At 37.6% G+C, this 57,293-nt stretch carries 60 protein-coding genes, 1 other RNA gene and 1 pseudogene (1 of these 62 running past the window's edge); 44 read left to right on the top strand and 18 right to left on the bottom strand.

All coding sequences use genetic code 11. From position 1 onward, the window contains the following. The 17 genes from dapB to ABES02_RS19325 form a co-directional block, all read left to right on the top strand. Positions 1–795: the 3' portion of a 4-hydroxy-tetrahydrodipicolinate reductase gene (dapB, locus tag ABES02_RS19405; protein ID WP_430138525.1), read on the top strand. Its footprint begins 9 nt before the window's first position; only the last 795 of its 804 coding nucleotides appear in the window; the start codon falls outside the window, past its left edge; its stop codon occupies positions 793–795. A gap of 11 nt (positions 796–806) precedes the next feature. Next, entirely contained in the window at positions 807–1,226 is a 420-nt protein-coding gene (gene mgsA / locus ABES02_RS19400; protein ID WP_430138523.1) for a methylglyoxal synthase, read from the top strand. Next, on the top strand, positions 1,216–1,926 hold the full coding sequence (gene bshB1, locus ABES02_RS19395; protein WP_430138520.1) for a bacillithiol biosynthesis deacetylase BshB1: 711 nt from the start codon (positions 1,216–1,218) through the stop codon (positions 1,924–1,926). Before mgsA ends, bshB1 begins: the two co-directional genes overlap by 11 nt. 3 nt (positions 1,927–1,929) lie before the next feature. Next, on the top strand, positions 1,930–3,057 hold the full coding sequence (gene bshA / locus ABES02_RS19390) for an N-acetyl-alpha-D-glucosaminyl L-malate synthase BshA (RefSeq protein WP_430138517.1): 1,128 nt from the start codon (positions 1,930–1,932) through the stop codon (positions 3,055–3,057). 10 nt (positions 3,058–3,067) lie between these two features. Further along, positions 3,068–4,252, top strand: coding sequence for a CCA tRNA nucleotidyltransferase (locus ABES02_RS19385; RefSeq protein WP_430138514.1), 1,185 nt, complete (start codon positions 3,068–3,070; stop codon positions 4,250–4,252). Beyond that, a complete protein-coding gene (locus ABES02_RS19380; protein ID WP_430138511.1) occupies positions 4,252–5,229 on the top strand; it encodes a biotin--[acetyl-CoA-carboxylase] ligase in 978 nt (325 codons plus the stop codon). Before ABES02_RS19385 ends, ABES02_RS19380 begins: the two co-directional genes overlap by 1 nt. 422 nt (positions 5,230–5,651) lie before the next feature. Further along, the gene (panB, locus tag ABES02_RS19375) at positions 5,652–6,488 is read left to right on the top strand and encodes a 3-methyl-2-oxobutanoate hydroxymethyltransferase (RefSeq protein WP_430138508.1); all 837 of its coding nucleotides are present in this window, start codon (positions 5,652–5,654) and stop codon (positions 6,486–6,488) included. Next, positions 6,485–7,336: a pantoate--beta-alanine ligase gene (gene panC / locus ABES02_RS19370; RefSeq protein ID WP_430138505.1), complete on the top strand. Its 852-nt coding sequence runs from the start codon at positions 6,485–6,487 to the stop codon at positions 7,334–7,336. The genes panB and panC overlap by 4 nt, the downstream gene beginning before the upstream one ends. A 20-nt stretch (positions 7,337–7,356) precedes the next feature. Beyond that, positions 7,357–7,740: an aspartate 1-decarboxylase gene (gene panD / locus ABES02_RS19365; RefSeq protein ID WP_430138502.1), complete on the top strand. Its 384-nt coding sequence runs from the start codon at positions 7,357–7,359 to the stop codon at positions 7,738–7,740. Positions 7,741–7,830: 90 nt separating this feature from the next. Continuing rightward, positions 7,831–10,635, top strand: coding sequence for an ATP-dependent DNA helicase DinG (gene dinG / locus ABES02_RS19360; RefSeq protein ID WP_430138499.1), 2,805 nt, complete (start codon positions 7,831–7,833; stop codon positions 10,633–10,635). A gap of 51 nt (positions 10,636–10,686) precedes the next feature. Next, positions 10,687–11,538, top strand: coding sequence for an ATP-dependent DNA helicase (locus ABES02_RS19355; protein ID WP_430138496.1), 852 nt, complete (start codon positions 10,687–10,689; stop codon positions 11,536–11,538). A 107-nt stretch (positions 11,539–11,645) separates the two neighbouring features. Next, a complete protein-coding gene (locus ABES02_RS19350) occupies positions 11,646–11,816 on the top strand; it encodes a YpmA family protein (protein ID WP_071353850.1) in 171 nt (56 codons plus the stop codon). A 15-nt stretch (positions 11,817–11,831) separates the two neighbouring features. After that, complete coding sequence (locus tag ABES02_RS19345) at positions 11,832–12,305, top strand: DUF5590 domain-containing protein (protein WP_430138494.1); 474 nt, start codon at positions 11,832–11,834, stop codon at positions 12,303–12,305. 27 nt (positions 12,306–12,332) lie between these two features. Beyond that, a complete protein-coding gene (locus ABES02_RS19340; RefSeq protein ID WP_430138581.1) occupies positions 12,333–13,520 on the top strand; it encodes a pyridoxal phosphate-dependent aminotransferase in 1,188 nt (395 codons plus the stop codon). A 130-nt stretch (positions 13,521–13,650) separates the two neighbouring features. Then, positions 13,651–14,352 (top strand): DnaD domain-containing protein, encoded by a 702-nt coding sequence (locus ABES02_RS19335; protein WP_430138492.1) that lies wholly within the window; start codon positions 13,651–13,653, stop codon positions 14,350–14,352. Between the two features lie 27 nt (positions 14,353–14,379). Then, entirely contained in the window at positions 14,380–15,042 is a 663-nt protein-coding gene (gene nth / locus ABES02_RS19330) for an endonuclease III (protein ID WP_430138489.1), read from the top strand. Beyond that, the gene (locus tag ABES02_RS19325) at positions 15,035–15,385 is read left to right on the top strand and encodes a YpoC family protein (RefSeq protein ID WP_430138487.1); all 351 of its coding nucleotides are present in this window, start codon (positions 15,035–15,037) and stop codon (positions 15,383–15,385) included. The genes nth and ABES02_RS19325 overlap by 8 nt, the downstream gene beginning before the upstream one ends. 21 nt (positions 15,386–15,406) lie before the next feature. Here the strand turns inward: ABES02_RS19325 and ABES02_RS19320 are convergent, their stop codons facing one another. Then, complete coding sequence (locus ABES02_RS19320; protein WP_430138485.1) at positions 15,407–17,953, bottom strand: transglycosylase domain-containing protein; 2,547 nt, start codon at positions 17,951–17,953, stop codon at positions 15,407–15,409. Between the two features lie 38 nt (positions 17,954–17,991). Continuing rightward, complete coding sequence (gene recU / locus ABES02_RS19315; protein ID WP_430138482.1) at positions 17,992–18,594, bottom strand: Holliday junction resolvase RecU; 603 nt, start codon at positions 18,592–18,594, stop codon at positions 17,992–17,994. Between the two features lie 188 nt (positions 18,595–18,782). Here recU and ABES02_RS19310 point away from each other — a divergent pair, with 188 nt between their 5' ends. From ABES02_RS19310 to ABES02_RS19300, 3 genes are all read left to right on the top strand, one after another. Further along, entirely contained in the window at positions 18,783–19,760 is a 978-nt protein-coding gene (locus ABES02_RS19310) for a DUF2515 domain-containing protein (RefSeq protein WP_430138480.1), read from the top strand. 337 nt (positions 19,761–20,097) lie between these two features. Further along, on the top strand, positions 20,098–20,373 hold the full coding sequence (locus ABES02_RS19305) for a hypothetical protein (RefSeq protein WP_430138478.1): 276 nt from the start codon (positions 20,098–20,100) through the stop codon (positions 20,371–20,373). An 88-nt stretch (positions 20,374–20,461) separates the two neighbouring features. Next, positions 20,462–20,815: a YppE family protein gene (locus ABES02_RS19300; protein ID WP_430138476.1), complete on the top strand. Its 354-nt coding sequence runs from the start codon at positions 20,462–20,464 to the stop codon at positions 20,813–20,815. 33 nt (positions 20,816–20,848) lie between these two features. Here ABES02_RS19300 and ABES02_RS19295 read toward each other — a convergent pair whose 3' ends face one another. Next, positions 20,849–21,061 carry a YppF family protein gene (locus ABES02_RS19295; protein ID WP_430138474.1) on the bottom strand — a complete coding sequence of 71 codons (213 nt, stop codon included), beginning with the start codon at positions 21,059–21,061 and terminating at the stop codon, positions 20,849–20,851. Between the two features lie 186 nt (positions 21,062–21,247). On the opposite strand from ABES02_RS19295, the gene ABES02_RS19290 reads away from it, so the two are divergent. Continuing rightward, entirely contained in the window at positions 21,248–21,796 is a 549-nt protein-coding gene (locus tag ABES02_RS19290; RefSeq protein WP_430138472.1) for a YppG family protein, read from the top strand. A 38-nt stretch (positions 21,797–21,834) separates the two neighbouring features. Here ABES02_RS19290 and ABES02_RS19285 read toward each other — a convergent pair whose 3' ends face one another. Next, on the bottom strand, positions 21,835–22,320 hold the full coding sequence (locus ABES02_RS19285) for an Hsp20/alpha crystallin family protein (RefSeq protein ID WP_430138469.1): 486 nt from the start codon (positions 22,318–22,320) through the stop codon (positions 21,835–21,837). A gap of 193 nt (positions 22,321–22,513) precedes the next feature. Between ABES02_RS19285 and hcp the strand changes: the two genes are divergently transcribed. After that, the gene (hcp, locus tag ABES02_RS19280) at positions 22,514–23,809 is read left to right on the top strand and encodes a hydroxylamine reductase (protein WP_430138466.1); all 1,296 of its coding nucleotides are present in this window, start codon (positions 22,514–22,516) and stop codon (positions 23,807–23,809) included. Between the two features lie 156 nt (positions 23,810–23,965). On the opposite strand, the gene ABES02_RS19275 is transcribed toward hcp, so the two are convergent. Next, positions 23,966–24,664: a Crp/Fnr family transcriptional regulator gene (locus tag ABES02_RS19275; RefSeq protein ID WP_430138463.1), complete on the bottom strand. Its 699-nt coding sequence runs from the start codon at positions 24,662–24,664 to the stop codon at positions 23,966–23,968. Positions 24,665–24,791: 127 nt separating this feature from the next. Between ABES02_RS19275 and ABES02_RS19270 the strand changes: the two genes are divergently transcribed. The 8 genes from ABES02_RS19270 (at position 24,792) to ABES02_RS19235 (ending at position 33,930) form a co-directional block, all read left to right on the top strand. Continuing rightward, positions 24,792–27,083, top strand: a complete 2,292-nt coding sequence (locus tag ABES02_RS19270; RefSeq protein WP_430138460.1) for a DEAD/DEAH box helicase — start codon at positions 24,792–24,794, stop codon at positions 27,081–27,083. A gap of 2 nt (positions 27,084–27,085) precedes the next feature. Further along, positions 27,086–28,348 (top strand): ribonuclease H-like domain-containing protein, encoded by a 1,263-nt coding sequence (locus tag ABES02_RS19265; RefSeq protein WP_430138458.1) that lies wholly within the window; start codon positions 27,086–27,088, stop codon positions 28,346–28,348. A 375-nt stretch (positions 28,349–28,723) separates the two neighbouring features. After that, positions 28,724–29,113 (top strand): CotD family spore coat protein, encoded by a 390-nt coding sequence (locus tag ABES02_RS19260; protein WP_430138456.1) that lies wholly within the window; start codon positions 28,724–28,726, stop codon positions 29,111–29,113. A gap of 123 nt (positions 29,114–29,236) precedes the next feature. After that, positions 29,237–29,797 (top strand): DUF1273 domain-containing protein, encoded by a 561-nt coding sequence (locus ABES02_RS19255; protein ID WP_430138454.1) that lies wholly within the window; start codon positions 29,237–29,239, stop codon positions 29,795–29,797. A gap of 71 nt (positions 29,798–29,868) precedes the next feature. Then, complete coding sequence (gene gpsB, locus ABES02_RS19250) at positions 29,869–30,171, top strand: cell division regulator GpsB (RefSeq protein WP_289985368.1); 303 nt, start codon at positions 29,869–29,871, stop codon at positions 30,169–30,171. Positions 30,172–30,252: 81 nt separating this feature from the next. After that, positions 30,253–30,653, top strand: an RNA gene (gene rnpB, locus ABES02_RS19245) — RNase P RNA component class B. Between the two features lie 162 nt (positions 30,654–30,815). Further along, positions 30,816–31,961: a THUMP domain-containing class I SAM-dependent RNA methyltransferase gene (locus tag ABES02_RS19240; RefSeq protein ID WP_430138451.1), complete on the top strand. Its 1,146-nt coding sequence runs from the start codon at positions 30,816–30,818 to the stop codon at positions 31,959–31,961. Positions 31,962–32,004: 43 nt separating this feature from the next. After that, on the top strand, positions 32,005–33,930 hold the full coding sequence (locus ABES02_RS19235) for an ATP-dependent DNA helicase (RefSeq protein ID WP_430138448.1): 1,926 nt from the start codon (positions 32,005–32,007) through the stop codon (positions 33,928–33,930). 43 nt (positions 33,931–33,973) lie between these two features. Here the strand turns inward: ABES02_RS19235 and ABES02_RS19230 are convergent, their stop codons facing one another. From ABES02_RS19230 to ABES02_RS19210, 5 genes and pseudogenes are all read right to left on the bottom strand, one after another. Further along, positions 33,974–34,273, bottom strand: a complete 300-nt coding sequence (locus tag ABES02_RS19230; protein ID WP_430138445.1) for a metal-sulfur cluster assembly factor — start codon at positions 34,271–34,273, stop codon at positions 33,974–33,976. Between the two features lie 11 nt (positions 34,274–34,284). Continuing rightward, positions 34,285–35,529: a hypothetical protein gene (locus ABES02_RS19225; RefSeq protein ID WP_430138442.1), complete on the bottom strand. Its 1,245-nt coding sequence runs from the start codon at positions 35,527–35,529 to the stop codon at positions 34,285–34,287. Positions 35,530–35,542: 13 nt separating this feature from the next. After that, on the bottom strand, positions 35,543–35,749 hold the full coding sequence (locus ABES02_RS19220) for a DUF2249 domain-containing protein (protein ID WP_430138439.1): 207 nt from the start codon (positions 35,747–35,749) through the stop codon (positions 35,543–35,545). Between the two features lie 13 nt (positions 35,750–35,762). Continuing rightward, positions 35,763–35,996, bottom strand: coding sequence for a DUF2249 domain-containing protein (locus ABES02_RS19215; protein ID WP_430138437.1), 234 nt, complete (start codon positions 35,994–35,996; stop codon positions 35,763–35,765). A gap of 27 nt (positions 35,997–36,023) precedes the next feature. Further along, a pseudogene (locus ABES02_RS19210) lies at positions 36,024–36,714 on the bottom strand (Crp/Fnr family transcriptional regulator). A gap of 214 nt (positions 36,715–36,928) precedes the next feature. Here ABES02_RS19210 and ABES02_RS19205 point away from each other — a divergent pair. Continuing rightward, on the top strand, positions 36,929–39,292 hold the full coding sequence (locus tag ABES02_RS19205) for a nitric-oxide reductase large subunit (RefSeq protein ID WP_430138434.1): 2,364 nt from the start codon (positions 36,929–36,931) through the stop codon (positions 39,290–39,292). Positions 39,293–39,315: 23 nt separating this feature from the next. Here ABES02_RS19205 and ABES02_RS19200 read toward each other — a convergent pair whose 3' ends face one another. Continuing rightward, complete coding sequence (locus ABES02_RS19200) at positions 39,316–39,468, bottom strand: hypothetical protein (protein WP_430138431.1); 153 nt, start codon at positions 39,466–39,468, stop codon at positions 39,316–39,318. 129 nt (positions 39,469–39,597) lie between these two features. On the opposite strand from ABES02_RS19200, the gene ABES02_RS19195 reads away from it, so the two are divergent. The 3 genes from ABES02_RS19195 to ABES02_RS19185 all read left to right on the top strand — a co-directional run bounded on the left by ABES02_RS19195 (position 39,598) and on the right by ABES02_RS19185 (position 42,616). Then, the gene (locus ABES02_RS19195) at positions 39,598–39,831 is read left to right on the top strand and encodes a DUF2249 domain-containing protein (protein WP_430138428.1); all 234 of its coding nucleotides are present in this window, start codon (positions 39,598–39,600) and stop codon (positions 39,829–39,831) included. 368 nt (positions 39,832–40,199) lie between these two features. Then, positions 40,200–41,699: a carboxypeptidase M32 gene (locus tag ABES02_RS19190; protein WP_430138425.1), complete on the top strand. Its 1,500-nt coding sequence runs from the start codon at positions 40,200–40,202 to the stop codon at positions 41,697–41,699. Beyond that, positions 41,696–42,616, top strand: coding sequence for a DMT family transporter (locus ABES02_RS19185; protein ID WP_430138421.1), 921 nt, complete (start codon positions 41,696–41,698; stop codon positions 42,614–42,616). Before ABES02_RS19190 ends, ABES02_RS19185 begins: the two co-directional genes overlap by 4 nt. A 15-nt stretch (positions 42,617–42,631) precedes the next feature. Here the strand turns inward: ABES02_RS19185 and ABES02_RS19180 are convergent, their stop codons facing one another. From ABES02_RS19180 to ABES02_RS19170, 3 genes are read right to left on the bottom strand one after another with little or no spacing between them, the layout of a single operon-like run. Then, positions 42,632–44,290 carry a b(o/a)3-type cytochrome-c oxidase subunit 1 gene (locus ABES02_RS19180; RefSeq protein ID WP_430138419.1) on the bottom strand — a complete coding sequence of 553 codons (1,659 nt, stop codon included), beginning with the start codon at positions 44,288–44,290 and terminating at the stop codon, positions 42,632–42,634. Beyond that, positions 44,290–44,766 (bottom strand): cytochrome c oxidase subunit II, encoded by a 477-nt coding sequence (locus tag ABES02_RS19175; protein ID WP_430138416.1) that lies wholly within the window; start codon positions 44,764–44,766, stop codon positions 44,290–44,292. Before ABES02_RS19175 ends, ABES02_RS19180 begins: the two co-directional genes overlap by 1 nt. Before the next feature lie 20 nt (positions 44,767–44,786). Further along, a complete protein-coding gene (locus tag ABES02_RS19170) occupies positions 44,787–44,936 on the bottom strand; it encodes a cytochrome c oxidase subunit 2A (protein WP_430138413.1) in 150 nt (49 codons plus the stop codon). A 662-nt stretch (positions 44,937–45,598) separates the two neighbouring features. Between ABES02_RS19170 and ABES02_RS19165 the strand changes: the two genes are divergently transcribed. From ABES02_RS19165 to ABES02_RS19145, 5 genes are all read left to right on the top strand, one after another. Then, positions 45,599–46,687 carry a type III polyketide synthase gene (locus ABES02_RS19165; protein ID WP_430138410.1) on the top strand — a complete coding sequence of 363 codons (1,089 nt, stop codon included), beginning with the start codon at positions 45,599–45,601 and terminating at the stop codon, positions 46,685–46,687. Further along, complete coding sequence (locus ABES02_RS19160; RefSeq protein WP_430138408.1) at positions 46,688–47,257, top strand: isoprenylcysteine carboxyl methyltransferase family protein; 570 nt, start codon at positions 46,688–46,690, stop codon at positions 47,255–47,257. Positions 47,258–47,573: 316 nt separating this feature from the next. Beyond that, positions 47,574–51,236 carry a dynamin family protein gene (locus ABES02_RS19155; protein WP_430138405.1) on the top strand — a complete coding sequence of 1,221 codons (3,663 nt, stop codon included), beginning with the start codon at positions 47,574–47,576 and terminating at the stop codon, positions 51,234–51,236. Positions 51,237–51,248: 12 nt separating this feature from the next. Beyond that, positions 51,249–52,085 (top strand): sulfurtransferase, encoded by an 837-nt coding sequence (locus ABES02_RS19150; RefSeq protein ID WP_430138403.1) that lies wholly within the window; start codon positions 51,249–51,251, stop codon positions 52,083–52,085. 68 nt (positions 52,086–52,153) lie between these two features. Then, complete coding sequence (locus ABES02_RS19145; protein ID WP_430138400.1) at positions 52,154–53,050, top strand: 5'-3' exonuclease; 897 nt, start codon at positions 52,154–52,156, stop codon at positions 53,048–53,050. A 44-nt stretch (positions 53,051–53,094) separates the two neighbouring features. Here ABES02_RS19145 and sspL read toward each other — a convergent pair whose 3' ends face one another. Then, entirely contained in the window at positions 53,095–53,232 is a 138-nt protein-coding gene (sspL, locus tag ABES02_RS19140; protein ID WP_223593381.1) for a small, acid-soluble spore protein L, read from the bottom strand. An 84-nt stretch (positions 53,233–53,316) separates the two neighbouring features. Between sspL and ABES02_RS19135 the strand changes: the two genes are divergently transcribed. Together ABES02_RS19135 and ABES02_RS19130 are read left to right on the top strand one after the other, a co-directional pair. Next, entirely contained in the window at positions 53,317–53,808 is a 492-nt protein-coding gene (locus ABES02_RS19135) for a divergent PAP2 family protein (RefSeq protein WP_430138396.1), read from the top strand. A gap of 41 nt (positions 53,809–53,849) precedes the next feature. Continuing rightward, on the top strand, positions 53,850–54,119 hold the full coding sequence (locus tag ABES02_RS19130; protein WP_430138394.1) for a DUF6123 family protein: 270 nt from the start codon (positions 53,850–53,852) through the stop codon (positions 54,117–54,119). Between the two features lie 40 nt (positions 54,120–54,159). Here ABES02_RS19130 and ABES02_RS19125 read toward each other — a convergent pair whose 3' ends face one another. Further along, positions 54,160–55,080, bottom strand: a complete 921-nt coding sequence (locus ABES02_RS19125) for a DMT family transporter (protein ID WP_430138392.1) — start codon at positions 55,078–55,080, stop codon at positions 54,160–54,162. Then, the gene (locus tag ABES02_RS19120; protein WP_430138390.1) at positions 55,077–55,493 is read right to left on the bottom strand and encodes an RNase H family protein; all 417 of its coding nucleotides are present in this window, start codon (positions 55,491–55,493) and stop codon (positions 55,077–55,079) included. Before ABES02_RS19120 ends, ABES02_RS19125 begins: the two co-directional genes overlap by 4 nt. A gap of 148 nt (positions 55,494–55,641) precedes the next feature. Here ABES02_RS19120 and ABES02_RS19115 point away from each other — a divergent pair, with 148 nt between their 5' ends. Continuing rightward, a complete protein-coding gene (locus ABES02_RS19115; RefSeq protein ID WP_430138387.1) occupies positions 55,642–56,298 on the top strand; it encodes a reverse transcriptase-like protein in 657 nt (218 codons plus the stop codon). Between the two features lie 49 nt (positions 56,299–56,347). Then, positions 56,348–56,506 carry a zinc-finger domain-containing protein gene (locus tag ABES02_RS19110; protein ID WP_430138579.1) on the top strand — a complete coding sequence of 53 codons (159 nt, stop codon included), beginning with the start codon at positions 56,348–56,350 and terminating at the stop codon, positions 56,504–56,506. A gap of 52 nt (positions 56,507–56,558) precedes the next feature. Here ABES02_RS19110 and cspD read toward each other — a convergent pair whose 3' ends face one another. Continuing rightward, positions 56,559–56,759: a cold-shock protein CspD gene (cspD, locus tag ABES02_RS19105; RefSeq protein ID WP_430138384.1), complete on the bottom strand. Its 201-nt coding sequence runs from the start codon at positions 56,757–56,759 to the stop codon at positions 56,559–56,561. Between the two features lie 209 nt (positions 56,760–56,968). On the opposite strand from cspD, the gene ABES02_RS19100 reads away from it, so the two are divergent. Beyond that, complete coding sequence (locus ABES02_RS19100) at positions 56,969–57,247, top strand: hypothetical protein (protein ID WP_430138382.1); 279 nt, start codon at positions 56,969–56,971, stop codon at positions 57,245–57,247. The last annotated feature ends 46 nt before the right edge of the window (positions 57,248–57,293 follow it).

Below are 57,293 nucleotides of genomic sequence, written 5' to 3'. Positions count from 1 at the left end.
ATTAGAATAATCATTGCCGGTCCACGTGGCCGAATGGGCAGTGAGGCTGTAAAACTAGTAACAGATACACAACATTTTACCTTAGTTAGTGCAGTGGATCATAAGTTTGATGGAATCATGCTTAGTGACTTAGAAGGCTTTCATTCTATACATAATGTACCTGTTTACAATGATATTGAGAAATGCCTGCAAAATGTCGAAGCAGATGTTTTAATAGATTTAACCACACCTGAAGTAGGTATGTACCATACCAAAACAGCACTATCTTATAACGTTCGTCCAGTTGTCGGCACAACTGGCTTCACAAAAACCGATTTAGAAGAGCTTGAAGGTATATGTAATGAAAAGGATTTAGGTTGTATTATAGCCCCGAATTTTGCAATTGGCGCCATCCTGATGATGAAATTTTCACAAATGGCTGCGAAATATTTTAACGACATTGAAATCATTGAATTGCATCATGACAAGAAGCTTGATGCTCCTTCAGGAACGGCCGTAAAGACAGCAGAAATGATATCTGCTGTAAGAGAAAAAAAGCAGCAGGGCCATCCAAATGAAAAGGAGACGATAAACGGGGCAAGAGGGGCTGACTTCGAGGGAATGCATATTCATTCTGTCCGTTTGCCAGGACTTATTGCCCATCAGCAGGTTTTATTCGGAGCTGACGGACAATCCTTAACCATTCGTCATGATTCCTACAATCGTTCCTCGTTTATGTCCGGAGTGAAAGTGGCTGTGGAAACAGTCATGAAACAAAATAAATTTGTTTACGGCCTTGAAAATATTTTAGATTAGGAGTCCAATTTATGAATATTGCTTTAATTGCTCATGATAAAAAGAAAAATGACTTAGTCCAATTCGCCATTGCTTATCAAACTATTTTTGAAAAACACTCATTATTTGCAACCGGGACAACAGGCCTACGGATTAGCGAAGCAACTGGTTTAGCGATTACCCGATTTCAGTCAGGACCGCTTGGCGGTGATCAGGAAATTGGGGCCATGATTGCTAAAAATAAAATGGATGCTGTGTTTTTTTTCAGGGATCCACTCACATCACAGCCGCATGAACCCGATGTAACGGCCCTTGTACGTTTATGCGATGTATATTCGATCCCGCTTGCTACAAATATGGGGACAGCAGAATTACTTATTAGAGGCTTAGAGCAAGGGTTAATCGATTGGAGAAATGTCGTCAAAGAGAATGGTGAAATTAATGAAGGATAACGGGTTGCATATTTTGGCATTCGGTGCCCATGCAGATGACGTTGAAATTGGCATGGGCGGTACGATTGCAAAACTAGCATCTGAGGGAAAACAAATCGGCATTTGTGATTTAACAGATGCTGATCTTTCTTCAAATGGGAACGTAGCCTTAAGAAAAGAGGAGGCAGCTCATGCTGCCGAAATTCTTAAAGTTCCAGTTCGTAAGTCACTGGGTTTTCCTGATCGTGGCTTATTTCAGTCCGAACAATACATACGAACGATTGCAGGCATAATCAGAGAATATAGGCCTAGAATCGTATTTGCACCCTATTTCGAAGATCGGCATCCTGATCACGGAAATTGTGCCCGCCTTGTTGAGGAGGCTGTTTTCTCAGCTGGGATTAAGAAATATGAAACAGATGGCGAAAATCAGCCACATAGGGTAGAGCGAGTTTACTTTTATATGATTAACGGTTTTCATAATCCGGATTTTACAATTGATATCTCAGCTGTAATAGATAAAAAGCTTGCAGCTTTAAGGGCCTATAAAAGTCAATTCGAAAAAACAGAACAAACCATTGAAACACCACTAGTTAACGGATATATAGAAACTGTTGAGGCTCGGGAAAGAATGTTTGGCAAGCTAGTTGGCGTGTCCTATGCAGAAGGCTTTAAAACAAAAGTTCCTATCCTTTTGAATCGAGATTTGATTGGAGAATAGACGATGAGGAAATTAAAAATTGGGATTACTTGCTATCCAACAGTTGGTGGTTCAGGTGTTGTCGCAACTGAACTAGGAAAAATGCTTGCGGAAAAAGGGCATGAAATTCATTTCATCTCATCAAGTATTCCCTTTAGATTAAATAAAATTTACCATAACATTTACTACCACCAAGTAGAAGTGAACCAATATTCCGTTTTTCAATATCCGCCCTATGATATTGCTCTTGCAAGTAAGATGGCAGAAGTAGCAAATCGTGAAAAACTGGATATCCTGCATGTTCATTATGCCATTCCACATGCTGTTTGTGCTATTTTAGCCAAACAAATGGCCGGCAGGGATCTTAAAATTGTTACCACTCTGCACGGTACGGATATAACGGTGTTGGGTTACGACCCATCACTAGCTGATGCGATTAAATTTGGCATAGAAAAATCTGATGCAGTTACGGCTGTGTCAAAAGCTCTTGCAAGTCAGACATATGAACTTATTAATCCAGATAAACAACTTGACACGGTCTATAATTTTATTGATGAACGAATTTACCATAAATCCGACGCAATCGTTTTAAAGTCAGAATTTGAGATTCAACCAGACGAAAAGGTCATTATTCATGTCTCTAATTTTCGAGCTGTAAAAAGGGTGCCAGACATAGTCAAAACCTTTGCGAAAATTTCCGCTGCCATGCCTGCGAAATTATTGTTAGTGGGTGACGGTCCTGAAATGACCATTGTTTGTAAACTGGTCAGGAAACTTGGCTTAGAGAGTCAAGTTATTTTTCTTGGTAAACAAGAAAATCTCGAGGAATTATACTCCATTAGTGATTTAATGCTGCTTTTATCGGAAAAGGAAAGCTTTGGGCTTGTTGCCCTGGAAGCGATGGCCTGCGGTGTGCCCTGTATTGGGACCAACGTTGGCGGAATGCCGGAAGTTATTAATAATGGGGATACTGGGTATATTTGTGAAGTAGGAGATATAGAAGATATTGCCACAAAAGCGATTACGCTATTAAAGGATGAAAAGCTCCACCAACAATTTTCAAATCGGTCTGTTGAAACTGTAAAAACAACATTTAAGGCTGAAACAATAGTGGAACAATATGAACAAATATACTTTAAGTTATTGGATTAAGGTGAAAGATATGATAGAACCATTTTTATCAGCTAGTCCCGTTTTGGAGAGACTGGAAGAGGCTGGATATGAAGGTTATTTTGTGGGTGGGTCGGTAAGAGATTTTCTTTTGAATAAACCAATTCACGATGTCGACATTGCCACCTCGGCAACGCCAGAAGAAGTGAAAAAGGTTTTCCCGAGAACAGTGGATATTGGGATAGAACATGGAACAGTTCTTGTTTTATTTAATAATGAATCATATGAAATTACCACCTTCAGAACCGAAGCAGAATATTTGGATTTTCGAAGACCAAAAGAGGTTTCTTTTATTCGCAATCTTAAAGAAGACCTTCAGCGAAGAGACTTTACGATGAATGCCATTGCGATGGACCGTAATGGGAATCTAATTGACCCTTTTAATGGAAAGCAGGCAATAAACGAAAAGGTCATTCAAACCGTCGGTTCGGCAATGGACCGTTTCCGAGAAGATGCTTTAAGAATGATGAGAGCAGTACGATTTGTCAGCCAGCTCTCCTTTACCATCGAAAGCAAAACGGTTACTGCTTTAACCAGGTTAAATCCATTACTTGAAAAAATTGCCGTTGAACGAAAAAGAGCAGAATTTGAAAAACTTTTACTCGGAGAGAATCGAAAAAACGCAATAAATATCCTAATTAACACTAACCTATATTCTTTTTTACCGGGCCTTACAAATAAAAAAAAGCATTTAGAGGATTTGCTTACTTATGAAAGTGACAATCTGAATGTAAAAGAAATGTGGTCCATTCTACTGTTCTGTTTAGGACTTAAAGATAAAGAACTCGAGACATTCTTACGAGATTGGCGATTACCTGTAAAAGAAGTTAGGGAAATTCAAATGACGTTAACCTACTTAACCAAAAGACTTGAACAGGAATGGTCTGTTTATGATTTGTATATGGCTGGTCATGACACAATTAAATCTGTTGAAAAGCTTTTCCTTGTTATAAAGGGGATAAAAGAAACGGAATCAGTTCGGTTCTGGTTGGAGGTATATGATAAATTGCCAATTAAGCAACGGACCGATATGAATGTGACAGGAAGTGACTTGATGGGTTGGTTCCATAAAAATGGAGGGCCATGGCTTAAAGAAACCCTTTTTGAAATCGAACAGGCTATTTTACTTGGAAATGTAGCGAACGACCATCAACAAATTAAGGAGTGGCTATTGTAGTGCAGTCAGAATTAAGGAAGGAATTGTTAGATGCATTCACAAACGCTGGGGAAGCTTACTTATCAGGGCAGCATCTGGCAGATTTAGTTGGCTGCTCGAGAACCGCAGTCTGGAAGCATATTGAAGAATTAAGGAAAGAAGGCTTTGAATTAGAAGCGGTAAGAAAGAAAGGGTATCGAATCGTAAAGACACCTGAAAAAATTACAGCAGATGAGATAAGACTAGGACTAACAACTGATTTTATTGGCAAGAACATCCATTACGAAGAAAGTGTTGAGTCCACCCAAAAGATTGCCCACCGTTTCGCATCCGAAGAAGTGCCTGAGGGAACGGTGATTATTGCCGAGGAGCAAAGGTCTGGAAAAGGCAGAATGAACCGAAAATGGCATTCCCCGAAATATACCGGTATTTGGATGAGCCTTATCCTTCGTCCAAATATTCCTCTTACAAAAGCACCGCAGCTAACCCTATTAACAGCGGTTGCCATCGTTCAGGCTATAGAAGAGGTGACTGGACTTACACCCGAAATTAAGTGGCCGAATGACATTCTAATTAATGGAAAAAAAATAACGGGTATTTTAACCGAATTACAAGCAGAGGCTGACCGAATCCACTCGATTATCGTTGGTATGGGAATCAACGTAAATCAAAAGAAAGAAGATTTTCCGAATGAAATCCAGGATACAGCTAGCTCACTTTTTATTGAAAAAGGAGAAACTATCTCACGTGCCAGTTTGATTCGGAGTATTTTCAAGCAATTTGAAAAATTATATTTGCTATATTTAGAACAAGGTTTCTTGCCAATCAAACTTCTATGGGAAAGCTATGCCGTCAGCATAGGGAAAATACTTAAAGCAAGGACTTTGACAAGTGTCATTGAAGGGAAAGCATTAGGAATTACAGAGGATGGAGTGTTATTGCTCGAAGATAATTCTGGAACGATTCATCACGTCTATTCAGCTGATATTGAACTATAAAATGTATTAAAGGTAATTGCTAGTTTAGAAACCTTGTTGATTGGAGCGGAAGGCACGAAGACTCCTGCGGGAGTACGGGGCAGGGGAGACCCCACAGGCGCATAGCGCCGAGGAGGCTCCACGTACCGCCCGCGGAAAGCGAAGTGTCTGGAGCGAAAATCAACAAACTGAATAAATATTAAAGTTCCTTGTACACTTTTCAATTAATTTGTTATAATTTCATTGGGCAGTATCCCATGGAACTGCACCTTGTAAGTTAAACAACAATTAAAAAGGTTTCTGCCTAGATCCGTAATACGGACCGGGACAGAGGGATGGAACAGAAATAAGAGTAACAAAGATCCTCTGCCTTCAGAAGGGTCTTTTTATTTGCTCTTCGTCTGCGTTTTATCACCTCTCCCAATTAAAAGGAGGGAATAAGGATGAAGCAAACAACAGATTTTTTGAAAATGAAAGAAAACAAGGAAAAGATTGTCATGTTAACGGCTTATGATTACCCGTCGGCCAAACAAGCAGAACAGGGCGGAGTTGACCTTATTTTAGTCGGTGATTCGCTTGGAATGGTGGTATTAGGGTATGAATCGACGATTCCAGTGACGATGGAAGACATGATTCACCACACAAAAGCTGTTAAGCGGGGAGCAAAAGATACCTTTATCGTCGCCGATATGCCTTTCTTAACCTACCATTTATCGATAAAAGATACATTACAGAATGCAGGCAGACTTATTCAAGAAACGGGAGCACATGCTGTTAAGCTAGAAGGAGCTGACGAGGTGCTTGAAAAAATTTCTGCTCTTACAAAAGCAGGAATACCTGTATGTGCTCACTTAGGATTAACTCCGCAATCTGTCGGCGTTTTAGGCGGCTATAAAGTTCAAGGTAAAGATGCTGAGGCAGCCAAAAAATTATTGGATGATGCCATACAATGCGAACAAGCAGGGGCCTTTGCGGTTGTTCTTGAATGTGTTCCAAAGCAATTGGCAGAAGAAGTAACAAGAGCGGTTTCCATTCCTGTCATTGGCATTGGTGCGGGAATTGAGGTTGATGGTCAGGTTCTCGTTTATCATGATATTTTAGGCTATGGTGTTGAACGTGTACCTAAGTTCGTGAAGCAGTATCATTCCGTCAATCCGTTTATGATTGAATCCATCCAAGCCTATGTCTCGGATGTGAAAAATAAACAATTCCCTGAAGATAAGCATTCTTTTACTATGAAGGAACATGAACTTAAGGTCCTATACGGAGGCATAGAATGAAGGTCGTAACAACAATCAAAGAAATGCAGGCAGAAATGCTTGTGCAAAAAAAGCAAGGTAAATCCATTGGCTTTGTCCCAACGATGGGCTTCCTCCATGAAGGTCATTTAACACTCATAAATCGGGCACGACAAGAAAATGATATCGTTGTATTAAGTATATTTGTCAATCCATTACAATTTGGGCCAAAAGAGGATTTTTCAACCTATCCTCGTGACTTTGAACGGGACCGTGCATTAGCCGAAAGCGAGGATGTCGATTTTCTCTTTTTTCCTTCAGTAGCGGAAATGTACCCCCACCCATCATCTGTCAAAGTGGTGGTCCAAGATCGCACGGATGTATTATGCGGAAAGTCGCGTCCGGGCCATTTTGATGGGGTTGCGACTGTCATAACAAAATTATTTAATATAGTGATGCCTACTCGAGCCTATTTTGGGATAAAGGATGCCCAGCAGGTGGCAGTCATCGAGGGATTAGTAACAGATTTTAATTTTCCAGTACAGTTGATTGCAGTTGATATTGTTCGTGAAAATGATGGACTAGCGAAAAGCTCTCGGAATGTGAACCTTTTTCCAGATGAAAGACAACAGGCAACCATATTATATAAAAGTCTTCTAGCTGCAAAAGATGCTATTACCCAAGGCGAACGAAATTCATTTACTTTAATTCATTTGATTAAAGAAATGATTACTTCTGAATCAGACGGGGAAATCGATTACGTTGAAATTTTTTCCTATCCTGAGTTAATAACAATGGAAGAATTAAACGGTAGGATTATTATTGCTCTTGCAGTAAAATTTACGAAGGTTCGGTTGATAGATAATTTGATTATTGATATAGAGGAATAAAATTGGGGAGGAACTAATTGATGTTTCGCAACATGATGAATGGGAAAATCCATCGCGCAACGGTTACAGAAGCTAATTTAAACTATGTCGGCAGTATTACGATAGATGAAGATATTTTAGATGCCGTTGGGATGATTGCAAATGAAAAGGTGCAAATAGTCAATAACAACAATGGCGCTCGTCTTGAAACATATATTATTCCAGGTGAAAGAGGCAGCGGTGTAGTTTGTTTAAACGGTGCGGCTGCCCGCCTAGTACAGCCTGGAGATATTGTCATTATTATTTCCTATGCTCTTGTGGCTGAGGAGAAAGTGTCGGCGCACACACCTAAAGTAGCGATTATGGATGAGAATAACCACATTAAAGAACTGCTTCATGCAGAACCAGCACTTACAGTAATGTAATGATCCCCGATTTTTCGGGGATTTTTCTTTTTTACTTTTTCTTCTTTTTATGATACCGTGTAATGAACAGAGGTTCGGGGTGTTTATCAAATGTCTAATAAATATGTTGTCGTCGATTTGGAAACTACAGGGAACATTCCTAAAAAAGGCGATAAAATCATACAATTCGCTGCAGTAGTCATCGAAAATGGAAAAATCAATCATACTTTTTCTTCACTTATAAATCCGCAAAAATCAATTCCAGTTTTTATCGAGGAACTAACTGGAATTAATGATGATATGGTTAAGGATGCTCCTTTATTTTCTGAAATTGCCGGTCAAGTATCGGAGTTATTAGAAGGGGCTTATTTTGTTGCACATAATGTACTATTCGATTTGTCCTTTCTTCAAGAGGAATTAATTCAAGCAGGTTTTGAGGGGTTTTATGGTCCTGTTTTAGATACGGTAGAAATGGCTAGGTTTTTATATCCGACGGCGGATGGCTACAAGCTTTCTGATTTAGCCGAGAAAGAAAATCTTAACCATGAGCGTCCGCATCAAGCAGATAGTGATGCCCAGGTGACTGCTGAACTTTTTCTTATTTTGTTAGAAAAGTTATCGAGTTTGCCTTTAGTCACGACCGAACAACTTACGCAACTATCTGGCGGGCTTAAAAGCGATTTACAACAGCTGCTTGAAGAAATGATCGAAGAAAGAAAAAAAGTGTCTGATCTATTGCCCAATAACGTTGAAATCTTTAAGGATCTTGCTTTAAAGAAAGACAATGATTCGAATATAGAAAATAAAGATGACAACTCTGATTTTAAATTTCCTTTAAGTGAAGAGGACAAAATTGGACTTATCCAAAGTGGTTTTAATAGTTTTGAAAAAAGGTCTAGCCAATTTATGATGATGAATAAGGTTTTTGAGTCCTTAAACAATAAGCACCATTCTTTAATAGAAGCTGGAACGGGAGTGGGCAAATCGTTAGGATATTTGCTGCCTAGTGCTTATTTTGCTAAACAAAATAGGCTTCGAGTTGTCATTAGTACTCATACCATTCAGCTGCAAGAACAAATTCTAAAAAAGGAAATACCGATTTTAGCCAAAATTCTTCCCTTTAAGATAAGTACAGTACTCCTTAAAGGCAGAAACCATTATATTAGTTTAGAGAAGTTCCATCAGACGCTTTTAGATGAAAGTGATAATTATGATACCACGTTAACAAAGATGCAAATTCTCATTTGGTTGACGGAAACAGAAACTGGGGATAAAGATGAGCTCAATCTTTCAAGCGGTGGTCTGCTTTACTGGAATAAAATTAAGAATGATCCGTCTGTTTTATCACCAAATCACGATTGGCAAGATAAAGATTTTTATTTAAAGGCAAAGAGAATGGCATGGACTGCGGATATCATTATAACGAATCATTCACTATTATTAAGTGACTTAAAGAGTGAAGGGTCTATTTTACCTGAATATGACTATGCGATTATTGACGAGGGGCATCATTTAGAAAAAACAGCTTCTCAGTTTTTCGGGTCGACCCTGGATTATCTATCCACACGACTGTTATTAGGCCAATTTGGACTTTTCGAGCAGAAACAACTTTTTTATGAAGTGGAGAATCTTCTAACCTCCCTTCAGGTTCAAAATCAACACCAAATTCATATGTTTGAGCTTAATCGAATAATGGCAGACCTTACATATGAAATGGATGAATTTTTTAAATTAATCGGTCTTTATACGAAAAAGAAGCTAGCAAATAAAAAAGGATTTTATCGTGCAAAAGTACGTTTTTCCAAGTCTGACGGTGGGAAGGAAATAAAGGGAATCATTCATAGTGCTGAGAGGTTTTCTTTTTTATTAAAAGATTTGAACAGTAACATTTTAGAGCGCCTCCATTTGTTAGACGCACATAAAGAATCCTTAACAAATTCCCAGAAAAGTAAGATGGAAGAAACCTTTCTCTTTACCAATGATTTAATGGATCTTAGGGATACGGTAATCAATTGTTTTATAAAAGATTCTCATGATGTTAAGTGGATCGAGATGGATTTGCGCTCACCGCAAAATGTCACAACCTTTTTGGCACAGCCTGCTTTCGTCGCATCTTCACTTAAGAATCAATTTTTTGAAAGAAAAAATGCGGTAATCATTACCTCAGCCACTTTAACCGTTAATCATTCTTTTAGCTACATCATGAAGGAGATTGGACTTGATGCGAAATCGACAGTTCAACAGTCCATTCCTTCGCCATTTGATTTTAAACAACAAGTAAATCTATTAATTCCTGAAGATTTGCCTGAGATAAACAATGTTTCATTGGATGAATATGTGGTTGCGATAACGGAGCATATTATCACCCTTGCAGAGGCGACCAATGGAAGAATGATGATTCTTTTTACCGCCTATGATATGTTAAAGAAAACCTATGAATTAATTAAAGAAAGCGGCTTTCTCAACGATTTCGCCATGATCGCCCAAGGAATAACAAGTGGAAGCCGAACGAGGTTGACAAGGAATTTTCAACGATATGATAAAGCCATTTTATTAGGAACAAGTAGTTTTTGGGAAGGGGTTGACATTCCTGGGGAGGATTTAACCTGTCTTGTCATTGTTAGACTTCCTTTTAGTCCGCCTGATGAGCCTCTGACTGAAGCAAAATGCCAAGTAATCAAGGAGCATGGTGGAAATGCTTTTTCTGAATACGCACTTCCTGAAGCCATTTTAAGATTTAAACAAGGATTTGGCCGTTTGATTCGCACAGAAAATGACCGGGGGATTTTAGTGGTTTTTGATAAAAGGATTGTCACTACAAAATACGGGACGGCCTTTTTGAAATCTATTCCCTCCGTTCCAGTTAAAAAAGGGACAATAGATGAACTTGTCGAATTTATTCATGCTTGGTTATGATAAATTTTGGCAAAAATGCACATTCTAATAATATGTATGGGAGGAATGTGCATGAGAATTTTCTTAATATTACTAGTAATTATATTTCAAGCCGCCTCGACAGTTAATGCTTCGCAGCGAATCTTGAGTAAAATTGAAAATATTGATTTAAATCTGAAGGACCATGAAGTTGCTATTACTTTTCTAGGTTTGTCTAGTGGGGAAGCAACGCTAATTCAAGGACCAAATGACGGGAATGTTTTAGTGAATATTGGCAGAAAAGAGAGCGAATCTGAACTAAAAAAATGTCTCTCCCTTTATGATGTCAAGGAAATTTCTACACTCATCCTTACAAATGATGAGCAGGAACTCTCTTATAATCAGATAAATCAGTTAATTTTAAAGTATAAGGTCAGAGAAATTATAACCACACCAAATATAGCATCACTGCTTACAAAAAATTTAGAGCCGGTGCATCAAATTCCAATCGTTGTGTGGGGTGAAGGTTCCAAGAAAGAAATTCTTCCGGAACTCAGGGCTGAAGTTCAATTTTTAGGAAGTAAACAAAACGAAGGTTTGGACTTTACTTTGGAGTTTTTTAAACATCGGATTTTCATGATGAGTTCCTTTAGTGTGCGTGCGGAGCAAATACTTTTAAAAAGAAATCTTGGGGATGTGAATGTTTTTAAACTTCCGGTATTCCCTAAAGAAGTCTCGATATCAGAAAAATTAATTGAATATTTTAATCCGCAAATTTCAATTCTATTTGATGATGAAGAGGATCATCCAGATCCAGAATTACTTCATGATTTACATGATATCTGGTCTGAAGTATATTTTACGAAAAAATTTGGTGCGGTAACGATTAAATTTACAGATTCAAATTATGAGGTTATCACTATTCCTGTTGAGACTGATGAATAGATTTTTTTCATTCATTTATTATAGCAATTTAAAGTACCTTTATCGCTTTAACCTGTTATAATAATATTTATTGATTTGGTTTATTAGAAATAAAATGGAGGAATTGGATGGAAAGTAAAATTGAAGTTTTATCAACGGTTAAAATCCAACATGGTCCGGATCTATATAAAATAGTTGATGCCCTTAATCGTACATTAAAAGAAAAAGACCTGATGTTTGGACTTGCCCTTGATCAAGAAGATAAAAATAAAGCGATTTTTACCATTTATCGTACATAAAGAAGTGAATGCAAAATGAAAAAGTGGTTATTTATTCTAGCTTTATTCGTGCTTGGTATTTTGGGAATCTTGATAAAGGTTTATTTTTCTGCAGTTGAACCAGTAAAAGCGGCAGAAGAAAAAGCGGTTAAGCTTGCTAATAAAAAGGTTCAATTCAGTTATGTGGAGGACTTTCATATCTACAATGGTTTAGAGACTGTAAATGTGATCGAGGGGAAAAATAAAAATGGTGAAAAAATCATTGTATGGATTCCCGAAAAAAGTAAAAATATCATTGTTAAAAAGGTAAAAAATGGTATAACCAAAAATGAAGCTATTCAAAAATTGGTTCAAGAAAAAAATCCTAAGAAAATCATATCTGTCCGTTTAGGAATGGAAAAAAATATCCCTTTATGGGAAATTTATTATCGTTCTGAAAATAATCTAATAAATTATTATTATGTACATTTTGAAACTGGCGAGTGGTTGAAAAAAATTGAAAATCTTTAGAATGGATGGGGAGGAACTGAAATGGTAGTGGAGTTGGCAGAGAGGGTATTGGCACTTACACCTTCTACTACATTAGCGATAACCGCAAAAGCGAAGGAATTAAAGGAGCAAGGGGTAGATGTAATTGGTTTAGGGGCAGGCGAGCCTGACTTTAATACCCCACAACATATTTTAGACGCTGCTGTAAAATCGATGAATGAAGGCTTTACAAAGTACACACCATCAGCAGGATTACCAGCATTAAAAAAGGCCATCATAAAGAAATTTGAACAAGACCAAGGAATTGTCTATAAACCAAATGAAATCATTGTAGCAAATGGAGCAAAACATGCTCTTTATACATTATTTCAGGTTATTCTTAATGAGGGTGATGAGGTTATTATTCCTACACCTTATTGGGTAAGTTATCCAGAACAAGTCAAGTTAGCAGGTGGAGTACCTGTATATATTGAAGGCTCAGAAGAGAATCAATTTAAGATTACCCCAGAACAATTGCTAAAGGCAATCACGAAAAAAACAAAAGCCGTCATTATTAATTCGCCAAGCAATCCAACAGGTGTGTTGTATAGCGCGGAAGAACTGTTAGAATTAGGGAAAATCTGTCTAGAAGAAAATGTCCTTATTGTATCAGATGAGATTTATGAAAAGCTTGTTTACAGTGGGGTTAAGCATGTTTCAATTGCTGAATTATCACCTGAGTTAAAAGAACAAACCATTGTTATTAATGGCGTTTCCAAATCACATTCCATGACTGGATGGAGAATTGGTTATGCTGCTGGAAATAAGCAAATTATTGAGGCGATGACAAATCTTGCCAGCCACAGTACCTCTAATCCTACGACAACAGCACAATATGCTTCAATAGCTGCCTACAATGGACCACAGGAACCAGTGGAAGAAATGAGAAAAGCATTTGAAAAAAGATTAGAAATCATCTATGATAAGTTAGTTGCTATTCCTGGGTTTACTTGTGTAAAACCACAGGGGGCATTTTACTTGTATCCTAATGTGAAGGCTGCTGCCGATATGACCGGTTTTGCTAATGTCGATGATTTTGTGGAAGCATTGCTTGTAGAAGCTAAAGTGGCTGTTATTCCAGGTTCGGGCTTCGGAACACCTGATAATATCCGCCTTTCCTACGCAACATCACTCGAACAATTAGAAAATGCAGTTGCGAGAATGAAGCAATTTGTTATTGAAAAATCTAACAGATAAAACTTCCTATTGTTATCAACAAAAAGTCTGCTTTCTGCAGGCTTTTTGCTTTCCTTTCCATAGCTGGATGCCTAATACACTTACTCGAAGAGAATGTTCATGCTATACTTATCAGGAGGTGTCCAAAAGAATGAAAACAACGTTATTAGCTTGGCTGCAAGAAGGCAATGTAACCATTCCAACTCTATTATTTTCTCAATACCGTAACCTTAATATAAATGAAACTGAACTCGTTCTAATATTAAATATCCTCACGTTCATAGAAACAGGAAATGAATTTCCTACCCCAGAAGAGTTGTCATCACGGATGACTATTTCCATTTCAGATTGTAATGAAATGTTAAGAAAACTGATTCAAAGAGGTTTTATAGAAATCAAGGATGAATACTCAAATGATGGTATTCGCTACGAAAAGTATTCCTTAATGCCTTTGTGGGAGAGACTTATTGATCAATTTATAGTCAAAAATCGAAATATAAATGAGATGAACAAGAAAGCAGAAGAGACAGATTTGTACACATGCTTTGAAAGAGAATTTGGCCGACCTTTATCACCTTTTGAATGTGAGACCCTAGCGATGTGGATGGATGATGATCATCATGATCCAGCTATTATTAAAGCCGCACTAAGGGAAGCCGTAATGTCAGGTAAATTAAATTTCCGCTATATTGATAGAATCCTTTTTGAGTGGAAGAAAAACGGGATTAAAACGATCGAACAAGCAAGAAACCAAGGTCAAAAATTCCGCCAAAAGCAAACACACAAAACTAATAATATTAAGGATGAACCACATCCGCCATCTGTCCCTTTCTATAACTGGTTAGAACAATAATAGTTTAAATACAAGCAGGTGATATTTTTGCTGAATAATACGCAAATACGAAATTGTTTAGACAAAATGGGCGAAATGTTCCCAGATGCCCATTGCGAATTAAACCATTCAAATCCATTTGAATTGATTATTGCTGTTTCCTTATCCGCTCAATGTACGGATGCACTGGTTAATAAAGTTACAAAAGACTTATTTAAAAAGTACAAAACACCGGAAGATTATTTAAAGGTATCACTAGAGGAATTACAAAATGATATCCGTTCAATTGGCCTTTATCGGAATAAAGCGAAAAACATTCAAAGTCTTTGCCGAATGGTATTAAATGAATATGGCGGAGAGATTCCGGAGGATCGAGACGAATTAACTAAGCTTCCAGGTGTGGGAAGAAAAACAGCAAATGTCGTTGTTTCGGTTGCCTTTGATGTACCGGCTATTGCCGTCGATACACATGTTGAAAGAGTTAGTAAGCGTCTCGGGATATGCCGCTGGAAGGATTCAGTGTTGGAAGTGGAAAAGACCTTAATGAAGAGGATTCCAAAAGAGGAATGGTCAGTTACCCATCACCGATTAATATTTTTTGGACGGTATCATTGTAAAGCCCAAAATCCCCAATGTCCAACATGCCCCTTATTAGACTTATGTCGTGAGGGTAAAAAGAGAATGAAGGGCAGTGCTGTTTCTCATGGATAAACAGGTGGCCAATATCGTTGAGGAATGGAGTAAAGTAAGAGAAAAACTAGACGAATTATTTAGATGTCGGGATATGAAAAACACAAAGGAATGGATGGAAAAAGGAATTGATTTGTTCATTCAATTTTTGTTAAAAACAAATGCCAAGTCCTATTTCCAGGGGCCAATCCCATATGACCAATTAGAGGTAAAGCCTGTTAATATTGAAGAAAGACTGGCATTCATCATGAATAGGCCGAATTTATATCATTCTTACCGCCAACTTATAGAGTTGATGATTGAACAGGAAAAGCAATTTGTAAAGTGGAATGTCATAAAAAAATCGTCTAAGCCAAATGGTTAGACGATTTTTTTATGATTAAATTTACGTTCCACTTCGAGGGGCATTGCTATTACCACCTGAAGGATTCCCTGGAAGGGTAATAGGAGGAATCGTTCCCCCTGCATTACCTTGGCCTCCGCTATTACCATTTCCATCTCCATTGCCTTGATCATTTCCTTGCTCCCCGCCATTTCCAGTATCAGAACCCTGACCATTTTCATCAGTCGGCATTGAAACTTCAATGGAGGTTGTGACTGGGTCACTCTTTTTATTTCCACTTATTGCTACTATGGCAAACGTATACTTTGTACCTAGAGTAGCAGGAATGGTCACTGTGTTCACTTGGACTGGTATATGAGTGACACCTGTTCCATTATCGACTGAAACGTCAAAAGTAACACTTTCATTTGCATTTTTATAGTCCCAAGTAAGGATGATACTATTACTCGCTTCATCATATTTAGCAGTAGGATTTGTTGGTGCTTCAAGCTTGTTATACTTCTCTGAGACCTTTTTAGGTGCATGCCCTTTGACAGCATACTCAGTCGAAATTTCACTATCTGGGGTGAATTCTCCGGCCAAAACTGGTGGCATGGAGCCTTTTTCAATGCTAACCCTTTGAACACTATTAGGCATTGTAAAATCAGGAGTATCAATATCTTTTGAAACATAAGCCATTAAGTTTTTAAAGATTAATTGCGCTAATCTTTGATTATTGCCAACAGCTGTAATTGGCGTGGTTCGATCCTTGTACCCGGTCCATATAGAGGCCGTATAGTTGGTCGTATATCCTGTAAACCATGCATCCGGTACAGAACTGCTGTTAATATTATATTTATTCATTTCATCAGTTGTATAGTTAGTAGTTCCTGTCTTACCGGCAATTGGAAGTCCTGGTACTTTTGCTCTTACTCCTGTTCCAGGTGATACCAATACACTTTTTAACATATCCGTGATCATGAAAGCAGTTGAGTCCTTCATTACCACTTTTGGTTCTGGGGCTGTATTAATCATTGTCCCGTCCCGGAGTTTGATTTTAGTAATCGCATGCGGTTTTGTGTATATACCCTTATTACCAAAGGCGCTATATGCACCCGCCATTTCAAGTGGCGAAACCCCTACCGTTTTACCGCCGAAGCCGCCAATCGCATAAGATTCATAAATTTCTTTTAATGGAATGCCTAAATTTAACGCAAAATCTTTGGCTTTATCTAAGCCAACTTGTTGAAGTGCTTGAACAGCAGGGGTATTACGTGATAATTGTAATGCCGTTCTAATCGTCATCGGACCTTTATATTTCTGGTCCCAGTTACCGAATTTCTTCCCAGTTGAATAGGTAATCGGTTTATCGTCAATCATTTCATAGGTGCCCCAATTTAAGTATTCAATTGCAGGACCATAATCGAGGACCGGCTTGATAGTTGAACCTGGCTGGCGTTTCGTTTGGATAGCATAGTTGAAACCGCGTTTTACACTAGGATTTCTTCCGCCGCCAATTGCCCGAATTTCACCTGTTTTCGTATCGAGAAGTGCAACACCAGCTTGAATATTTTCATCAGGATATGGAATGATATCTTTGGTATTGAGAATTTTATTTACATAGGTTTGGGCATTTGTGTCTAAAGTTGTATAAATCGTTAAACCATCCGTATTTATATCAAGGTCGGTTTTTTCGTTTACTTCACGAATAACTGCATCCACAAAAGATCCAAATGGCTTTTCTTCACTTGTTCGCTGGTCTGGTTTCAAAACAGTTGAGGCAACAGAAACCTTTTTGGCATCCTCCATTTGCTGTTTTGTAATATAGCCATGCTGGTGCATTAAAGTCAAAACAATGTTCCGTCTATCTTCTGCTAAATCAGAATGATTAAATGGATTATAATTATTAGGACTTTGCGGCATTCCAGCAATTTGCGCTGCTTCTCCTAAAGTTAAATCCTTTAATTCTTTTCCGTAATAGATTTTTGCTGCAGTGGCAATTCCATGACTGTTCTCAGAAACATAGACTTTATTAACGTACATTTCGAAAATTTGGTGCTTTGTATATTGCTGCTCCAGCTGATAGGAAAGCCAGGCTTCTTCCACTTTTCGTTTCAATGTTTTTTCAGGTGTCAGAAATGAGTTTTTCACCACCTGTTGTGTAATCGTACTGGCTCCTTCAGAGCCAAATCCATGGCGAATATTGGCTAATACGGCGCCGCCAAGGCGAATAGGATCGATTCCATGATGCTTGTAAAAACGATAATCCTCTGTGGCTAAAATGGCATCTTCCATTTGCTTCGGTATGTCTTTATAATTTACATATTCTCTTTTTACTGCTCCTACTTCAGTTATTAGTTTTCCATCTTTATCTAAAACCTTAGAAGGGATTGGATCTTTTAATAATTTCGGATCAAGTTTGGGAGCATCCTTTACTAAATAGGCGAAAGTACCAACTCCAGCCAAAATCCCAACGATACCAAGAACAACAAGAGATAAAAAGATTTTTTTAAATATTCCGCCCGATTTTTTCTTAGCTTTTTCATTTTGTTTTCCTGTGGCTTGAAGTTTCTTTCGCCGCTCCTCTCTTGATTGATATTGTTCTGCCATGATAAAATTCCTTCCTTTCTAACCTTTCGCAAAAATGGTTAAAGTGTTTCAATTATTTTAATATAGTCAATTCTTGGCTGAAACCCAAGCGGTATGTAATGCCCTTTTTGCTTGATTTCTTCCTTTGTAATAGATTTTCTTCCTCCATTATTCATTCTTTCCCAAAAAACGAGCAAATGCTTTGCTTCAAGTAAATATACTTCCTCATACCTAGTAAACCGAAGGATAACAAAACAAATTCCCCCTTGATTTATCACTTCTTCCATATGAGTTATTTGATGCTGATGGAAATTTTTTAACGGAAACGAAGTTGGATTTTGCGTTTCTTTAGCTTCAAAATCTATATATTTTCCTTTGAATACACCGTTATAATCGGTTGTGGAAGCTAGTTTAAAATAGGCTTCTTTAATAACAGCTGCACTTCTTTTTGGATAATCCACCTGAACAATTTGCACCGGTGTTGGCTTTTTATGAATAACAGCTATTTTTCTTTCCCGATAATAATCATTTGTTAGATTTAGGTCTTCCTCTAGTGTCATACCTCTATTACTATAGGACCCGTTTTTTTTATTTGCTGCCGCCTTTACTTCCAGAATTTCACTAGGGACATACTTCCGTCCATTTGGATAATTAAAATTCATGATATACACCTCACAAGCTAAAAATAATCATATCAAATCTTTGAAAAAAGGGGTGAATAAAATGAATGTTCATGGACAACCTAATTACAATTGTACCGTGATTGTTAAACAAAAGCATGATTCTATTTTCGTTAAAACAGCTAAAGAGCAAAGCTGATAATCTATTAAAAACAATAAGGAAGATGAATATGAATCATCTTACAATACAGGAACAAGCTATTATCCGTCAAATTCGAAGTGAAACGAATAAGGGTAATATTGATAATATTTCAAGAACAAATGCATATTTTACTTATTTTATTAAGAATTCAGATATCATTTGGTCCTTCCTCGCTAGCATGGTATCTCGAAATGGTGGATGGAACATGTGTGACCTCGAAGGATCAATTCTCCCACATTTACTTTCTCCTCAAGTAAGAAAACAGCTTTTTTTAACATACGAAAGAGCTAATTGGTTGATTTTTCATGATGTGTTTCCGCAGTTATTGATCTATCAATATTCTACGAAAATCAACCGCCCGATGTTTCATTTACTGCCTTACTTTAATGTTTCTTCGTTTATACAAAAAGAATGGAAAAGATATTGGAAAGAGCAGGACAGAAATCGGCTGACTACCGCACTAATTATTAATGAACAAAATGTCATTCAAACTCCCGTCATTGAGCATCCTGTCTATAAGAATAAGGTTTTTCGTTCGATGAGTTTTTCTTTTCAGGACTGGCTGCATTTTAGTTGTGTTTTGTTCCCGACATGCGGGGGAGAGGTTTATGGTGCCAGTGTGAGCGGATTTAAGTCACTTTCTAAGCGGATTGATTTAGGAAAAAGGCTTGCCAGCATTCTTTTTCATCCGCGGTTATTTCCATATTTTTTTGAATTCGCTGAAAAAACACCTCATACAGGGTCACGATTTGATTATGAACAATACTTTAAAGTAAAAACGAAACGAAATACGCCATTATTACGAACAACCTTTCCTGTAATAGAGCATCAGCAGCATGCCTATAATGATTGGAGCAAGCAAAGAAAGGTATCTCCAGCCTGGTTGTATTTCCCCGCACGGCATCGTCATCCCATTCATCTTACTGATTGGTATTTTGCAAAATCAAATCAGCTGCAATTAATACTTTCACTCCATAAGGTTTTCCATTTGCAAAAATTCGATTGAAAAAAGCAAGGTACGGGCCCTTGCTTTTTTCAAAATTCCTAGGTAGAAGGACGATCTGGTCCCTCAAGCTTTTTATCACCATAGCCAACTCTTTTTCCTGCCTCATCCTGCTTTTGCTTGTTGGTTTGTTTATTCTTTTTTGGCATCATAACACCTCCACATTTAGCTTGTGCCGTTTTTTATTTTTCATGCTTAGGATTGTGTCGAAAACAATGAAGTAAAATGCTATTTAGACACTTTCTTTGACGAATAGCTACTAGTTTTGTCAGGGGAGGAGGAAGCAAAAAAAAGAAAGAGAATAATACCTTATAGATTAAGCGAGGAGGGAATTATTAAAATGAATAAGCCATTGTCTGAAAAAGAAAAACTGCTATCGATGCTGACAGAAATATACGATCAATTGGAAGAATTGGAGTCTGTTCTTGAAGCATCATTCTCCGACCTTCGCATTAGTTTAAACAAGGATGTACAAAATAAAATAACTAATTCTGCACAGACACTTTCATTTTTAGAAAATAAAATTGACCATGTAAACTTAACTATTTTCGAAAATAGTCTCGAGTCCAATAAAAAACAGGCTGCAAAACGGCTAGAGCTTGAAATGGGTTTCTGATTACGGTAAAAATGATATACTGAATAGAGTAGCAGTTTACCTAAATGCTGCTTTTTTATTTGGCTGCATGAAAAAGGGGAAATAGTAAATGTCAGTTGAAATAATGGATCTAACTGAAAAACTTTTACAATATAATCGGTTATTTCTAAAGTATTATCGAGAAGGCAGGGAACAAGGTATAAAATATGATTTTCATGAAACCATTAAACCATTTGCTAATGAGGTAAAAGAGGTTAATGAAAACTGGAAGGAAGTAATGAAAGACTGGCTTAAAAAAGCTTCGATTAAACATATTCATTTAAAACAAATTGAAACAACCTCTGAACATATCGAGAAACTTTCTATTCAATGTTTTTTCCCTGAATCCAGCAAAACAAGATTTCTAAATACAAATCGGACGGTTGAATATTTCCTTACAGAAATTTTAAAAGGTAACAAATAGAAAAGAGATGCTTATGGCATCTCTTAAATTCATTCATTGGGAATGTTCGATGAGGGAGTTTTCCTTATCAATATCAGGTACAACGGCTCCTTGACTTTCAAGTTCACGGACAAGAAGGCGATATTCATTAATGCTGATTTCGTTGTGAATATAGGCTTTCTTAGCAAAATCCATTAGTGCATTAACATCATCTGTGGTGTAATCCCGACTTTGAATAAATTTGCTTTTCAATTCACGAATGTTCATATAAAGCTCCTCCTTCACCATTTTTAATATCGTATCACGAAAAAAAGAGATTTCTAGTTTTTCAAATATTTAAACTTTAGACAAAATTCACGGGATTTTGACATGGGCAGTCATTTCCAATCAATCACCTTTCACGCCTATATTTCATAATGTGTAGGAGAGATTAATGTGAGGAGATGTTTGCCCATGTTTGGTAAAATGCGACCAAAACAAAACTTTCATTATGTACCCCCGGGGCAAATGATGCACCAGGGACAAATTGGTCAACAATGGAATCAGGAGCATTTTATACGAAATCAACCATATCCATATCAAACTCCACCTGTAAACTATAATTGGAACAGTTATCAACAACAAAATCCATACAATCCAAAAGCCTTTCAGCAAATGGCGCAAAACTATCAACCAGGATATGCTCAACAAAATATGCCTTATCCAAATCAAAACTATTTACCAAAGGATTCGCAATTCCTTTTCCAAAATCCGTTGCAGCCACAGGATGATATGTACCAGCAATATCCACCCATGAATGGGTATCCAATGATGAATCCTTATCCCAAACAGGGTACTATTCCGAAACAACCGGGCAGTATGCAATCATTTATGAATTCATTTAAGTCACAGGATGGATCAGTTGATTTTAATAAAATGATGAATACTGCAGGTCAAATGATGAATGCAGTCAATCAAGTTTCCTCGCTTGTAAAAGGCTTTGGAGGATTCTTTAAAGCATAATGAAAAAGACGGCTGAAAAAGCCGTCTTTTCATGTTTTCTAGTCTTCTATTTCAATAATTTTTCCTTTTTCCTGTGGAATTCGAACTTGTAGAAGTCCATCCCGATAGAATGCTTTTACCTTCTTCTCATTGATCGAATGTGGCAGGGATATGGTTCTTGATGATTGCTCCTTCATTAATTTACGGGAGTAAATATGGTTATGTTCATCTTCATGTGTTTCAATCTGATTATTTTCAACAGAGATGGTTAAATAGTTTCCTGTCATATTTAGATGGATCTGCTCTCTTTTTACACCCGGAAGTTCAGCAGTAATAATATATTCATTACCTGTTTCTACTGTTTCGACATGGAAGCCCCCACCTGAAGGAAATGGGTGCTTAAAGAACTCGTCGATCGATTGTAAAAACCCCCTAATCGGTTTTTCAGTGAAGAAATCATTCATTGTTTTCACTATTTCACGAAAAGGTTCAGGTACAGGCTTTTTATTATTATCATTTTTATCACTAGGCAGTTTTGAAGTCATTTTGATACCCTCACTTTCGAAAATTTCACACGATATCATATGCAATCATTATTAGGTAGGTGCCCTCCTATTTTGTAAAACAATTTTGTGAACGATTTTTTACAACTGTTAGAAATGTGATTTAGGTCACATTAATGGATGATATTTCTTTTGTATGCTTAAGAAGTAATCAGTACGAGAGTGAGGAATAAAAATGTTCTGTTATCAATGTGAACAAACCCCATCCGGCGGATGTACGGTTGTTGGTGTTTGTGGAAAAGACGAAACGATTGCTAGTTTACAAGATACGATTATTTTTGGATTAAAAGGCATCGCGGCCTATCGCACACATGCTAACCAGCTCGGGGTTACAGATGCATTTGTTGATGCAACTACTCATGAAGCACTATATATGACATTGACCAATTCTAACTTCAATGTTCAGGAACATATTGATATGGCAATGAAGGTAGGGCAATCAGCTGTTCGTATTATGGATGTGCTGGACAAAGCACATACAAATCTTTTAGGAATACCAGAACCGGTTCGCGTAAGTCAAAACAAAATTGAAGGAAAATGTATTGTCGTTACTGGACACAATCTATTTGCATTAGAGGAATTATTGAAGCAAACAGAAGGTAAAGGAATCAATATTTATACACATTCTGAAATGCTTCCAGCACATGGATATCCAGCATTAAAGAAATATTCTCATTTAAAGGGAAACATAGGGAAAGCATGGTATGACCAACGCCGCCTATTTGAAAAATTCCCTGGAGCAATCTTAGCCACAACTAACTGTGTAATGCCAATTAAGGGAAGTTATGCAGATCGCATGTTCAGCTACGAAGTAGCTGGCCTTGAAAATGTCCAAAAAATTGTTAATGATGATTTTACTCCACTTATCGAGAGAGCATTAGAGCTGCCTGAAGCAGCAATTGACTCAGATGAAACTTTACTTACTGGCTTTCATCATGAAACCGTGCTTGGACTTGCCCCTGAAGTGATTGATGCTGTAAAAGCGGGTAAAATCAAGCGTTTCTTTGTAATTGCAGGCTGTGACGCACCTGGAAAAGGCGGCGAATATTACCGTGAACTTGCGACTTCACTTCCTCGGGAGACAGTTATTTTAACAACATCATGCGGAAAATTCAGATTCAATGACGTCGATTACGGTGTTGTTCCAGGAACCAATATTCCTCGCTACATTGATTTGGGACAATGTAATAATTCCGGTTCGACTGTAAAAATTGCCTCAGCGCTTGCTGATGCCTTTGGCTGCGAAGTGAATGATCTGCCAGTAAGTATCATATTATCCTGGTTTGAACAAAAAGCCGTAGCGATCCTTTTAGGATTATTCAGTTTAGGCATTAAGGATATCCGCATTGGACCAAAACCGCCTGAATTTATTTCAGAAGGAGTTTTAAAGGTCCTTCAAGATACGTTTAATCTAAAATTAATTGGAACTGCCCAAGAGGATATGGAAGAAATGCTTCAACTAGTAAAATAAAAAATGACCGCAGCCAATGTTTGGCTGCGGTTTAATTTGGCTAATAGGAAAGTATAAAATTTTACCAATTTTATACTTTCCTAACGCATAAGTGCAACTACGCTTCTGTCTTCGCCCTTAGGGGCTCGCCAATCAGCGAGTTTTCTTTAAATTTATTCAGATAAGATGTATTTCTTCCATTAAGATTTCTACATCTAAAATCATATTTCCATCATCGTCTACTTCGATTAATTCATCTTTTTTCATTTTAGTCAGTGTCCGGCTAATCGTTTCTCTCGTGGTTCCAATCATATTAGCAAGGTCTTTATTCGTAAATTCGGATCTAAGAAGAATCGTTCCATCGTCTTGTTCCTTTCCGTGCTTTTGAGCAAGCCGAATCAACAACTTCACAATTTGCTCATATGTATTGTTGAGAATTTGCTCCTCGAGACGGTTTTGCAAATCAACGATCTTCTCACCAAGAACCTTAAATACTTTTATACATAGTTCTGGATTTTCAATTAAAACGGTTTCAAATTTCGAAATCGGAACAGCAATAAGTGTCGCTGGTTCAACAACTTCTGCATAGGCTGGATAATCGCCTTTTCTGAAAAAGCCCACATGAGGGAACATTTCACCCTTTTTCATGATGGCGACAATTTGTTCCTTGCCATTGACATCACTCTTATAGATTTTGATTTTTCCATCATAAATAAAATAGACATTTTCGAGAGGGTCGCCCTGGAGAAAAACATGGCTTTGTTTTTTCCATTCCCTGGCAATAGCGATATCGGTAATTTTTGTTAACTCAAAATCATTAAGTTCACGAAAAAGTGTGAAATCAGAAAGCACCTTTTTTATTTCTTCTATTTTCATTCAATCACCTTCAATTAATAATTCATTCTATTATCTATTGTAGCAAAAATACTTTATAGAATATAATAGATTTTTTCTTTTGTTACGAACGTTTATTCTGTAAAATAGAAGTAATGAGGTGAAGAGCATGTTAGTGAAAAAAAACTTGAAACAAATTCTAACAGAATTAAAAATAAATGATGATTTTAAAGAAAATATTGTCACATGGCATACCATTGAAGAAAAGCCAGCAAAAACTGTTCCGCTTCCAGAGGATTTACACTCTGAGATTAAAAACTCTCTCCTAAGTAAGGGTATCGAACAGCTATATACGCATCAGAAATCTGCTTATCAAAAAATTATGGAAGGTAAAAGTATTGTTGCTGTAACACCGACAGCATCTGGAAAAACACTTTGCTACAATCTCCCAGTATTACAAACCATTCTATCAAACCCAAGTGCAAGAGCACTCTATATGTTCCCTACCAAGGCATTGGCCCAGGACCAAAAAAGCGAAATCAACGAAATAATCCAAGCAGCCGGTGTGGATATTAATAGCTACACATATGATGGAGATACACCTGCCAACATTCGTCAAAGAGTTAGACAAGCGGGGCATGTGGTCATTACAAACCCTGATATGCTGCATTCCGCCATCTTGCCGCACCATACGAAGTGGGTCTCCCTTTTTGAAAATCTCAAATTCGTTGTGATTGATGAGCTCCATACGTATCGCGGTGTGTTTGGAAGCCATGTTGCTAATGTGATTAGAAGATTGAAACGGATTTGCCGTTACTATGGAAGTAATCCCGTGTTTATCTGTACTTCCGCTACCATTGCAAATCCCCTTGAGCTCGCGGAAACCTTAACAGAAGAGAGCATGCAATTAATTGACAATAACGGGTCTCCAAGCGGAAGAAAACACTTTCTTTTTTATAATCCGCCAATTGTAAATAAACCGTTAAATATTAGAAGAAGTGCCACACTGGAAGTTCGAAAAATCGCTGGTGAATTGTTAAAAAATAAAATTCAAACAATTGTTTTTGCGAGGAGCCGCGTGAGAGTTGAAATAATTCTCACCTACTTACAGGAATTGGTGAAAAATCAATTGGGTGCAAAATCGATTATGGGATATCGTGGAGGATATTTGCCTACAGAAAGAAGAAAAATTGAGAAAGGTCTTCGTTCTGGTGAAATTTATGGTGTAGTCAGCACGAATGCCCTTGAATTAGGGGTAGACATTGGGCAGCTCCAGGTTTGTATCATGACAGGTTATCCTGGAACAATCTCAAGTGCATGGCAGCAGGCGGGAAGAGCTGGAAGACGGCATGGAGAGGCACTGGTTATCATGGTGGCAAGTTCGAGCCCGCTCGACCAATATATCATTCAGAACCCGGATTATTTTTTTAATAAGAGCCCAGAAACCGCAAGAATTAATCCTGATAACCTAATTATTTTAATTGATCATATGAAATGTGCCGCCTATGAACTTCCATTTAAAACAGGAGAGCAGTTTGGAAATGTCGGTACAGAGGAACTTCTAGAGTATTTAACTGAGGAACGTGTCCTTTATCAAAATGGCGATAAATGGTACTGGATGAACGATTCTTTTCCAGCTCACAATATAAGCTTGCGCTCAGCATCCCAGGAAAATGTCATTATTGTGGATCAATCCGATATAGCACATGTTAAGGTAATCGGTGAAATGGACCGTTTTTCCGCCATGACCTTACTTCATGATGAAGCGATTTATTTACATCAGGGCACACAATTTCAGGTTGAAAAACTGGATTGGGAGGAAAAAAAGGCATTTGTGCGAGAAGTAGACGTGGATTATTTTACAGATGCCAATTTGGCCGTCCAATTGAAGGTGTTGGAGGTAGACAAGCTTAAAGAATACAAGGATGCCGAAATCGGTTTTGGCGATGTCAGTGTAAGGGCAATGGCAACCATTTTTAAGAAGATTAAATTTGAAACCCATGAAAATATTGGCTCAGGTCCAATCCATCTCCCTGAGGAAGAACTGCACACGAATGCCGCCTGGATTTCTTTAAATAAGCCATTTTCAGAAATGGGTCATGATAGGCTAGAGCAGGGGCTTGTAGGGACGGCACATGCTCTAGGGTCCATCGCACCTTTATTTGTAATGTCAGATCCACAGGACATCCATGTAATTCCGCAAGTCAAGGCTGACCATAATGAAAAACCGACCATCTTTTTTTATGATCGTTATCCTGGCGGGATTGGCTTAAGCGAAAAAATCCACAGCGGTATGGCACAGGTTTTCGCCGAAGCGAAAAAAATGATTAATCATTGTCAATGTGAATCTGGCTGCCCATCATGTATTGGAACCGATACCGTTAGTGAGACAGCGAAATTGGATGCTTTAAAAATTATTGAATCCTTCATACAGCCATCTGTTAGTGACAAGGAAGTGTAATGATGTCATTAAAAAGTAAATTAAATCGACTTAAACCACATCTTTCTGTTGGGAGTCAATCAGAAAAAGTGTATAAGCCACCTGAGGTTTCTAAAATTCATGTTCCCTTTCAGGAAAAATGGGCAAATGAAAATATAATTCCGTATATTTTGGACAATGATTATTGCTTAATTAGGGAAGTGAAATATCCTCTTTCACAAAAGCATGGAACCTATCGATTTCGTGATTTTTTGACAGCCGTAGAAATTTGGAACAAGCGGCCAATTAATCATCCATTATCAGCACAAGGACATCAGGCAGATGAACTATTCTTTTTCGATACAGAAACAACCGGCCTTGGCGGCGGAACAGGAAATACTATTTTTCTACTTGGATATGCAAGCGTAGCAGGAGAAGAACTTATCTTAAAGCAACACATCTTGCCGCACCCAGGTGCAGAGATTCCTTTATATCAAAGTTTTTTGGAAAACGTGAATTATAAAACACTCGTCACCTATAATGGAAAATCATTTGATTGGCCACAAGTAAAGACTAGACATACTCTGGTAAGGGAGCATGTTCCTAATTTGCCAGCATTTGGGCATTTTGATTTATTTCATGCCGCCAGAAGGCTGTGGAAGCATAAATTAGAAAGAATGAAACTAGCTGTTGTGGAAAACGAAGTTTTAGGGGTTGAAAGGGTTGATGATATCCCCGGATATTTAGCGCCGATGATTTATTTTGATTTTGTGGAAAGCAAACAGCCCGAAGGTATGCTGGGAATTTTAAAACATAATGAAATTGATATTTTGTCCTTGGTTACGTTATATACACACCTTACTTTTCAAATTTGCGGAATCGACCAACAACAATCTAGATCCGAGTCCTTTGAGGTTGGACGTTGGTTTACCGCCTTAGGAGAGAAACAGGAAGCGGAAAAGGTTCTGACGAAGCTTGTAGAAGGCAGTGATTTACCTTCATATCAAGCAAAACTCGCGCTTGCTTTTCAACACAAGAAAGACCGTAATTGGGAAAAGGCTCGGAAATTGTTTGTCGATGTTGTCGATTCTGGAGATGAAAAGATGATGCTCGAAGCGTGTTTAGAGTTGGCGAAAATTTATGAGCATAGAGTCAAAGATTATAAGAGTGCAATTCATTATTGTCATCAAGCTATATTAATCAGTACTCAAACTAAAAACAAGAAATTAACAGGTGAGTTTTCGAATGAGAAGCTTCAAATTAGATGTGAACGTTTAAAACAAAAATTTGCAAAATTTCCTGGGTAAGCGCAAATTTCGCCAAAAACTGTCCTATCTCAACCCTTTTCGTCATCCTTCGAATTACTGTCACAAAATCGTAATAATTATTTTAAAAAAATCATCTTTCCATATTGTTAAACATAGTTGAAAAAGGTAAAATGTTTAATTGTGTTGAGTAAAATCAACGATTTACATCAATATGGAGCTGGTAATATGTATAAAGCAATTTTGTTCGCATTTTTTCTTGTCGTTTGTTTGACTGCCTTTGTTTTTACGAATTTAAAAGATAGTTTTTATTCATTTCTATAAGATTAGCAAAAATAGGTATTTTCCTTAGTACAAGAGTAATCCCTTTATCATAGGCTGTTAATGTAAACAGAATATTTGAAGGGAGAAATTGAAATGTATCTAGGAACTAATTTTTTGCCGCCAGTTATTCATCCAACACAGAACATTGTGAACCATACGTTCTCAACTACAGTGGTACCGCACATTCATCCAGTACACACTACAACTATAAATCACCATATGTTCCAACATAAGCACTTTTGTCCACAGACTGCTTCTTGTGCTGAAGACGTATGTAATCAGCATATTAACTGCTGCAATCCGTGTGCACCTGCTATGCCAACAACATTACCTGCAAATGTGCCGCCAAATGCAGTACCAGGCTTTGGAATGGGGGCTCCAGGATTTGGTCCAGGAGGTCCAGGATTTGGCCCAGGAGGTCCAGGGTTCGGGGGTCCACGTCCAGGGTTTGCACCAGGACCATTTATGGGTCCTAGACCTTAATGGGGTCAATGCCAATTACAGGGGCTGCTTAGCCCTTGTTTTTTTATTGTTTACTATATGTTATGCTTTTTTTACTAAAATGTTTGTCCATTTATTAATTTTTTTTTTATGAGGAGAACTTCCTTGAATAAAGTATTGGCGATATCAGGCTATAAACCGTTTGAATTAGGTATTTTTAAAAAAGACCACCCGTCTGTTTTCTTTATCAAAGCTGCCATTAAAAAGGCTTTACTGCCAAAGGTAGAAGAAGGGTTAGAATGGGTGATGATTAGTGGTCAGCTAGGGGTTGAATTATGGGCGGCCGAAGTAGTATTTGAGCTCCAGACAGAATATCCTGAATTAAAGCTAGCAGTCATTACCCCTTTCTTAGACCAACAAGCCACTTGGAATGAAAATAACAAGGAATGGTATGAATTCGTCCTCGCGCAAGCGGACTTTATTGATTCAGTGACCAAAAAAGGGTATGAAAAGCCGTGGCAATTTCGATTAAAAAACCAATTTTTTATTGAAAAGAGCAATGGTCTGCTACTTCTTTACGATCAGGAAAAGGAAGGAAGTCCAAAATATTTTTATGAATTAGCCCTTCAATACCAAAAAGGTCATGAATATCCGATTGAATTGATTACCTTTTATGACTTGCAGATGATTGTAGAAGAAGAGCAATTAAAACGAACAGATTACTAATGAAGATTGACAAAAACACTAATTTTTGAAAAAATAATAGGTAATGATTGGCTAAACTTGAGGTGATTGGAATGCTGTCAGATAAAGTGAAATTAACGGCAAAGGATATTTTAGAAAAAGAGTTTAAGACTGGAGTACGTGGGTATAAACAAGAAGATGTCGATAAATTTTTAGATTTGATTATTAAGGATTATGGAACATTTCATCAGGAAATCGAAGATCTACAACAAGAAAACCTACGCTTGCGGAAACAGCTTGAGGATACATCAAAGAGACAGCCGGTTGCCCAACCAGCTGGAACTACAAATTTTGATATCTTAAAGCGACTATCCAATCTTGAAAAGCATGTATTTGGCAATAAACTTTACGATTAACAGATTGCACCGACATTTCCTAATAAAAACCATTGAATAATCAGCATGAATTACATATAATAAGAAATGTCATCATTAATGACGTTCGGGTAATCGCTGCAAGGAGCTTTTGGCGAATTGTAGAGGAAAGTCCATGCTCGCACGGGCTGAGATGTCCGTAGTGTTCGTGCCTAGCGAAATGATAAGCTAGGGCAGTTGGGTCTTGCACCCAGCTGACGGCCGGAAAAATACCTAAGTCCATTCGGATATGGTATGAGTACCTATAAAAGTGCCACAGTGACGTAGCCTTTCTAGAAATGGAAAGGGTGGAACGGGTAAACCCCACGAGCGAGAAACCCAAATAATGGTAGGGGCACTTTCTCTGAGGAACTGAACAAGGAGAAGGACAGATTCATTTGAATCTGTAGATAGATGATTACCACCTCAGTACGAGACATTTTATGTCGCTTGAAGTACTTTGGTACAGAACATGGCTTACAGAACGTTATTAATGGGAAAGAAAGATGTATATATAACAGCTCTCCATTACGGAGAGCTTTTTATATGTTCTATTGGATTAAGAATGATTCCGCGATTTTGGACAATAATGGATAATGTAAAATGAAAGTAATTACATATAAAGTGAAAGTGTTAAGGGTGAAAAAATGGGTAAATATCAACTAATAGCAACTGCAGCCATGGGACTTGAGGCACTAGTTGCAAAAGAAGTACGAGCGCTTGGGTATGAATGCCAAGTAGATAATGGAAAAGTTACCTATATGGGTGATGAATCAGCCATTGTCAGAAGTAATTTATGGCTAAGAACAGCTGATCGGATTAAGATCAAGGTTGGTGAATTTAAAGCATTTACCTTTGATGAATTATTTGAAAAGACGAAAGCCCTGCCCTGGGAACAGTTCTTGCCAGAGGATGCAGAATTTCCTGTGTCCGGAAAATCAGTAAAATCAAAGCTTTTTAGTGTTTCTGATTGCCAGGCAATTGTTAAAAAAGCGATTGTTGAACGATTGAAAAAACATTATAAAAGGAATACATGGTTTGAGGAAAACGGAGCTTTATACCGGATTGAAGTAGCCTTATTAAAAGATACAGCCACGATAACAATCGATGCCAGCGGCCAGGGACTGCATAAACGCGGGTACCGTGCAGATCAAGGTGAGGCACCATTAAAAGAAACCCTGGCAGCCGCTCTTGTTATGTTAACGAATTGGCGGCCAGACCGCCCGTTTATGGACCCATTCTGCGGCTCAGGCACAATCCCAATTGAAGCTGCGATGATTGGCCAAAATATTGCACCAGGCTTTAATAGAGAGTTCGTTTCAGAAAGGTGGAATTGGATTTCACCAAAAATTTGGGATGATGCACGTAATGAAGCGGAGGACCTCGCCAATTACGACCAGCCGCTTGACATAACCGGCTCAGATATCGATCATCGAATGGTTAAAATCGCACAGGAGAATGCTTTTGAGGGTGGTTTTGGAGAACTTATCCATTTTAAACAGATGCAAGTGAAGGATATTTCAACAAGTAAGGAATATGGTACGATCGTTGGAAATCCACCATATGGCGAAAGACTTGGAGAGAAAAAAGCGGTTGAGCAAATGTACAAAGAAATGGGTCTAGCCTTTAGTAAGCTGGATACGTGGTCAATTTATATTTTGACCTCGAATGAGGAATTTGAGCAATTTTATGGTAAGCCAGCAACCAAGAAACGCAAGCTGTTTAACGGCTTTATTAGAACAGATCTTTATCAATATTGGGGGAAAAAGCCTCCGCGTCAAAATGAGATGTAATTATTAGCGTCGTGTCTGACGCTTTTTTTTTGGAGGGATAAATATGCAGCAAGGATTGCCATTTGGTGTTTCAAAAACCGAATTATTTTATGATAAATTAAGTGAATGGATTGGCGACTTATTTTATGATATTTTGCCTGAAGCCGGGTTTGAGCTTCGTGATGAGCAAATTTTTATGGCCTTCCAGCTTGAAAAAGCTTTCAAGGATAAAAAGGTTATGTTTGCTGAAGCAGGTGTTGGAACGGGAAAAACGATTGTGTATTTGCTTTACGCAATTATGTATGCACGTTATACAAACCGGCCTGCTATCATTGCCTGTGCAGACGAGACTTTAATTGAGCAGCTTGTCAAAAAAGAAGGGGATATAGCAAAATTAGAAAAAGTCCTCGGGCTTAATATCGATGTACGCCTGGCAAAGTCCCGTGACCAATATTTATGTTTAAAGAAGCTCGATTTGACTAGAAGTGAGGACTACTCAGATAATATTGCAAATATTTATGAGCAATTGCCTGATTTTGTCCATGCCAGCGGCACCATGCAGAATTTTGAAAAGTATGGTGACCGAAGGGATTATCCAAATTTGTCAGATGAGCATTGGGGAAAAGTCAATTGGGACGCACTTCAGGATTGTTTTGCATGTGAAAAACGTCATCGCTGCGGTCTTACCTTACACCGGGATTACTATCGCCATGCGAAGGATTTAATTATTTGCTCCCATGATTTTTATATGGAGCATATTTGGACGAAGGAATCACGGAAGCGTGAAGGACAGCTGCCACTCTTACCGGAGCATTCATCAGTTGTTTTTGATGAAGGTCATTTACTCGAATATGCAGCCCAAAAGGCCTTGAGCTACCGTTTTACCGATTATACACTAGATACCTTGCTAACAAGGCTGATGGAAAATGAAGTCCGGGAAAAAACCTTGTATACTATTGAAGAAGCATTACTTGAAAACGAAGAATTTTTTGATGCGATTTCCCGTTTTGCCTCCCGTTCACAAGGTTCTGAAAAACAACTGATCACGAAGCATTCAGTGGTCTTAAAAACCTGCCGGAAATTACTTTCTACTCTACAAGCGTTGGAAGAAGAATTGGTGTTTGAAAGTGAATTATATGTTATTAATGAATATGATTTAAAAATTGTCGAGGAATACTTAGAGCAAATAACTCATTCTTTATCCCTTTTTCTCCAAGAAGTAAATGGAATTACATGGTACGAAGAAAATGCAGGAGAGCGGACGCTTGTCATTATGCCAAAAATGGTGGAAGAGGTAATGAAGGAAGAAGTCTTCTCGCAGAAAAAACCATTTATTTTTTCATCCGCAACCCTAGCCAATCAAAAATCGTTTGATTATATTGCGGCCAGTCTTGGAGTCCAGGATTATTTAGCTTTTACTGTAGCTTCTCCGTTTGATTATGATGAGAAAATGGCTATTTATCTTCCAAAGTTCAATCAAGAAGATCTCAATGGGAAAATCGACTATCTGGTGAATAAAATTCGCGAATCAAACGGTCGTGCTCTGATTCTTTTAAATACGAAAGAGGAAATGCTCCAGCTAAAGCAAAGGCTTGAAGCGGAGATTGCCTATCCCGTTTATTTTGAAGGGGATGAGGAAATCAGTACACTCGTATCAAAATTTCAAAATAATGAGCATGCGATTCTTTGCTCTATTCACCTTTGGGAAGGTCTTGACATTCCAGGTAGATCGCTTGAAAATGTATTGATACTTTCGCTGCCATTTCCTCCTCACGATCCGGTCTTTATAGCAAAAAGAGAAGGAGTTACTGACCCTTTTACAGAAGTGGACTTACCATATATGCTGCTTCGCTTACGTCAAGGAATTGGGAGATTAATAAGAAGTGCACAAGATCAGGGAACCGTTCATATTTTATTAAATGAAAATATCGATTCAAAGGTTTTAACTAAGATAGAAGAGGTTTTACCGACAAAGGTCGTTAACAAATAAAAAAAAGCGGGAGCTCCAAAAATATGGCGCTTCCGCTTTTTTATTAACGGCCCAGTAACCTAAGCCCTTCAGGAGTCATTTTCTCAGGTGACCATGCAGGCTCCCAGACGAGATTCACTTCAACATTTCTTGTTTCTTCAATTCCATTGATGGAGTATCGTACGCCGCTTGTAATGCTGTCGTGTAGAGGGCATCCGGGTGTTGTAAGTGTCATGGTAATCGTAACATCGTTTTCCTCTGAAATCTCGATATTATAGATTAAGCCTAAATCTACAACGTTTATATTTAATTCAGGATCATAAACACTTTTTAACTGACTTTCAATTTTTTCTCTTAAATTCATTTTCAACACTCCTATTTTTTTATGACTCTAACAATACTAATGGCAATGATAATAAACACTATAGAAAGAATGAACTGACCAATGTTGAAGAGTATCGCCAATTTAAATGTTATGGAACAAAATACTAATAGAACTGCAATAATAAATGTAGTAAACAACGGCACGACAATTTTCTCATCCATCATTTCTTTTAAAGAAGGAACTTTCGCTTTGCCGATTTCTTTACTATATTTATAGGTCCACCATAGAAAAGGAACAATTTTATATAAATAGCCAACAATACTTAATACAATCCAAAGTAAAATATAAGCATAAACGATTGGTCCAACTATTGTAGAGAAATGTTTGCTCCATAATACGATAAAGACTGCTAGATGAATGAGATTCCCTAGTCCAATCGCTATTATTGCGAAAGTAAATGGTTTATCAAGTTTTTTCTTTAATCGTTTTTTGATGATAATGCTGATATGCCAGCTGAAAATTGAGAATCCTACTAAAAGGAGAAAAAAACCAATTTTCAATAGAATAGAATTTTCAGTAAAAAAGGATATTGCTGTTAAGGCAAGCCCGGATACATACGTGCCGTAAACAAATCTAGCATGGATCATTGGAAAACCATGGGATAATGAAAACATTGGGACCATTTTATAGGAAAAGCCGAATATTAACAAAGTAAACCATCCTGTGACTCCCATTAATATGTGAGTTTTAAAGATGGATTGATAGTAATTGGCGGCAAATCCTGTTTTTAAACAAAAAATCAATGTAATCCCCATGAAGATTGTAAAAAACAAACAAAACAAGGCAGTGCCAACAAAGGCTGTCAGGATATTGGGTTTTGCCTGCATTCGCAATGTCATGACCATTTGGAATAAAAACATTAAAATGCCCAAAAGAGTGAGAATACCGGGAATAAGCGCTTTTTGCGGCGCCCAATAAAGCATTCCTGAAAAGGTTAATATTCCTGCTGCTGTAATGAAAAACTGAATAAACCCAAATTTCTCATTCCAAATTTTTGTTAAGAATGCAACTGGCACAAGCTGATACATGGCACCCATGGCGGCCATTAAAGCCCAGCCGAGGACTAATAGGTGAGCAGAAGACCAAACGGGCGGAATCCTAAAGCTGCCACCTATAAGCATGTGCCCATTTATTAATAAAATAATTTGTGATAGTACTAAGGCAAGTAAGCTAATGAAAATAAATGAAATTGGAAGCTTAATATTGGTTTCACTTCCTTGTGTTTGAGGAAGCATAATTTTCACCTTCTTAGCGGAAGATTTCTATTTTAAAACTTCCGTCGTTTTGTTGTTCTGTTCGTTGCTGATATCCAAGCTCTTCCAACTGCTCATAAAGGAACATTGGCCTTCTATCATTAATAATGGTAAGGACTTCTCCTTCACTAAGGGTTTCTAGGGCAGCTAAAGTTCTCATCATTGGCTGTGGCGGCTCTAATCCCCGATTATCTAACATCATAGCAATTCCCCTCCTAGTTATTTTTTCTAAAAATCACTTTCCAATGCTTTTTCTCAATTTCTTCTTCTTCATGGCTAAAGCCTTTTGCTTTTAATACCGCAAAAAGTGGAACCGGTTTAAATGGTGCATGGAGGATAAAAATATCATCATTTTTTAATTCTTTAATGGCCTCCATTATTTTTTGGAAAGGTTTAATCTTGTTCTTTAAATCTTCACGTACATCTAATTCGATTGTTCTTTGTTCCATTTGCTCAACATCTCCCCATTATTATTATTAATAAAATAGTTCCTGTTTAAGTCCATCACTGTCTATGTGATAGAAGCCGTCAAGGTCTTGGCTAATATATTCTTTCTTTTTAACATGATTTATAGCTCTACTTACAGTTTCTCTGGAGGTTCCAATCATATTAGCAAGTTCACGGTTCGTAAATTGAGTAGTTAATTTATAGCGTTCGCCAATTTTTTCACCGTTGGTTTTACAAAGCCTAATTAGAAGTAGAATAATTTGTTCATAAGTATTATGAAGAACCTGTGCTTCTAATCTTCCTTGTAGATCAACAATTTTCTCTCCCAACACTTTAAATAGCTTTACGCAAAGCTCTGGATACGAAATGAGAATTTTTTCAAATTTGTCTATAGGGATCACGATTAGATTTGCATCTTCGATTACTTCTGCATGTGCGGGGAAATTTCCCTGCCTGAAAAATCCGGCATGGGGAAACATTTCACCAGGCTCGAGTACCGATATTATTTGTTCTTTGCCGGAAAGGTCCGTTTTGTAAATTTTGATTTTGCCGCTATGAATAAAGAAAACACGGTCAAGAAGGTCATCCTGCATAAAAACATACATCTTATTTTTATAAAAGCGGGTCTGAGCAATCTTTACGAATGGAGCTAGTTCCGCTGGACAATTCTTTGAAGATTGGCACAGCCCATAATCTTTTTTCAATGTCCTCTCGTTTCATTAACATCACCTTCATGTTAGTAATCTATTTAGTTACATTGTAGCAGTGATCTAACAGTAAATATGTGACCTCCATCATAGCTGGGAGTATCTTTATGAAAATAATTCTCAGTAGTGTGCTAAATATCACAGTAAGAAGATGAAGTGGTTCACTTTGTGACAGTCTTGTGAAAGTTACAATACGGACTGTAATGAAACATGAGAGGATGAATGAAATGGAATTACAACGGGCGACTTCACCACAACAAGCGGTGAAGGCAAACAAAAATGCACTTTTGAAATCCGTTTTAATTATTACTATTTTACTTAGCTTCACAGTCCTGCTGGGAGGCGGATATTGGATTTTTAAGGAGCAGGCTCCTAGACCTTTAGAGGTTACCAATGAGAATGGTGAAGTTTTGTTTACAAAAGCTTCGATTATGGGAGGACAGGCTGTTTTCCAAAAATACGGTTTAATGGATTATGGTACTGTATTAGGACATGGATCTTACATGGGACCTGATTATACTGCTGAATCATTAAAAATCTATACTGAAGGTATGCAGGACTTTAAAGCAAATGAAAAATACGGCAAAGACTATGCATCACTTTCAGCTGACGAAAAAACCATCATTAAAAATAATGTAATAAAAGAAATGCGTAAAAATCGCTATGATAGCAGAAAGGATACCATGAGGCTGACTAATGCCCAAGCCTTCGGACTTGAAAAAGTAAGAGCATATTATAAGGAAGTATTTACAAAAGGTGATGGCTGGGGCTTAAAGGCAAATCTTATTAAAGAAAAGGATATGCCAACCAAAGATCGTGCCTATGTTGCAAAAGGTGATCAAATCAAACAAATCTCTGATTTCTTCTTCTGGACTGCTTGGCTATCTAGTACCGTTCGCCAAGGCGATACAATTACTTATACCAATAACTGGCCATATTATGAAGATGCGGGAAATCATTTATCCTTCTCTGCTGTTTGGTGGAGCGGTGCTAGTGTTACTATACTTATATTAATGATCGGTGTTATTCTATATCTCTTCTACCGTTATCAATTTGGCATGCAAGAAGCGTATAAGGAAGGCAAATTTCCACAAATTGATTTACGTAAAATGCCTGTTACGAGCTCACAAGTAAAAACAGGTAAGTATTTTACGATTGTATCCGTTTTATTCTTTGTTCAATGTATGTTTGGTGCGTTGCTCGCACACTATTATATCGAGCCTGATAGCTTCTTTGGCATTAAGTGGATCCACGATATACTTCCATTTAACATTACAAAGGGCTACCATTTACAGTTAGCGATTTTCTGGATTGCAACGGCATGGCTTGGAATGGGAATATACGTGGCACCACTGGTTGGAGGTTATGAGCCTAAGAAACAGGGCTTATTAGTAGATATTTTATTCTGGGCATTGGTTGTTCTCGTCGGCGGCAGTATGGTCGGAGAGTGGCTTGGTGCGAATGGTAAATTAGGTAACCAATGGTTCTTATTTGGCCACACTGGCTGGGAATATATTGAATTAGGACGTATTTGGCAGCTTATCCTGATTGTTGGAATGCTAATTTGGCTGTTCATTGTCTTTAGAGGTGTTAAAGCAGGCCTAAAAAGAGAAACAGATAAGGGCGGACTTATCCACCTATTATTCTACTCTGCAATTGCAGTACCAGCATTCTATATCTTTGCGTTATTTATTAATCCAGGAACAAGCTTTACCTTTGCCGATTACTGGCGCTGGTGGATCATCCATCTTTGGGTTGAAGGTATTTTTGAAGTTTTCGCAGTTGTTGTCATTGGTTTCTTAATGGTTCAATTAGGATTGGTAACGAAAAAATCAACAGTAAGACAATTATATTTCCAATTATTTTTGTTATTGGGCAGCGGTGTAATTGGGATTGGCCACCACTACTATTATAACGGTTCAGCTGAAGTCTGGCTTGGTCTTGGTGCCGTATTCTCAGCGCTGGAAGTCATTCCATTGACATTATTAATTTTAGAAGCTTATGAACAATACAAAATGATGCGTGACGGTGGAGTTAATTTCCCTTATAAAGGTACGTTCTGGTTCCTCATTTCTGTTGCAATTTGGAACTTAGTAGGTGCAGGTGTGCTTGGATTCCTCATTAACTTACCGGCAGTCAGCTATTTCGAACATGGACAATTCTTAACGCCAACACATGGTCATGCTTCCATGATGGGAGTATACGGTATGTTTGCCGTAGCCGTACTCCTTTACTCATTAAGAAACATTGTAAAACCTGAGACTTGGAATGATAAATGGATTAAGATTAGTTGTATCTTATTGAACGTAGGTCTTGCAGGAATGGTATTTATCTCATTACTTCCTGTCGGCTTCATGCAAATCAAAGAAGCCTATGATCATGGTTATGCGGCCAGCCGATCTGCTTCCTTTCTTCAAAAGGATATCGTGCAATCTATCTTAACATGGCGCGCGGTGCCTGACACCATTTTCCTTATTGGTGTATTGATATTAGTATTATTCTGTATAAAAGCACTGTTTAATTTACGGAAACCGACTCATAAAGAGGGAGAAAGACTTCCTGTTAAAGATCTTTCCATTGAAGAAGAATAACAATAGAAAAAATCCGCAAAGCTTCAGTTTTGCGGATTTTTTTCATCATTTTTCGTGTTTTCGTAACAGTTGAAACAATAAATCTCTTTTTCATTCGTAAGAACACCGTTTAAAAAGCCGTCTAAACAATAGATATCTTTCTTGCAAGCTAAACACGTACCTACTAATTCAGTCATTGGTACTCCCCCTAAAAAATTCACATTCTATTAACAAAATCATGTTTTGGGTGTGATGAGGTTCACTCGGTGGTGACGATTCTTTTTCTATAATAAAAGAGGATTAACAAATTAAAAGGAGTGATAATGATGCAAACTTACGCAAAAGTAATTAATGTACCAGATTACCCGCCACGAGAAAAACATTTGACAATTTTTAACACATTCGACGAATTAGTATCTGGTGAGACAATGCAGATTGTCAACGACCATGATCTAAGACCGCTTTTATATCAGTTCATGATGGAAAGAACGGAGCAATTTACTTGGGAATACCTTGAAGAAGGTCCTGAAGTATGGAAAGTTGCCATTAGCAAAAAGTAATAGTGTCACTCAACTCTCTCTGAGCATTTTATTTATTTTCCATTGAAGCATCTCTATTTTCCTATAAACTTATTTTACAACAGAATTCATTTCTGTTGTTTTTTTAAGTTCTGTTATACTAAATTGTTGTTTTTTATACTCTGTTGATTGGAGAGGAAGGCGCTCGACTCCTGCGGGAGTACGGGGCAGGGGAGACCCCACAGGCGCAAATGCGCCGAGGAGGCTCCCTGGCACGCCCGCGCGGCGCTGAGCGCCTGGAGCGGAAATCAACAGCCAAATTTAAAAGAGCCTTTTTATAAGCCCATTTCGTAACAATTTTTCAGAAAAATATGATAAAATTTAATCGGTACTGAAATGGGGGGAATGCCATGACTACGGTTTTAGAAAAAGAGTTTATTGAATACGTGAAGAAAATGTCTGCTTATAATGAAGCTATTGGATTAATTTATTGGGATCTACGTACTGGCGCTCCAAAGAAGGGTGTGGAACAAAGATCAGAAGTAATCGGAATGTTATCATCTGAAGTTTTTAAAATGTCCACCTCTGAAGAAATGGCAGCTTACATAGCAAGCCTAACCAATGCGGAACTTCCTGAATCAAGCAGAAGAATTCTTGAAGAATGCAAAAAGGAATATGAACGAAATAAAAAAATTCCTGCTGAAGAATATAAAGAATATGTCGTTCTTCAGTCTAAAGCTGAGAGCATTTGGGAAGAGGCAAAAGAAAAGGCTGACTTTACCATGTTTAGTCCTTATTTAGAGAAATTGGTAGAAATGACAAAACGGTTTATTTCCTATTGGGGATACGAAGGAAATAAATATAATGTGTTATTGGATATGTTTGAGCCAGGGGTTACAACTGAAGTACTAGATAATGTATTTGGTGAACTAAGGGGAAAAATTGTCCCTCTGGTAAAGCAAATCTCTGAATCCTCCAATAAACCTAAAACGGACTTTCTATTTAAATCATTTAATAAAGAACAACAGCGAGAATTTAGTTTAGAAATTCTTGCCCAAATGGGTTATAACTTTAAAGCTGGCAGACTGGATGAAACCGTCCATCCATTTGCCATTGGACTAAATCCTGGGGATGTACGTGTAACAACAAAATATGATGAGCAGGATTTTCGAACTGCTGTTTTTGGTACGATCCATGAAGGCGGGCATGCCTTGTACGAACAAAATATATCAAAAGAACTGATTGGCACTCCGCTTTGTACAGGAACTTCAATGGGGATTCATGAATCACAATCTCTTTTCTATGAAAATATTGTGGGACGAAGCCTTTCATTTTGGAAAAGAAATTATGAACTTCTAAAGAAGTACTCCTCCGGTCAATTTGAACACGTTGGGATTGAAGATTTTTATCGGGCAATTAATGAATCAAAACCATCTTTTATCCGAATTGAAGCTGATGAATTAACCTATCCGCTGCATATTATCATCCGATATGAAATCGAAAAAAGATTATTTAATGATGAAATTGAAGTGAAAGACCTGCCGAAGGTCTGGAATGATATGTATGAGGAATATTTAGGTATCCGTCCAGGTAATGATGCAGTTGGCGTTCTCCAAGATGTCCATTGGGCAGGAGGGAGCTTCGGCTATTTCCCTTCCTATGCATTAGGATACATGTACGCAGCTCAATTTAAGCATAAAATGCTCGAGGAACTTCCGAATTTTGATCGGTTGCTAGAAGAAGGAAACATGCTGCCGATTAAAGAATGGCTGACAAAAAATATCCATCGATACGGAAAAATAAAAAAACCGTTAGAAATCCTGCAAGATGTAACGGGGGAAGGGCTTAATGCTAAATACTTAATTGATTATCTCTATGAGAAATACGGGAGGGTTTATCAGCTAAATTGAAGACGTCTATTCCGATGCTACTCATTTCCTCAAGTGCAGCCTTATGGGGAATCATTGCGATTTTTGTAAGAAAACTTACGGGTTTTGGCTTTTCCTCAATGGAAATTGTGACATTACGGGTTGTCACAGCAGCTATTTTACTTGGTATCATTGGTATGATCCAATATCGGGACCAACTAAAAATTGCTCTAAAGGATCTCCCAATGTTTATTGGGACGGGAATTTGCAGCATAGTGTTATTTAATTGGTGCTACTTCTCTGCCATAAGTCAAATGAATTTATCGATTGCCGTCATCTTATTGTATACAGCACCTGCTTTTGTCACTGTTTTATCCTATTTCTTTCTAAAAGAAAAAATGAATTCGATTAAGCTCATTTCTGTCGGAGGAACGATTCTTGGCTGCGTATTGATTGCAGGAGTCAATGCGAAGGCTGCCGTCTCCATCAGTGGAGGGGGACTGCTCACAGGCCTTGGAGCAGGTTTCGGCTATGCACTTTATAGTATTTTTGGTAAATTCGCCCTTAAAAAGTACACCCCCTTTACGGTAACATTTTATACATTTATTGTCGCAGCCATCACTTTGCTGCCTTTAACGGGTTTATGGAATAAGGGGCAAGTTCTAATTAGTGGGGATGTTGTCTTTTATGGAATCGGATTAGGATTGTTTCCAACCGTTCTTGCCTATTTATTTTATACAAAAGGGCTCGAGAATGTTGAAACCAGTAAAGCTGCCATTATTGCCACTGTAGAGCCGATTGTTGCTACCGTATTAAGCGTATTTTTATATGACGAAAATTTCGGTGTCATTCAAGGGTTAGGCTCAGCGATTATTCTATTATCTGTTCTACTCATAAATTTGCCAGCGGGTTCGGGGAGAAAAATGCTAAAACAAAAGGCTTCAATCAAAAATGATTGAAGCCTTTCATCCTTTTTACCAGGTCTTAAAGCCCTTAGATCCTGGTGGTGCATTTTGTATGATATCAATAAATGGTATTGTGTAAGCAAATAGGATGATGGCAGCAGTAATGCCAAGCCATAGTTTCCAGTTTTCAAATACCATTGGAGCTGTTTCCTGTAGGTTTTCTGCTTCACCAACAGGGAATTCTTCTTCACCTTTTGGAGCAAAAAATGCTAGGTTAATGAAAATAATTAAAACTAGGATTATGCCTAAAAATAAGATTGTTCCGCCCACAGCTTGAGCAATTTGATATGGAATCCATTCAGCTGCTTGTTTTGCTCCGCCATATGTGGAGAAAGCAGAACGTCTTGGTCCGCCAAGAAGGCCTTCAAAGTGCATAGCACCTGACATAAACACCATCCCAATAAACCAAACCCAGCCTTGAATGATACCTAATTTATTCATCGCTTTTGTCAGTTTGCGTCCTGTTAAATGCGGAATAAGCCAATAAGAAATCCCAAAGAACGTTAATACTACAGAAGTGGCAGCAGTTAAATGGAAGTGCCCTGTAACCCAAATGGTATTGTGAACGACTTGGTCCATTTGGTTTGAAGCATTGATGATACCGCCTGCGCCTGCAGGAATGAATGATGCCATACCGATAAATGGAACAGTGAAACGTGCATCTCCCCAAGGAAGAACCCTAAACCAGCCAAAAAGTCCTGTTGCCCCTTTAGAGCGTCCATATCTTTCAAATGTAGCAAATAGAGAGAACGCAGTCATTAGGGATGGGATAATAACCATGAAAGTTAGGATTACTTGGAAAAACTTCCAAGCTGGATCAATTCCCGGTTCTGTTAACTGGTGGTGGAATCCGACCGGAATAGAGAATAATAGGAATAAAATAAATGATAATCTTGCTAAAGAATCTGAGAAAATCTTTCCTCCGATAATTTTTGGAATAATGGTATACCAACACATATAAGCGGGAAGTAACCAGAAATATACTAATGGATGTCCGAAATACCAGAATAAAGTACGGCTAACTAATACATCAACAGTGTCAACTAAGCCAAGTGACCATGGGAGCAATTGGAATAAAACGGTTGCTGCTACACCCAGAGTAGCGACAATCCAAAGTACTGTATTAATGACAGCCATGAAGCTTAATAATGGGCTAGGTTTTCCAGGATTATTCCTGCGCCATTTTGCATAGGTCATAATTTGTGCAGCACCGTCGATCCAACTTCCTACAACGACCAAGGTCATTCCTAGATAAAAGATCCAATGTGCTTGTAATGGTGCATAAAAAGTATAAAGAACAGAAGCTTTGTTCAATAGAATCATTGTTGCAGCCATTGCAGTACCAATAGTCATGGTCCAAAAACCAATCCAGCCAGTACGTCTAGCAGCATTAGAGTGGGTTCCTGCTGTACGGCTTACTGCAGCATATTGAAATCCCATAATAAAGAAGGTTGTTAACACAAGTCCCATCATGACGCCGTGAACGGTTAACAATTGATAATAACCGATGCCTCCAGGGAGTTCATATTTTCCAGAACGGACGAGAGTTTGCAGTAAACCCATTAGACCTCCAAGAGCAAGGGCTGTAAAAGCCACATAAAAATGCGCCATTGAAAGCTTTGCATCACGAGGGTCAACTTTTATTTTTGAAACAGCTGAGTTAACCATTATTTTACCACCTCAATTTTCGAGCTCATTAAATGGTGACCAGCACCACAATATTCATTACAAACAATTAAGTACTCTCCAGCTTTGTCAAACGTTGTTGTATACTCACTGACATAACCAGGTTCAAGCATCATATTAATATTGGTTCCCGCCACTTCGAAACCGTGGATAACGTCTTTAGTAGTGGCGATCACTCTAACCTTTGCCCCAAGCGGCACTTTCACCTGTCCAGGATTATAAGAGAAAGTAGATGCTACAAATACTAATTCATAATCCCACTCTTTACCTTCAACCTTATGTAAGCCTGGTTTGTCAAATGGCTTTGTTTGATCGACTTTTGCCGGGTTTATAGTCGTTAAGCAGCTAGGCGGTTTATTGCCTAGATAGAAGGCGCTTACACCTACAACTGATAAGAAAATAACAAGGCAGCTAATTCCAAAAATCAGCCAAATTTTTTCAAATTTATGCATATGCATAATTATTTCCTCCTTAATCTTTAAAAACGTTCAACAAATAGGTAGTAGACACTGATCCAAGTGACAACAATAAAGATTCCCAAAAAGAAAACAGATGCGAGTGTCCCCTTGAGAGAAGAGCTGTCTTCAATTTCTGTTTTTTGATTTGTTTTTAATTCCGTTTTCGCCATCCCCTTGCACTCCCTTCAGAAAATTAAAAAATAATTAAATTAGTTCTCTTTCATAATACAAAACTATCATGAAAGAAAAATATGAAATTTGGAAGTTCACAAATTGTTCATTCCTTAGGTATCTACAATGTTAATGTTAAAAACTTGATGCAACAGTGATTTATATCACAAAAGACAGGAGGCATTTGTGACTAAAATGTGAATTATCACTTTTGACCTGTGATAAATGTAATTGATTATCATTTAATATGTGAAAAAATGTTCAATTTTAAATTGTTGTCACAAAATTGGGAAAGTGGAAATATGATAATAATAAATGCTTAATTTTCCTTCAGAAAAGAGCGTGCTTCTAGTGGAAAAATATTATTGTGAGAAATGTCGACTTCTCTACGATACTGTGGAAATCTGTAAGATTTGCGGATCAATCGCGAATAAAAAAATAAAAATTGAAGTTCAAAAACAACCTGATAAACAATAAAATGGAAATGTTTATGCAATGTACGAAATGCAATTCCACGCTATAATAAAAGAGCACAACAACAACCTTCAAAACGTTTGCTTCTCCATATTGGGGAAGCTTTTTTTATGTATCCTTCACTTTCTCCGTATAATCCTCTATTGACTGGAAAAAATATCCTTACCATCGTCGAAGGAGAATGATTATGCCTACGATTACTTCCATTGCTGAGGCTATTCCCCCATATGAAATTAAACAAGAGCAAGCATCGGAGTTCGCGAGAGAACTTTTCACAGATTCGTTCAAGGATATTGAACGTCTATTAAAAGCGTTTCAAAATGGTCAAATCGAAAAGAGACATTTCGTGAACAATATAGAATGGTTTCATGAGAATCATACCTTTGAGGAAAAAAACAACGCATATATCGATTCGGCTGTCACACTCGGAAAAGAAGCCATTGAAAAGTGTTTACATAGTAATTTTTTTCTCTCCGAAACGATTCCTTATGAAGAAATAGACGCGATATTTTTTATTTCGACTACCGGTATCGCTACCCCGAGCATTGAAGCGAGAATCATGAATACATTGCCGTTTCGGCCCCATACGAAACGAATCCCGATTTGGGGTTTGGGTTGTGCGGGTGGAGCTGCTGGCTTATCTAGAGCATTTGAATACTGCCTTGCTTTTCCTAAAGCAAAAGTCCTTGTCCTTTCTGTTGAATTATGCAGTTTAACGTTCCAGCACAATGACCTTTCCAAAAGCAATCTAATTGGAACCACTCTCTTTGCTGATGGTATTGCCTGTGCATTGGTTTGTGGAGATGAAACTGGCCATGAAGGCTTTCAAAAGCAAGCAACTTCACCTTCTATCATTTCAACCCAGTCCACACTTATGCCCAATTCTTTAGATGTAATGGGCTGGGACATAAAGAATTCGGGATTGTATGTCGTTTTTTCTCGGGATATCCCCCATATTATTGAAGATTGGCTAAAGCCAAATGTTAGTGCCTTTTTAGAGGAAAACGAGCTCACTCTTGCACAAATTGACCATTTTATTGCCCATCCAGGCGGGAAAAAAGTAATTGATGCCTATATAAATTCATTAGGAATTCCTGCTTCGATGACGGACATATCTCTTGAGGTTTTAAAACAGTATGGTAATATGTCCTCTGCCACCATTTTGTATGTACTCAAACGTTATATGGAGAGGAGGATTCCCGAGGGATCAATCGGGCTTTGCACCGCTCTTGGTCCTGGATTTAGCTCAGAATTACTTCTTTTGAGGTGGAATTAAATGATTGATATTCTTCCGTTCATGTTTTTATTTTCTTTCATAGTGCTACAACGAATATTGGAACTTTTGGTGGCGAAAAGTAATGAAAAATGGCTGAAGCAGCAGGGAGCCGTTGAATTTGGAAAAGGCCATTACTATTTTATGGTACTAATGCACACGATGTTTTTTGTCAGTTTATTAGTAGAAAAGGTTTTTCTAAATCGTGGATTATCCCCTGTTTGGCCCTTGTTTCTTTTTGGATTTGTTCTAGTCCAATTCTTAAGGATTTGGGTTATTACATCACTTGGAAGGTATTGGAATACAAAAATCATCGTCTTACCAGGTGCCAAAGCAGTCAAAAAAGGTCCGTACCGTTTTATTAGGCACCCAAATTATTTTGTTGTCTCAATCGAATTACTGGTTATTCCCTGCATGTTTTCCGCTTATTATACTGCTTGTTTGTTTACATTATTAAATGGAATAATCTTGACCATTCGAATTCAAGAGGAAGAAAAGGTATTGAAAAGCTTAACGGAATATGAAGGAGATTTTCAGGACTGTAATCGGTTTATACCAAAGTTTGTTAAATAATTGTGACAAAACAAAAGGTGTATTGAAAATGATTATCAGCTGTGCTATTATGAGGTTAACGATGAAAATCATTCTCATCTGAGAGTCTGATAAGGAAGGTGTTACATATGACTTTTGCTTTTGTGGGCGGAACGGTTATAATCTATGCATTTGTCATGAAGCACGTTTTAAAAAATGTTACACATTAATACATTTTTTCATTAAACCAAGGTGAAAGCCTTGTTTTTTTTTGTTTTCAATAAGTGTCAAGATAGGAAAAGTTTGAATTATCGTATAAAATAAAACTATTAATATGTTGTTAAGGGGTATATACGTAATGATTAAAACAGTCAATCCAAATGAAACCAGGCAATCGCTAAAACAGAAGCTTGTTTCAATATATGATTATTTATTGGCAGAGAAGGACTTGCAGCATGCTGAAAAGGTGAAGCAACTTGCCAAAAAATTAGAAAATCGCGAATTTACCATTGCGTTTTGCGGCCATTTTTCCGCAGGAAAATCGACGATGATTAACCAGGTTGTCGGTGAAAATTTACTCCCATCTAGTCCGATTCCCACGAGTGCAAATTTAGTAAGGGTAAAATCAGGCGAGGAATACGCCAAAGTGTTCTTCAAAAATGAAAAGCCGAGGCTTTATTTAGCTCCCTATGATTATGAAATGGTCAAAAACTATTGTAAAGACGGTGATAAAATCGAGGAGATTGAAATCAGCCACAGCGATTCTCATCTACCTCCTAACACAGTCATTATGGATACTCCCGGGATCGATTCTGCTGATGATGCACACCGTATTGCAACGGAATCAGCCATTCATCTTGCTGACTTAATTTTCTACGTGATGGATTATAACCATGTCCAAGCCGAGTTAAACTTCCTATTTACAAAAGAACTAACTGAAGCAGGTAAAGAAGTATACTTAGTCATTAATCAAATAGATAAGCATAAGGATGAGGAATTGAGTTTTCAAGATTTCCAAAAAAGTGTTGTCGATTCATTTGCCTCATGGGGCGTAAAGCCAGCGCGGATTTTTTATACATCCTTAAAGTATAAAAACCACCGCTTGAATGAATTTCATGAGCTTCAGGACTTCATTGCTGAAAAATTGGAATCAAAGGACCATTTTTTCCTTCCGTCGATTTTTCATTCATTGAAAAAAATAACCCAAGATCATCTGAACGAATTAAGGAAGGAAGAAGATGAAAAGCTCATCCCTTCTCTCGAACTATTTAATGAATTACCAGAGGATGAAAAGGAGTCTTTGTTAGTAACTTACCAAGGCATCAGCTTAGACTTAATGAAATTAAACGAAGGGGTTAGCGTAAAAGAGAAGGAATTCGATCATGAAATCACCCAGATCATGAAAAATGCCTACCTTATGCCTTTTCAAACAAGAGCATTAGCGGAAAGTTACTTAGAATCGTGTCAGTCGGAATTTAAAGTGGGCTTCCTCTTCTCCAAACAAAAAACGTTAGAGGAAAAAAAGGCGAGGCTGGATCATTTTTATCAAGATATTCTTGAAAAAGTGAAATCACAGCTTGAGTGGCATTTACGCGAGTTCTTACTTCGTACCCTAAAGGAAACCAAACTTGATTATGGTGAACTTCTGGGTGTTGCGCAGGCCTTTTCAGTCCCAGTTCCGATTGAAATTTTAAAACAAACGGTTAAAGGCGGTGCCCGTGTAACGGGGGAATATCTTCTCCACTATACAGAAGATGTCGCCAATGAAATTAAGAAGTTAGCGAGAAATCATTTACATGAATTTAAAGCTCGTTTCTTAGAAGCATTAGCTGAACAAAACGTTAAATTAAAAGAAAAATATGAGAAAGAATATAGCAAATTCGAGAAATACGTAAATGCATTATCTGCAATAAACCAATCTGAAAGCAAAATAAATAAGATTGAAAATCATTTTTCGGAGATGCTTATACAATTAGGAAGCCTTAAAGAAGATACTTATCATCTGTTTAACCAAGATGATGAAGAGGAATATGAATTAATCAAGGCCGAGGGAGACATCCAAGCAGTTAATGGGAAAACTGCAAAGCCTGAACAAACAGTCCAAGCAAATATTGTATCTGTTAAGGAGAAAAAGAATGCTCCAATCGCAGACAATCGTCTAAAAATTACAATTGAACGATTACATCAGGCATCAGAAATCATTCAAAGCCTGCCTGGTTTTCAAAAGCTATCCTCTGAATTAGACGAAAAGGCAGATAGATTGAATAATAAAGGCTTTACTGTAGCCCTGTTTGGTGCCTTCAGCGCGGGTAAATCCTCTTTTGCTAATGCGTTAATGGGGGAAAAAGTGCTGCCTGTATCACCGAATCCAACAACAGCTGCTATTAACAAGATAAAGCCAGTAACGGCTGAATATCCCCATGGAACAGTCCTGGTAAAATTTAAAGAAAAAACTACGATGCTCGATGATGTTAATCGTTCCTTAAAGGTATTTGAATATCATGCTGACAATTTTACAGAAGCAGCAAAGAGAATTGACCAAATACTGTTAAAGGATCATCAGACAGGAGTCTTAGAGAAGACCCATTTTGCTTTTTTACAGGCATTTAATAAGGGCTATGACCTTTTTGTTGATCACCTTGGTAAAATCAAAAAAACCGATTTAAATGACTTCCATGAGTTTGTAGCGCAAGAAGAAAAATCCTGTTATGTCGAATGGATCGAGCTATATTATGATTGTGAACTAACACGTAAAGGGATAACGCTTGTAGACACTCCTGGAGCTGACTCCATTAATGCCCGACATACGGGTGTAGCCTTTGATTATATCAAAAACTCTGATGCCATTTTATTTGTCACGTATTACAACCATGCTTTTTCAAAAGCAGACCGTGAATTTCTCATTCAACTGGGACGTGTGAAAGAATCGTTTCAAATGGATAAAATGTTCTTCCTTATTAATGCCATCGACCTTGCCGAAAATGAAGCGGAAAAGGTGGCAGTGGCCTCATATGTGGAGGAACAGCTTGTAAAATATGGGATTAGAAATCCGCATCTCTATTCTTTATCGAGCCTGCAGGCATTAGCAGAGAAAACCAATCAATCACAACATCCAAGTTCTGGGATGGCTATTTTTGAAGATGCCTTTTATCAATTTATTTCGAACGATTTAACTGAAATGACCATATCTTCAGCAGAGACTGAATTAACCCGTGTTCAAACTTTAGTGGATAAGCTGATTCAAAATTCAAGAGAAGATAAGGCAATAAAGGAACAAAAGCGGAAAGAAATCGAAAAACAAAAGGCAATTATTCAGGAGTTACTTAAACAACAATCACTTGAAGCTATTCAAAGCCGTTTAATGCATGAAACAGAAGAATTGGTTTATTACATCAAACAAAGAGTTTTCCTTAGGTTTGGCGATTTCTTTAAAGAAGCTTTTAATCCATCTACACTAAGGGATGACGGACGCAATTTGAAAAAGGCGCTGCAAGGTGCCCTGGACGAATTTTTAGAAAGTCTTGGTTTTGATTTTGCTCAAGAAATGAGGGCAACGACAGTAAGATTAGACAGGTTTGTTGAGAAACGATTTGCGGATTACCAATCCATGCTCACTCGAAAACTGCTTGATATCAATCAAGATCTTTCTTTTTCAGTGTTTGAAATGGCTCATAGTGAAGAGATAGATTTTAAAACAGCGTTTATAAATTTAGATAATCAGTTATTTTCAAAAGCAATGGGCTATTTTAAAAATCCAAGATCCTTTTTTGAAAAAAATGATAAAAAATGGATGAGTGAAGAGCTGAATAACACATTAAATCCACTTGCAGATGCCTATTTAAAACTGGAAACAGAACGTCTGAATGATCATTATGCCAACGAATTATCGACTGAATTTAATCGTCTAATATGTCATATGCAAGAGCAGGTGGATGATTATTACCAGAGCCTTCTCGCAGCATTAGATGGCGGTGTTTCCATTGAACTTTTAATGGATGTAAAGGAAAAACTGCAGAAATAGTCTAATAATGGGGTGATTGTCTTGAAATTTATCGTGGACAAAGAATGGTTACTAAAGAATGTAAACGAAAGCAATGTACGAATTATTGATTGCCGCTTTTCATTAGCAGACGTTAATAAAGGGAAGATGGAGTATGTAAGCGGCCATTTACCTGGGGCAGTTTATTTTGACCTTGAAAAAGACCTTTCAAGTCCTGTTCAGGAGCACGGGGGACGACACCCATTACCAGATGTATATGAATTCGTTAAAAAGCTGGAAACTGCAGGGATAACTGAAGACAAGATTATTGTTGCCTATGATAACGGAGAAGGGGCCTATGCGGCCCGATTTTGGTGGCTCCTCCGTTACCTTGGGCATGAAAAAGTGTATGTACTTGATGGCGGATATAAACAGTGGGTTGATGCAAATTATCCGACCACTACTGACGTCCCGTCGTTTGAAGAAGAACAATTTCACATCCATTTAAAGCCTGAAATAGCGGCAGACATTCATGAAGTGAAAGAAATTGCTGCCGGAAAATTTGCAAACGGTGTATTAATAGACTCTCGTGAAGAAAAACGATTTTTGGGGATTGAAGAGCCTATTGATAAGAAAGCAGGACATATACCTGGTGCAATCAATAAGCCTTGGATGGAAGGTTTGAACAGCGGTACCTATAAATCAATGGAAGATCAGCAAAAAAGATTTTCGGATATTGATACAAACAAACAAATTATCGTCTACTGCGGTTCAGGGGTAACGGCTACTCCAAATTTTTTGGCTTTAAAGGAAGCAGGCTTTAAGCATGTTAAACTTTATGTCGGAAGCTTTAGCGATTGGATTTCCTATGAGGAAAATAAAATAGAATAATTTTGACCTCAGATTATGGTATAATGAAAAACGTGTTGTTTTTCACCAAGAAATTTAGGAGGTCTAAAATGGATAATAATCAAAAGCCTTCACTAATGCTTGTTGACGGTATGGCTCTGTTATTCCGTGCTTTTTATGCTACGGCTGTAACAGGACAATTTATGATAAATTCTAAAGGTATTCCGACAAATGGAATCCATGGTTTTATTAAGCATTTATTTACAGCAGTATCATCTTTTAAACCTTCCCACCTTGCCGTTTGTTGGGATATGGGAAGTAAAACCTTTCGTACAGAATTATTCGCAGATTATAAAGGCAATCGTGGCGAGGCTCCAGTTGAACTAATCCCGCAATTTGATTTAGTAAAAGAGGTTGTCGCGTCGTTTAATATTCCTAATATTGGATTAGCAGGCTATGAAGCAGATGATTGTATTGGTACTATTGCCAAGCAATCGAAGGATTTTGCTCATGTTTCCATCTTAACTGGGGACCAAGATATCCTTCAGCTCCTAGATGAAAGTATCTCTGTTATTTTGTTGAAAAAAGGATATGGCAATTATCTTGTTCATACACCGCAAACTTTTATTGAAGAAAAAGGGATTACTCCAAGGCAAATGATTGATTTAAAAGCATTAATGGGCGACCCGAGTGATAATTATCCGGGCGTAAAAGGCATCGGAGAGAAGACCGCTTTAAAGCTTTTGCAAGAGTTTGACCATGTTGAGGGTATCATTGCAAACTTGGAACAGCTATCTAAATCAAACAAAACAAAAATTGAACAGGACCTTGAAATGCTGCATTTATCAAGGATGCTTGCAGAAATTAATTGTGATGTTCCTGTTAGTTGTGAGTTAGAAGAAGCAGGACTTAAAATTGAAAAAGAAAAGGCATTAAATAAATTAATGGAATTAGAACTTCGAGGCCTGCAGCGTTTGCTGCCGTTAGATGAAGCATTTGTTTCCTGATTGAAAAGGTTGTCTCATTTGAGGCAACCTTTTTCTAGTCCAGATTATTTTGTATTCTTCTTTTTAGCAGCATTTTCAAGTTTGCTTTTTGGTTCTTCAGCGAATTCTGCATCCTGTCCATACCCTTGTGGATTCACGCCAGGTGCTTTTACTCCTCGACTTGCCCCAAGTTTTTTACCCATAAACACTCACCTCCTGTTTTGTTAGTATTTCCACTAGGAATAATAAAACTCAGGCTTCCGAACAATAAAGACAGAGGTGATAGCATGAACAAAGGTGTGTATTTGGCCCTTTTTAGCATAGGATTTGCTCAGTGGCTAAAAATTCCAATTCATTATGTTAAAAAGAAGGAATGGAGACCAGAGCTATTTTTTGGGACAGGCGGGATGCCAAGTTCCCATTCAGCGGGGGTATCAACCTTAACAACCTATATTGCCTTACAAAGAGGTTTACCTACAGTAGACTTTGCTCTTTCGCTTGTTTACGGGTTAATTGTCATGTATGATGCCCAGGGTGTCAGAAGGCAAACCGGAGAACTCACCTTAAAGGTCAATTCAATGAATGACTTAATTGAAAAGATTCAAAAAGACGAAAGTGTTGAATTTAAACAAGAGAAACCAAAAAAGCTGAAAGAAATGTTAGGCCATGAGCCGGAAGAAGTAATCGGAGGAGCCCTTTTGGGAGTTTTGGTGGGCATTCTCGGCCATAAGTGCTCAAAAAAAGATAGAAAAATCTTAAAGTTTAAGTTAAGATTCTAAAGGGATGTTTTTATATTGTGGGGAGAGGGATGGTAAAGTAAGTGCGAACAGTAGAGGATTATTTGCACTACTTGAAAGGAAAAGGATTTCAGCTTCAAGAGGATGCAATTGGTTTTATTTTTTTCGGAAAACATTATACTAATGCTTCCGATGAAATTATCAATACGGCAATTGAACTAACATTAAAAGCGCAAAAAACCTTCGACGGCAGTTTTTATGTTTCTTTGTTGGAAACATTTATTGCTAATCAGATAAAAACAAGAAGCGGCGCTCTAAAGTTCATTAAAGAAAAGGAATTGCTTGCCATATAAGCATAAAAAACTCCCATCCAAATGGAAAAGGGAGTTTTTTTTATCCTTCAATACTCTTGTTTTTTCTAAGTAAAGGGATTTTATTAACTGGCATTTCAGCAAAGATCATTCCCATAAAAATAAGGATACATCCAAACAATGCACTAATGGAGAGGCGTTCACCCGCCCAAAAATACCCGGTAATGGCAGCAAAGACTGGTTCCATCGCAAAAATTAAAGCGACCCTTGTTGCAGAAGTATATTTTTGAAAATTTGTTTGGATAAAAAAGGCTAACGCCGTAGCAAAGACACTGGTAATAATAAGAGCAATAATGACATCGTTTGATTCTAATGTAGTTAAATTGAAGGATTTTCGCCAATCTTCAAAAATGAAAGAGGAAATCAACGATAAAATTGCAACGGTTGCAATCTGAATGACCGTTAATAAAAGGGTTGGATACTTGCTTGAAAATTTGCCTGTAAAAATAATTTGGAAGGCAAAGCTGATCGCACATATCAAGACAAACCCATCGCCAATATTTAGCGAAGATACATCCGTCAAAGTCAGAAAAAATAATCCGATTGTAGCAGCTCCGACACCTAAAAAGGCATTTCTGTTAGGAATCTGCTTTAATAGAAACATCGAAAATATCGGGACTAAGACGACGTTAAGGCCTGTGATAAATCCAGCTTTTGACGTGGTCGTATATAAAAGGCCGATTGTTTGAGTTACATAGCCAAGAAATAGCCAGAAACCAATAAAGACGCCTGATTTGATAATATTGAAATTCAAGTGCTTTAACTGCTTCCTCTCAAAAATAAGCAGACATAAGATGAGCAATATGGCTGCAATGAAAAAGCGAATTCCGTTAAAGGCAAACGGCTCCAAAAAATCGATCGCATTTTGTACTAAAACAAACGTTGTCCCCCAAATTAAAGTGACAAAAAGCAAGCTTAAATCAGCATAGATTGGTTTTTTCATGATGTTGTTTGCTCCCCAGTTTCATTTTTTTTAATGGCCTGTCTTGCAAGCTCATCCGCGGCTTTGTTTTCTGCACTTGGAATCCATTTCATAAAAAATAGGTCCATTTTTTTAGATAAATGTAATGCCCTTTCGAGCAGGGGAGAATAAAGTTTGTTTTTTACAAATTCTTTTTCAACGGCCTTATTTACTAATTCCGAATCAGTCCGAAAGGAAACAAGAGAGCCATCATATCCCTTTTCTAAGCAAATTTCCAGTGCATGAATAAAAGCATGGAATTCCGCTTCATGGTTTGACATGACTCCTAAAGGAATCGAATATTTATCAATTGTTCCGTTTGCATTAATAAAAATTCCCGCACCACTTGGGCCAGGATTGCCAGCACTGGCACCATCAATGTAGACCTCAATCAATTCATTTTCCTCCACCATTGTGATACTGAAAGTTTACCATATATTAATACAGGAAGGCATGAAAATATTTTTTCTATTGCACAAGTGGGTATGATAAATAAGAATATATTTAATAGTGACTGAAATCTTTCATGAAGGGCTGAAAACAATGAAATATAGGCTTGAATGGAATCATAAATTAAAAAGTAACGAAAAAATTCAATTTTCATCTGAATGGGTCTCTGGTGAAACAGCCATCGAAATCGGAGAGGAACTGGAACGCTCCGGGAAAATATCGGATTTGTATTTTTATGATGAAAAGGGAACATCATGGATATTAAAGGAAATGAAAAGGCTGTTAACAGAGATCGAGGATGATCCCCATGAAATTATTGTATTTTTTGATGGAGGTTTCCAAAAGGAAACCAACCAAGCAGGACTGGGAGCGGTAATCTTTTTTAAACAAGGAAAGAAGAAATACCGGATTCGTGCTAATGAACGCTTTGATGAAATGGATACAAATAATGAAGCAGAATATGCAGCCTTTTACTATGCCTTAAATATCTTAGAGGATATGGGTGTTCAGCACTTAACATGTGAATTTAAGGGCGACTCTCAGGTTGTCTTAAAACAGCTTGAAGGGGAATGGCCATGCTATGAAGATTCGCTTAATCGCTGGCTCGATCGAATTGAGGAAAAAATCAAAGCGCTTGGCATTATTCCCAAATATACGGTTATACCAAGAAAAGACAATAAAGAAGCTGATAAGCTTGCTACTCAAGCTTTAGAAGGAAAAGAAATTTTTGCGAAAACATTAATCCTTTAAGAATAGGTGGTGTACTCATTTAGTGGAGCAACAAATCAGAAAAGAGCTAATGTGTCAGGTAGAATCTATGATGAAGCAGTACTGTGATGGCTGCTTTTTGCATCAGTATTTAAAAAAAGAAGGAGGCCGCAGGGCGGCGCATCGGTTTTGCATAACACAATGCACAGTGGGAGAAAGGCTTCAGGAATTCGGGAAAAGGCTGACGTAACTAAAAAGGCTGACAAAAATTGTCAGCCCTTGGATGGTTATTATTATTAGGATTATAGTTTTACAACGTTAGATGCTTGAGGTCCGCGGTTTCCTTCAACGATTTCGAAAGAAACTTCTTGGCCTTCTTCTAATGATTTGAAGCCTTCGCCAGTGATAGCGCTGAAGTGTACGAATACATCGTCTCCACCTTCAACTTCGATAAAACCAAAACCTTTTTCATTGTTAAACCATTTTACTTTACCGTTTTGCATGTACTTCTTCCTCCTAAGCCTTTCAAGACACCCCTCATTAGGTGCCAAAGATGAATATTATCATGTTCGGATACATGATGATTTTAATATACAATATGGGAAATCGACAGTCAAGGAATGGCAATGGTTTTTTATTGATTTTCTAACATAAAATTCATACTTTTTCATATGTTAAATTAATAAATTTTACATGATTGGGTGGCGAAATCATGTATCGATTTTCAATTGACGGAGAAGAATGGATTTTAAGATTTTCACCTCAGATATCGATTGAAGCAGAGGAGAAAAAGGCTATCTTTATGTTTTTACAGCAAATTGGCGAAAAGCTAGCCAAATTTTCACATGGTGATGCCTTTATTATGTTTAACAAAAAAATCGGCGCGATTGTGTTTGACGTTGAAAGGATTCCCTCGTTTATTTTAACCGTTTCAAATATTGTACCTGAAGAAAATTGGTATATTCAGGAATCATTTGGTAAAAGTATTTAATGCTTTGAAAAACCCTTTCCATCCTATGAACTGACCTAGAAAAACG

The sequence above is a fragment of the Neobacillus pocheonensis genome, from assembly GCF_050477905.1.
Lineage (GTDB): Bacteria > Bacillota > Bacilli > Bacillales > Cytobacillaceae > Neobacillus > Neobacillus pocheonensis_A.
This window is presented reverse-complemented; position numbering and strand designations above follow the sequence as displayed.

Bases quoted from the DNA above. Each gene is read 5' to 3' on its own strand.
- mgsA (WP_430138523.1), top strand. From the start codon at position 807: ATGAATATTGCTTTAATTGCTCATGATAAAAAGAAAAATGACTTAGTC.
- bshB1 (WP_430138520.1), top strand. From the start codon at position 1,216: ATGAAGGATAACGGGTTGCATATTTTGGCATTCGGTGCCCATGCAGAT.
- bshA (WP_430138517.1), top strand. From the start codon at position 1,930: ATGAGGAAATTAAAAATTGGGATTACTTGCTATCCAACAGTTGGTGGT.
- ABES02_RS19385 (WP_430138514.1), top strand. From the start codon at position 3,068: ATGATAGAACCATTTTTATCAGCTAGTCCCGTTTTGGAGAGACTGGAA.
- panB (WP_430138508.1), top strand. From the start codon at position 5,652: ATGAAGCAAACAACAGATTTTTTGAAAATGAAAGAAAACAAGGAAAAG.
- panC (WP_430138505.1), top strand. From the start codon at position 6,485: ATGAAGGTCGTAACAACAATCAAAGAAATGCAGGCAGAAATGCTTGTG.
- panD (WP_430138502.1), top strand. From the start codon at position 7,357: ATGTTTCGCAACATGATGAATGGGAAAATCCATCGCGCAACGGTTACA.
- dinG (WP_430138499.1), top strand. From the start codon at position 7,831: ATGTCTAATAAATATGTTGTCGTCGATTTGGAAACTACAGGGAACATT.
- ABES02_RS19355 (WP_430138496.1), top strand. From the start codon at position 10,687: ATGAGAATTTTCTTAATATTACTAGTAATTATATTTCAAGCCGCCTCG.
- ABES02_RS19350 (WP_071353850.1), top strand. From the start codon at position 11,646: ATGGAAAGTAAAATTGAAGTTTTATCAACGGTTAAAATCCAACATGGT.
- ABES02_RS19345 (WP_430138494.1), top strand. From the start codon at position 11,832: ATGAAAAAGTGGTTATTTATTCTAGCTTTATTCGTGCTTGGTATTTTG.
- ABES02_RS19335 (WP_430138492.1), top strand. From the start codon at position 13,651: ATGAAAACAACGTTATTAGCTTGGCTGCAAGAAGGCAATGTAACCATT.
- ABES02_RS19325 (WP_430138487.1), top strand. From the start codon at position 15,035: ATGGATAAACAGGTGGCCAATATCGTTGAGGAATGGAGTAAAGTAAGA.
- ABES02_RS19320 (WP_430138485.1), bottom strand. From the start codon at position 17,953: ATGGCAGAACAATATCAATCAAGAGAGGAGCGGCGAAAGAAACTTCAA.
- recU (WP_430138482.1), bottom strand. From the start codon at position 18,594: ATGAATTTTAATTATCCAAATGGACGGAAGTATGTCCCTAGTGAAATT.
- ABES02_RS19310 (WP_430138480.1), top strand. From the start codon at position 18,783: ATGAATCATCTTACAATACAGGAACAAGCTATTATCCGTCAAATTCGA.
- ABES02_RS19305 (WP_430138478.1), top strand. From the start codon at position 20,098: ATGAATAAGCCATTGTCTGAAAAAGAAAAACTGCTATCGATGCTGACA.
- ABES02_RS19300 (WP_430138476.1), top strand. From the start codon at position 20,462: ATGTCAGTTGAAATAATGGATCTAACTGAAAAACTTTTACAATATAAT.
- ABES02_RS19295 (WP_430138474.1), bottom strand. From the start codon at position 21,061: ATGAACATTCGTGAATTGAAAAGCAAATTTATTCAAAGTCGGGATTAC.
- ABES02_RS19290 (WP_430138472.1), top strand. From the start codon at position 21,248: ATGTTTGGTAAAATGCGACCAAAACAAAACTTTCATTATGTACCCCCG.
- ABES02_RS19285 (WP_430138469.1), bottom strand. From the start codon at position 22,320: ATGACTTCAAAACTGCCTAGTGATAAAAATGATAATAATAAAAAGCCT.
- hcp (WP_430138466.1), top strand. From the start codon at position 22,514: ATGTTCTGTTATCAATGTGAACAAACCCCATCCGGCGGATGTACGGTT.
- ABES02_RS19275 (WP_430138463.1), bottom strand. From the start codon at position 24,664: ATGAAAATAGAAGAAATAAAAAAGGTGCTTTCTGATTTCACACTTTTT.
- ABES02_RS19270 (WP_430138460.1), top strand. From the start codon at position 24,792: ATGTTAGTGAAAAAAAACTTGAAACAAATTCTAACAGAATTAAAAATA.
- ABES02_RS19265 (WP_430138458.1), top strand. From the start codon at position 27,086: ATGTCATTAAAAAGTAAATTAAATCGACTTAAACCACATCTTTCTGTT.
- ABES02_RS19260 (WP_430138456.1), top strand. From the start codon at position 28,724: ATGTATCTAGGAACTAATTTTTTGCCGCCAGTTATTCATCCAACACAG.
- gpsB (WP_289985368.1), top strand. From the start codon at position 29,869: ATGCTGTCAGATAAAGTGAAATTAACGGCAAAGGATATTTTAGAAAAA.
- ABES02_RS19240 (WP_430138451.1), top strand. From the start codon at position 30,816: ATGGGTAAATATCAACTAATAGCAACTGCAGCCATGGGACTTGAGGCA.
- ABES02_RS19235 (WP_430138448.1), top strand. From the start codon at position 32,005: ATGCAGCAAGGATTGCCATTTGGTGTTTCAAAAACCGAATTATTTTAT.
- ABES02_RS19230 (WP_430138445.1), bottom strand. From the start codon at position 34,273: ATGAATTTAAGAGAAAAAATTGAAAGTCAGTTAAAAAGTGTTTATGAT.
- ABES02_RS19225 (WP_430138442.1), bottom strand. From the start codon at position 35,529: ATGCTTCCTCAAACACAAGGAAGTGAAACCAATATTAAGCTTCCAATT.
- ABES02_RS19220 (WP_430138439.1), bottom strand. From the start codon at position 35,749: ATGATGTTAGATAATCGGGGATTAGAGCCGCCACAGCCAATGATGAGA.
- ABES02_RS19215 (WP_430138437.1), bottom strand. From the start codon at position 35,996: ATGGAACAAAGAACAATCGAATTAGATGTACGTGAAGATTTAAAGAAC.
- ABES02_RS19205 (WP_430138434.1), top strand. From the start codon at position 36,929: ATGGAATTACAACGGGCGACTTCACCACAACAAGCGGTGAAGGCAAAC.
- ABES02_RS19200 (WP_430138431.1), bottom strand. From the start codon at position 39,468: ATGACTGAATTAGTAGGTACGTGTTTAGCTTGCAAGAAAGATATCTAT.
- ABES02_RS19195 (WP_430138428.1), top strand. From the start codon at position 39,598: ATGCAAACTTACGCAAAAGTAATTAATGTACCAGATTACCCGCCACGA.
- ABES02_RS19190 (WP_430138425.1), top strand. From the start codon at position 40,200: ATGACTACGGTTTTAGAAAAAGAGTTTATTGAATACGTGAAGAAAATG.
- ABES02_RS19180 (WP_430138419.1), bottom strand. From the start codon at position 44,290: ATGGTTAACTCAGCTGTTTCAAAAATAAAAGTTGACCCTCGTGATGCA.
- ABES02_RS19175 (WP_430138416.1), bottom strand. From the start codon at position 44,766: ATGCATATGCATAAATTTGAAAAAATTTGGCTGATTTTTGGAATTAGC.
- ABES02_RS19170 (WP_430138413.1), bottom strand. From the start codon at position 44,936: ATGGCGAAAACGGAATTAAAAACAAATCAAAAAACAGAAATTGAAGAC.
- ABES02_RS19165 (WP_430138410.1), top strand. From the start codon at position 45,599: ATGCCTACGATTACTTCCATTGCTGAGGCTATTCCCCCATATGAAATT.
- ABES02_RS19160 (WP_430138408.1), top strand. From the start codon at position 46,688: ATGATTGATATTCTTCCGTTCATGTTTTTATTTTCTTTCATAGTGCTA.
- ABES02_RS19155 (WP_430138405.1), top strand. From the start codon at position 47,574: ATGATTAAAACAGTCAATCCAAATGAAACCAGGCAATCGCTAAAACAG.
- ABES02_RS19145 (WP_430138400.1), top strand. From the start codon at position 52,154: ATGGATAATAATCAAAAGCCTTCACTAATGCTTGTTGACGGTATGGCT.
- sspL (WP_223593381.1), bottom strand. From the start codon at position 53,232: ATGGGTAAAAAACTTGGGGCAAGTCGAGGAGTAAAAGCACCTGGCGTG.
- ABES02_RS19135 (WP_430138396.1), top strand. From the start codon at position 53,317: ATGAACAAAGGTGTGTATTTGGCCCTTTTTAGCATAGGATTTGCTCAG.
- ABES02_RS19125 (WP_430138392.1), bottom strand. From the start codon at position 55,080: ATGAAAAAACCAATCTATGCTGATTTAAGCTTGCTTTTTGTCACTTTA.
- ABES02_RS19115 (WP_430138387.1), top strand. From the start codon at position 55,642: ATGAAATATAGGCTTGAATGGAATCATAAATTAAAAAGTAACGAAAAA.
- ABES02_RS19110 (WP_430138579.1), top strand. From the start codon at position 56,348: ATGTGTCAGGTAGAATCTATGATGAAGCAGTACTGTGATGGCTGCTTT.
- cspD (WP_430138384.1), bottom strand. From the start codon at position 56,759: ATGCAAAACGGTAAAGTAAAATGGTTTAACAATGAAAAAGGTTTTGGT.
- ABES02_RS19100 (WP_430138382.1), top strand. From the start codon at position 56,969: ATGTATCGATTTTCAATTGACGGAGAAGAATGGATTTTAAGATTTTCA.